Origin of the sequence: Klebsiella sp. TF21-TM (assembly GCF_019753495.1) — a bacterium.
Taxonomy (GTDB): Bacteria; Pseudomonadota; Gammaproteobacteria; order Enterobacterales; family Enterobacteriaceae; genus Klebsiella; species Klebsiella quasipneumoniae.
In genome coordinates, this window is record NZ_JAIJYL010000034.1 from 1 (window position 1) to 42,123 (window position 42,123).

The following is a 42,123-nucleotide window of genomic DNA, read 5'->3' on the forward strand; positions in this document are numbered from 1 at the left end:
GAAGGGCGAGGCGAAGCCGAGTCATCCTGCACGACCCACCAATGTAAAAAGGCGCCCTAAAGGCGCCTTTTTGCTATCTGCCCGCCCATCAATTGCCACAATATTGTATTCAGCGCTTTCCCACGCTCGCGCTGCGCTTACCACGCCTGCACAGGGCGCGAACCGGTAGCCCGGACAGCGACGCAGCATCGTCCCCTGGAACAGGCGCTGATGTACAAAATTCATCACGACTTTTGGCGCGTAATCGGCTATCTTGTTTAGCATATAAAACACCATGACCGTATCATGGCGCGGGCAGGCCATACTGACGGTCTTAGAGTTAAGCCAGTAAAACGAGATTGCATGATGAGCGTAATGTTTGATCCTGAAACGGCGATTTATCCCTTCCCACCGAAACCGCAGCCGCTGACCGTCGATGAAAAGCAGTTTTACCGCGAAAAAATCAAGCGTCTGCTGCGCGAGCGCGATGCCGTGATGGTGGCGCATTACTACACCGATCCTGAAATTCAGCAGTTGGCGGAAGAGACCGGCGGCTGTATTGCCGACTCGCTGGAGATGGCGCGCTTTGGCGCCCGCCATTCGGCCTCTACGCTGCTGGTCGCCGGGGTGCGTTTTATGGGGGAAACCGCCAAAATCCTCAGCCCGGAAAAGACCATTCTGATGCCGACCCTGAACGCCGAGTGTTCCCTGGATCTGGGCTGTCCGATTGAGGAGTTCAACGCCTTTTGCGACGCTCATCCTGACCGCACCGTGGTGGTCTATGCCAATACGTCTGCCGCGGTGAAGGCTCGCGCCGACTGGGTGGTGACCTCCAGCATCGCCGTGGAACTCATTGACCACCTGGATAGCCTTGGTCAAAAAATCCTCTGGGCGCCGGACCGCCATCTTGGCCGTTACGTTCAGCGTCAGACCGGCGCAGATGTGCTCTGCTGGCAGGGGGCGTGCATCGTGCACGACGAGTTTAAAACCCAGGCGTTGATGCGGATGAAGGCTCTGCATCCCGAAGCCGCTGTGCTGGTCCATCCCGAGTCGCCGCAGGCGATCGTCGAGATGGCCGATGCCGTAGGCTCCACCAGCCAGCTGATCGCGGCGGCGAAAAGCCTGCCCCAGCGCCAGCTGATCGTGGCGACCGATCGCGGTATCTTTTATAAAATGCAGCAGGCGGTGCCAGAGAAAACGCTGCTGGAAGCGCCCACCGCCGGTGAAGGGGCGACCTGCCGCAGCTGCGCGCATTGTCCGTGGATGGCGATGAACGGCCTGAAAGCCATTGCCGAGGGGCTCGAGCAGGGCGGCGCTGAACATGAAATCCACGTCGACGAAGCGCTGCGGACCGGCGCATTAATTCCCCTTAACCGGATGCTGGATTTTGCGGCTACACTACGGGGATAACCTATTGCCGCGTCATCTGGCGCTGAGAGGATAAAATGGATTTTTTTAGCACGCAGAATATTTTAGTACATATACCCATCGGCGCCGGGGGGTACGATCTCTCCTGGATAGAGGCCGTGGGGACCATCGCCGGGCTGCTGTGTATCTGGCTGGCGAGCCTGGAGAAGATCAGTAACTATGCCTTCGGTCTGGTCAACGTCACGCTGTTCGCCATCATCTTCTTTCAGATCCAACTGTACGCCAGCCTGTTGCTGCAGCTGTTCTTCTTTGCCGCTAACGTTTACGGCTGGTATGCCTGGTCGCGGCAAAGCAGCAACCATGAGGCTGAGCTGCAGATCCGCTGGCTACCGCGCAGTAAAGCCCTGGGCTGGCTGGCGGCCTGCGTGGTGGCGATCGGCTTGCTGACCCTGTTTATCAATCCGTTTTTTGCTTTCCTGACGCGGATCGCGGTCAGCCTGATGCAAGTGCTCGGTTTGCAGGTCACTATGCCGGAACTGCAGCCGGACGCCTTCCCGTTCTGGGACTCCTGTATGACGGTGTTGTCGGTAGTGGCGATGATCTTAATGACCCGCAAATACGTTGAGAACTGGCTGCTGTGGGTCATCGTCAACGTCATCAGCGTGGTGATTTTTGCCCGTCAGGGCGTCTATGCGATGTCGCTGGAATATCTCTTGCTGACGTTCATTGCGCTGAACGGCAGCCGGATGTGGATAAACAGCGCGCGTGAGCGAGGTTCTCACGCGTTTTCTGGCTAATGGTGGTGGTGATGATCGTGCCCGGCGTGCATCGTGTTGAGATGGCACTCCGGGCCGCTGCAGGGCTGGTACTCCATCTGCACCGTGGCATGCTCAATTTCATATTTATGTTCCAGGAAATGCAGGATGCGGTTGAGTAACGCATCATGATCGTGCGGCGGTACAACCTGCACATGCAGCGTCATCACCGGTTTTTCCCCCACCAGCCAGACGTGGACGTGGTGAACATCGCGCACCTCCGGGATAGAACGGCGGATATCCCGCTGCAGGGCCGCCACATCCAGCGAACGCGGCGCGCCTTCCAGCAGCTCATTCAGACTCTCCTTCAGCAGACGCCAGGCGCTACGTAACACCAGGCAGGAAACCAGCACGGAAAGGATCGGGTCGACAGGCGTCCAGCCGGTGGTGAGGATCACCACGGCGGCCACAATCGCGCCAACCGAGCCCAGCAGATCGCCGAGCACGTGTAGCGCCGCGGCGCGCACGTTGAGGTTCCGCTCTTCGCTGCCACGATGCAGGATCCAGAAAGCCAGCACGTTGGCCAGCAGGCCAGCGACCGCAATCACCATCATCGTCACGCCGGCAACCGGCTGCGGGTGCTGGAAGCGCTGAATGGCCTCCCAGACAATCAGCATGGTGATCACCACCAGAGCAATGGCATTGAGAAACGCCGCCAGGGTGGTCAAACGCAGCCAGCCAAAGGTATGGCGGGCATTCGGGGGACGGCTGGCGAAGCGAACCGCCAGCAGCGCAAACAGCAGGGCGGCGGCGTCGGTGAGCATATGGCCGGCATCCGCCAGCAGGGCCAACGAGCCGGAGATCGCGCCGCCGATGGCTTCTACCAGCATAAAACCGGCGGTGACGATGAACGCCCAGAGCAGCCGGCGGGCGTTGCCGTTATCCGGAGCCTGGGCAGGGGAGTGCGAATGCGAGTGCGCCATAGTGTCGTCCCTTGATAGTTATCATTATCACGCTATGACATCATAAACAGAGAACGATAACAAACAGAGAAAAGGCGAGCCCGGCTCGCCTTTTCTCTGTTTGCACTCACCGCATCAATTATTGGGTGGTGCCGTCGGTTTTGCTGTTGTCATGGTTCATGCTGTCGCCGTTGTCCAGCTTCTTACCGGTGTCCGGACAGCGGCCGTCTTTACACATTGAGTTTTTATGGACCTCATCGCTCGACATATTGTCCTGGCTCATCGTCGAGCCGTCAGGATGAAGCATGGTGCCGCCAGTGCCAGAGCCAGAATTGATTTGGCTATTATCGACGTTATTCGGCGCCACGTTTTCACGGGCGTCCGGCGCCACCTGACCGGCATCAGCGGAAGAGTTGGCCTGGCCATTGTTGGACTGGGCGCCGGCGTCTGCCGCCAGGGCCGCGCCGCTGGCAAGACCTAAGGTGGCGGTGAGCAAAAGGGTCGTCAGTTTTTTCATGTTCATCGGATACTCCTGTTGGGTCGGGAAGCGGTAACTACGCCTCCAGCGGTAAGTGTGCCAGGGATCTGACTCGCTATGGTTAAAGACTCCGCAGACGATCGCAGTGTCACTATATAATCCTGAAACGTAAGACTTAATTAGCTTTAACAGTTAAATATTGTAGTTCATGAGTCTGGTTTCGCTACTTTATGGCGTATTTTTGCCTATTTCCAGGATTATTCCATCACTACTGTAAAATCACGTTTACACTATTTCAGCGAAGAGATAGATTGGAGGGATTGCATTTCATTGAATAAGTATGGCAACGCTGGAAAGAAGATGAATTATCAGAACGACGATTTACGCATTAAAGAGATCAACGAATTATTACCTCCCGTTGCGCTCCTGGAAAAATTCCCTGCTACCGAAAATGCTGCAAACACCGTTGCACATGCTCGCAAAGCGATCCACCAGATCCTCAAAGGTGATGATGACCGCCTGCTGGTGGTGATTGGGCCCTGTTCTATTCACGACCCGGCGGCGGCGAAAGAGTACGCTTCCCGTCTGCTGACCCTGCGCGAGGCGCTGAAGGGCGAGCTCGAGATCGTCATGCGCGTCTATTTTGAGAAACCGCGCACCACCGTCGGCTGGAAAGGGCTTATCAACGATCCCCATATGGATAACAGCTTCCGCATCAACGACGGGTTGCGCATTGCGCGCAAGCTTCTGCTGGACATTAACGACAGCGGCCTGCCGGCGGCGGGGGAATTCCTCGATATGATCACCCCGCAGTATGTCGCCGATCTGATGAGCTGGGGCGCCATCGGGGCGCGCACCACCGAATCCCAGGTGCACCGCGAGCTCGCCTCGGGGCTCTCCTGCCCGGTGGGCTTTAAAAACGGTACCGATGGCACCATCAAGGTGGCTATCGACGCGATTAACGCCGCCGGCGCGCCGCACTGTTTCCTGTCGGTCACCAAGTGGGGCCACTCCGCTATCGTCAATACCAGCGGCAACGGCGACTGCCATATTATTCTGCGCGGCGGCAAAGAGCCGAACTACAGCGCGAAGCACGTGGCGGAGGTGAAAATCGGTCTGGCGAAAGCGGGCCTGCCGGCCCAGGTGATGATCGACTTCAGCCACGCCAACTCCAGCAAGCAGTTCAAGAAGCAGATGGAAGTAGGCGCCGACGTATGCCAGCAGATTGCCGGCGGCGAGCGCGCCATTATGGGCGTGATGATTGAAAGCCATCTGGTGGAAGGCAACCAGAGCCTCGAGAGCGGTGAACCGCTGACCTACGGCAAGAGCGTCACCGACGCCTGCATCGGCTGGGAGGATACCGAAGCGATCCTGCGTCAGCTGGCGGAAGCGGTGAAAACCCGCCGCGGCTAAGCTACGTTGCGCTCGCGCAGGTCATAAAAAAAGCGTGGAGATTTCCACGCTTTTTTATTTTCACCGGGGGAAATTACTTCGCTTTACCCTGGTTGGCGACGGCAGCCGCTTTCGCCGCGATCTCTTCCGCATTGCCCAGATAGTAATGTTTGATCGGCTTGAAGTTTTCATCGAACTCATACACCAGCGGTACGCCGGTCGGGATGTTCAGTTCGAGGATCTCGTCTTCGCCCATGTTGTCGAGGTATTTAACCAGCGCGCGCAGGGAGTTACCGTGAGCGGCGATGATCACGCGCTCACCGCTTTTCAGGCGCGGCAGAATGGTTTCGTTCCAGTAAGGCACGACGCGGTCGATGGTCAGCGCCAGGCTTTCAGTGGTCGGCAGTTCCGCGTCGGTCAGTTTTGCATAGCGCGGATCGTGGCCCGGGTAGCGCTCGTCGTCTTTGGTCAGCTCCGGCGGAGTAACGGCGAAGCCGCGACGCCACTGTTTAACCTGCTCGTCACCGTATTTCTCAGCAGTTTCCGCTTTGTTCAGGCCCTGCAGCGCGCCGTAATGACGCTCGTTCAGCTTCCAGGATTTCTCAACCGGCAGCCAGGCCTGATCCAGTTCGTCCAGCACGTTCCACAGGGTGTGGATGGCACGTTTCAGCACGGAGGTATAAGCAAAATCAAAGCTGAAGCCTTCAGCCTTCAGCAGTTTACCTGCTGCTTTCGCTTCGCTAACGCCTTTCTCGGACAGATCAACGTCGTACCAACCGGTGAAGCGGTTTTCGTTGTTCCACTGGCTTTCGCCATGACGAACCAGTACCAGCTTAGTTACAGCCATTCTCTTACTCCTCTCTACACGCCATCCCTCGCGCCGCGAACGGTGCGCTGAATATGTTGGTGTATGTGTTATTGATTGATAACTATTCTCATTATATTGCCGTGATTTGGCTCACGGCAATGCTTATCCCTAACCATAGCGAAAATAGTGGCTCAGTGTAAGGTGCTTGTAAAACACAGGTTATTTTTTTGTCCTTTGATGATGGAAAATAGAGCAGGATGCTGAAAAAAGAGGCAGGAGAGAAGAGGGCGGGGACGAAACTCAGCGCCCCCCGGCGGAGGGCGCTGGCGATTAGCGGGCAATAAACTGATATTCCGTCAGGCTGACGTACTCCTGGCCTGGACGTAACACACAGTCCGGCTGCGGCCATTCCGGATGATTCGGCGAATCCGGCAGGAATTCGCTCTCCAGCGCCAGCCCCTGCCAGTCGGCGTAGGGTTCCGTCGTCTGCGACGGGGTGCCGCCGAGATAGTTGCCGGAATAAAACTGTAGCGCCGGAGCGGAGGTATAGACCGTCATCTGCAGCTTACCGTCCTGCGACCAGACCTGCGCCGCAGGTTGACTGGCGTCGCCTCTGGCGTCCAGCAGGAAGGCATGGTCATAACCCTTCACCTTTTGCTGATCGGCATCCGCGAGGAAGTCGGCGGCGATGGTTTTCGGCTGGCGGAAATCAAAGCTGGTGCCGGCGACGTCTTTGAGTCCGCCGCCCGGGATACCATCGCTTTCCACCGGCAAATAGCGATGGGCGAGGATCTGCAGCTGGTGCTGGCGCACGTCGCCCTGGTCACCGTCGAGGTTGAAATAGACGTGATTGGTCATGTTCACCGGGCAGGGTTGGTCCACGGTGGCGCGATAGGTAATCGCGATGCGGTTATCGTCGGTCAGACGATAGTGCGCGGTGGCCTGCAGAGTGCCCGGAAAGCCTTGATCGCCATCGGGCGAGGTCAGGGCGAACAGCGCTTCCTGCTCGTCAGCGCGGACGATGCGCCAGCGGCGTTTATCAAAACCTTCCGGGCCGCCGTGAAGCTGGTGGCCCGCGTCGTTTGACGGCGTGACGGTGACGAGCTGGCCGTCAAGCGGGAAGCGGCTATTGCCGATACGGTTGGCGTAGCGGCCTACCGAGGCGCCAAGAAACGCGGCCTGGCGGGCATAGTCTTCCAGCTTTGCGCAGCCCAGCAGCGGATGGCGCACGCTGCCATCGGCCAGCGGCACCTCGGCGCTGAGCAGCGTCGCGCCCCAGTCCGCCACGGTGACGGTCATCCCCGCCTTATTGCGCAGGGTTACCTGCTGCCATGGCTGGCCGTCCGGCGCCAGCGCGGTAGTTTGCGTTACCATTGACCAGCCCCCTGTGACGGTTTGCAGACATAAAACGTCTCTTTAATTCCGGTTTTCGCTTCATACTCGTTGGCAACGGCCTGCTGAACGGTATCGACCAGATCTTCCGGGACCAGCGCTACCACACAGCCGCCAAAACCGCCGCCGGTCATGCGCACGCCGCCCTTATCGCCGATTGTCGCATTGACGATCTCCACCAGGGTGTCGATCTGCGGGACGGTGATCTCGAAATCATCGCGCATCGAAGCGTGGGATTCGGCCATCAGCTCGCCCATCCGCTTCAGGTCGCCTTTTTCAAGGGCGCTGGCGGCTTCCACGGTGCGGGCATTCTCCGTCAGCACATGACGTACCCGCTTCGCCACCACCGGATCCAGCTCATGGGCGACAGCGTTGAATTGCTCAAGGGTGACATCGCGCAGAGCGGGCTGCTGGAAGAAGCGCGCGCCGGTCTCGCACTGTTCACGACGGGTGTTGTACTCGCTGCCGACGAGGGTGCGCTTAAAGTTGCTGTTGATGATCACCACCGCCACGCCTTTCGGCATCGAGACGGCTTTGGTGCCCAGCGAGCGGCAGTCGATCAGCAGCGCATGGTCTTTTTTGCCCAGCGCCGAAATCAGCTGATCCATGATCCCGCAGTTGCAGCCGACGAACTGATTTTCCGCCTCCTGGCCGTTGAGGGCGATTTGCGCGCCATCCAGCGGCAGATGGTAGAGCTGCTGGAACACGGTGCCGACGGCGACCTCCAGCGAGGCTGAGGAGCTTAAGCCTGCGCCCTGCGGCACATTGCCGCTGATCACCAGATCTGCGCCGCCGAAGTGGCTGTTCCGCTGTTGCAGATGCTTCACCACGCCGCGGACATAGTTCGACCACTGCTGGGTGTCGTGGCTGAGAATCGGCGCGTCGAGAGAGAATTCGTCGGTCTGATTGTCGTAATCGGCGGCAATCACCCGCACGGTACGATCGTCGCGCGGCGCACAGCTGATCACCGTCTGGTAGTCGATGGCGCAGGGCAGCACAAAGCCGTCGTTGTAATCGGTATGCTCGCCGATCAGGTTGACGCGGCCTGGCGCCTGAATGACATGGCTGGCCGGGTAGCCGAAGGCCTCAGCAAACAGGGTTTGGGTTTTCTCTTTCAGACTCATCATTACACTCCGGATTCACGAAAATGGACGTCGCTGACGGCGCGCAGTCGTTCGGCAGCTTGCTCGGCGGTGAGATCGCGCTGCGTTTCGGCCAGCATTTCGTAGCCAACCATAAACTTGCGGACCGTCGCGGAGCGCAGCAGCGGCGGATAAAAGTGGGCGTGAAGCTGCCAGTGGTTATGGTCTTCATCGTTGAACGGCGCGCCGTGCCAGCCCATGGAGTAGGGGAATGAGCACTGGAACAGGTTGTCGTAACGGCTGGTCAGCTTTTTCAACGCCAGCGCCAGATCGCTGCGCTGGGCGTCGCTTAAATCGGTAATACGCTGCACGGGCGCTTTCGGCAGCAGCAGCGTTTCGAACGGCCACGCGGCCCAGTAGGGCACGACCGCCAGCCAGTGATCGGTGTCGATCACCGTGCGGCTGCCGTCGGCCAGTTCGCGCCGGGCGTAGTCCAGCAGCATCGGCTGGCCCTGGCTGGCGTAATACGCTTTCTGCAGACGGTCTTCCCGTTCCGCTTCATTAGGCAGGAAGCTGTTGGCCCATACCTGACCGTGCGGGTGTGGGTTGGAGCAGCCCATCGCTGCTCCTTTGTTTTCAAAGACCTGCACCCACGGGTAGCTTTTCCCGAGGTCCGCGGTCTGTTCCTGCCACGCTTTAACCACGCCTTCCAGCGCTTCAAGGCTCAGTTCCGGCAGCGTTTTGCTGTGGTCTGGCGAGAAGCAGATCACCCGACTGGTGCCGCGCGCGCTCTGGCAGCGCATCAGCGGATCGTCACTCTCCGGGGCATCCGGCGTGTCGGTCATCAGGGCCGCAAAGTCGTTGGTAAACACGTAGGTGCCGGTGTAATTCGGATTCGTGTCGCCGGTGACCCGGGTGTTGCCCGGGCACAGGAAACAGTCCGGATCGTGGGCCGGCAAGGTCTGTTTTGCCGGTGTCTCCTGCGCTCCCTGCCAGGGGCGCTTGGCGCGATGCGGAGAAACCAGAATCCACTGCCCGGTTAACGGGTTATAACGACGATGCGGATGGTCAACGGGGTTAAATACGCTCATGAAGGTTCCTTAGTCTGGATAACCCTGCGGATGGCGGGACTGCCAGTTCCAGGTGTCCTGCGCCATTTCGTCCAGGTTGCGCGTCACGCGCCAGTTCAGCTCGCGGTCGGCCTTGGCGGCATCCGCCCAGTAGGCCGGGAGGTCGCCATCGCGGCGCGGCGCGAAATGGTAGTTAATCGGTTTGCCGCAGGCCTTGCTGAAAGCATTGACCACGTCGAGCACGCTGCTGCCGACGCCGGCGCCAAGGTTGTAGATATGGACCCCGGCTTTGTCAGCCAGTTTTTCCATGGCCGCGACGTGGCCGTCGGCAAGGTCCATCACGTGGATATAATCGCGCACGCCGGTGCCATCTTCGGTCGGGTAGTCGTTACCAAACACGGCCAGCGATTCGCGACGGCCAACGGCGACCTGGGCGATGTAGGGCATCAGGTTATTCGGGATCCCCTGCGGGTCTTCGCCCATGTCGCCCGACGGGTGGGCGCCGACCGGGTTGAAGTAGCGCAGCAGCGCAATGCTCCACTCCGGCTGCGCTTTTTGCAGGTCGGTCAGGATCTGCTCCACCATCAGTTTGCTTTTACCGTAGGGGCTTTGCGGGGTGCCGGTCGGGAAGCTTTCGACATACGGGATTTTCGGCTGGTCGCCGTAGACGGTGGCGGAGGAGCTAAAGATGAAGTTCTTCACGCCCGCGGCGCGCATGGCGGAGACTAATTTCAGTGTGCCGGTGACGTTATTGTCGTAATATTCCAGCGGCTTGGCGACGGACTCCCCGACGGCTTTCAGCCCGGCGAAGTGGATCACCGCTTCAATGGCGTGATCGTGGAGGATCTCGGTCATCAGCGCTTCGTTACGAATATCGCCTTCAATAAAGGTGGCTTCTTTGCCGCCGAGACGCTCAATCACCGGCAGTACGCTGCGCTTGCTGTTGCAGAGATTGTCGAGGATCACCACCTCATGCCCCTGCAGCAGCAGTTGAACGCAGGTATGACTTCCAATGTAACCGCTACCACCTGTAACCAGAACTTTCATGATTCGCTCCATTCGGCTTATCGTGTATGAGGAAGATAGCATATCAAAGAAGTGAAAAGTGTGACACAGAACAAGTTAGTGGAATCGTTTACACTCAAGAGTGAAACGGCATCGTTTAAAATATTTTGTTTAAAATACATCTGGTTAGGTGAGTAAGGCGCTATTTTTCTGAAAAATACCAGGGATCTTGCGATCCCCGGCAGGGGGCGTCAGGCCACGGGGCCGAGCTGATAAGTGTAACCGTCTCCACTAGGAACGAACGCCAGGCGATGGGTAATACAGTCCGGGGCATCTTCCGCATGGTGCGAGACAAACAGCAGCTGCGTGGCGCCTTCGCCAATCAGGACATCGACGAAGCGGCGCACCAGCTGGCGATTGAGGGGATCCAGCCCCTGCAGCGGTTCATCAAGGATCAGCAGGGTGGGATGCTTCACCAGCGCGCGGACGATAAGCGCCAGCCGCTGCTGGCCCCACGACAGGCTGTGAAACGGCGCGTCGGCGGTGCGCTTATCGATGCCGAGAATATCCAGCCATTGCTGCACCAGCTTATGCTGTTTATCCGACACCGCCTGATAAATGCCGATCGAGTCAAAATAGCCCGACAGAATCACGTTGCGGACGTTGGTGCTGACCCGGTAGTCCAGATGCAGGCTGCTGCTGACGTAGCCGATATGCTTTTTAATATCCCAGATGGTCTCACCGCTGCCGCGCCGACGGCCAAAGAGGGTGAGATCGTTGCTGTAGCCTTGAGGGTGATCGCCGGTGATAAGGCTTAAGAGGGTGGATTTACCCGCGCCGTTGGGGCCGACGATCTGCCAGTGTTCGCCAGGGTTCACGGTCCAGGAGAGGTGGTTGATGACCGGGCGATCGTTGTAGGAGACCACCCCGTCATTGAGGACGATACGCGGCGCCGTCTCCGTCAGCGTATGGCGGGCCGGTGGGGCATCCGGCTCCGGGAGGGTGATACCGTCCAGTTTTTCACTGTGCGCCAGCTGGGCGACCAGCGCCTGCTGCAGCAGAGCGTGCTTCTCGCCGGTCTCGCTGAGGAGGCAGTCAGCCAGCACGCCGGCGTATTGCACAAAGTCCGGGATCTCATCGAAACGGTTGAGCACCAGCACCAGGGTGATGCCGGCGCGATGCAGGTCGGCCAGCAGGGCGGCCAGCTGCTGGCGGGAGTTGACGTCGAGGCCGTCGAACGGCTCGTCGAGGATCAGCAGTTGCGGATCGCTCATCAGGGCCTGGCACAGCAGGGTCTTACGCGTTTCGCCAGTGGACAGATACTTAAAGCGGCGGTCCAACAGGGCGCTGATGGCAAACTGTTCGGCAAGCTGCGCGCAGCGGGCCGGATCTTTCACCTCATCCTGAATAATCTCCGCGGTAGTGCGTCCGGTATCTTCTTCTCCGGGGCTGAGCAGGTCGGTGTTATTGCGCTGCCACTCGTCGCTGACCAGCTTCTGCAGCTGTTCGAAGGAGAGGCGGGTTACGCGGGAGAAGAGGCTTTCGCGCTGGCCGCTGAGCAGGGTCAGGTCGCCGGCCAGGGCCCGCGCGAGGGCGGATTTGCCGCTGCCGTTGCTGCCGACGAACGCCCAGCTTTCACCCGCCGCCACGCTCAGGTGGTCTATTTTTAAGGTTTTTGTATCGCTCAGGCGAAACGTGCCTTGCGAAATTTGCAATGATGACATGATGTATCCCATTTTTTGCAGCGATGTGCATCAGGGATACGACTTCAGGCGCGCAATGTCAATGGGGTCAGCATAACGTAGCGAGAATGATGCGATCGGCGTTGAAGTAAGCGATCGCCTCCGTCCCTTCGGTCAGGCCAGAGGTCTGGGCCTGCGGCAGGGTGGCGCACAGGGTCTGGCCGTCCGCAAGGGTCATCAGCACTTCGCACTGCCCGGAGCCGCATTCGATATGGCTGATGCGACCCGACAGCTGGTTCTCGGCCTGGCGGGCCACCGCCGGGTCGAGGGTGATGCCAACCCAGGGCGCTTTCAACAGGACCAGCACCTCCTGGCCCTCATCGAGCCCCAGCTTTTCAGCGCTTTGGGCGGTAATGGCGACGTTCAGGCGGGTCTGCCCGTCGGCCAGCAGCACCTCGACGTGCTGCTGCACCTGCTGGCGATCGCGGCCGGTGATAGTGCCGAACCACTGGTTGCGGGCGCTGGTCTGCAGGGAAAAGCGCGAGATGGCCGCCAGCAGGCTGTCCAGCGGCAGGGCGTCGTCATCGCTGAGCACATCAAACGCTTTCTGCTGGATCTGCGCCAGCAGATCGTACAGTTGGATCAGACGCTGCCCGTAGCGGGTCAGCACCGCGCCGCCGCCGCCTTTGCCGCCGGTGGCGCGATCCACCAGCGGCTGTTCGCTGAGCTGGTTCATCTCGTTGATGGCATCCCACGCGCTTTTATAGCTGATACCCGCGTGCTTCGCCCCCTGGCTTATCGAACCGGTCTGGTCAATCTGTTTGAGCAGGGCGATCCGCCGGGGGTCGGCAAACAGGCGCTGCTGAAGCTTAAGGGTGAGAAGAATTTCGGCCTGCATAATCGTTTCCTGACAAAAAGCGTATTGTGACCGATAGTCACCCCGTTGCAAAACCTCTCTGCGCGGTTTGTCATTAACCACCGCACAAATGGGGCGTGTTTTTTCGGCTGAAACCGTTACAATCAGGGAATCATACTATCTGGAGTGAACCATGTTAGAGCTTTTGAAAAGTCTGGTTTTTGCGGTCATCATGGTACCGGTGGTGATGGCGGTCATCCTGGGATTGATTTACGGTCTTGGCGAAGTGTTCAACCTCTTCTCCGGCGTCGGCCACAAAGATCGCAGCCAGCAAAATCATTGATTTCCCGGCGCCCGGTTTAACCGGGCGCTGTGCTATTTCCCTCCTGTATCATTTCCCTTCATTTTATTGTCCTGCGTCACTATAAAAACGCTTCGCATATCGTTATATTGTCGAGTACATAACGCATTGACAGGAGATTCAGATGACAGGTTCTTGGTTACGCGGGGTGGTCGGGGTATCGCTCACGCTGTGCGTCGCGGGTCAGGCGCTGGCGGCAGAAGGGAAAGTGACCGTTTTCGCGGCCGCGTCGTTAACTAACGCGATGCAGGATATCGCCCAGGCGTATAAGAAAGCGAAAAACGTCGAGGTCGTCTCGTCGTTTGCCTCGTCGTCGACGCTGGCGCGGCAGATTGAAGCAGGCGCCCCGGCGGACCTGTTTATCTCCGCCGATCAAAAGTGGATGGATTACGCGGCAGACAAAAAGGCCATCGATCCGGCGACCCGCGCCACCCTGCTTGGCAACAGCCTGGTGGTGGTGGCGCCGAAAGCCAGCGCGCAGGGGGCGATAACCATTAATGAGAAAACCGACTGGACCAGCCTGCTGAAAGGGGGCCGTCTGGCGGTGGGCGATCCGCAGCACGTTCCGGCAGGTATCTACGCCAAAGAAGCGCTGCAGAAACTGGGCGCCTGGGAGACCCTGTCGCCGAAGCTCGCCCCGGCGGAAGACGTGCGCGGCGCGCTGGCGCTGGTGGAGCGTAGCGAAGCGCCGCTGGGCATCGTCTACGGATCGGATGCCGTGGCCAGCAAAGGGGTGAAAGTGGTTGGCACTTTCCCTGAGGCGTCGCATCAGAAAGTCGAGTACCCGCTGGCGATTGTCGATGGCCACCGCAATGCAGCCGTGAGCGCTTTCTATGACTACCTGAAAGGGCCGGAAGCGTCGGCGATTTTTCAACGTTACGGATTTACCACCCGCTGATGTTTCTGAGCGAACCCGAATGGCAGGCGGTGCTGCTGAGCCTGAAAGTCTCCTCCCTGGCGGTGGCCCTGAGCCTGCCCTTTGGCATCTTTTTTTCCTGGCTGCTGGTCCGCCGCACCTTCCCCGGCAAGGCGCTGCTCGACAGCCTTCTCCATCTGCCGCTGGTGCTGCCGCCGGTGGTGGTGGGGTATCTGCTGCTGGTGGCCATGGGGCGGCGCGGGTTTATTGGCAGCTGGCTGTATGACTGGTTCGGCATCAGCTTTGCCTTCAGCTGGCGCGGGGCGGTGCTGGCGGCGGCGGTGATGTCTTTCCCGCTGATGGTGCGCGCCATCCGCCTGGCGCTTGAGGGGGTGGACATCAAACTGGAGCAGGCGGCGAGAACCCTCGGGGCCAGCCGCTGGCGGGTATTTTTCACCATTACGCTGCCGCTGACTCTGCCGGGAATTATTGTCGGCACGGTGCTGGCCTTCGCCCGCTCGTTAGGGGAGTTTGGCGCGACCATCACGTTCGTCTCCAATATTCCCGGTGAAACGCGCACCCTGCCTTCGGCGATGTACACCTTGATCCAGACCCCGGGCGGGGAGGGGGCGGCGGCCCGCCTCTGCCTCATTGCTATCGGCCTGGCGCTGGTCTCGCTCTTGATTTCAGAATGGCTGGCCCGCGTGAGCCGCCAGCGAATGGGAGGATCATGATGCTCGAGCTGGACTTTACCCAGACCCTCGGCAGCCACTGTCTGCAGATCCGTGAAACGCTGCCCAGCAGCGGGATCACCGCCATCTTTGGCGTCTCAGGCGCCGGGAAAACGTCGTTGATCAACGCTATCAGCGGCCTGACCCGGCCGCAGGCGGGACGGATCGTCCTCAACGGCAGGGTGCTGAACGACACCGCGCAGCGTATCTGCCTGGCGCCGGAGCAGCGGCGGATCGGCTATGTATTTCAGGATGCGCGCCTGTTTCCCCACTATAAAGTGCGCGGCAATCTGCAGTACGGAATGGCGAAATCCATGGTCAGCCAGTTCGATAAGCTGGTGGAACTGCTGGGAATTGCGCCTTTGCTGGATCGGCTGCCGGGCCGGTTATCCGGCGGCGAAAAGCAGCGCGTGGCCATCGGCCGCGCCCTGCTGACCGCGCCGGAGCTGCTGCTGCTGGACGAGCCGCTGGCCTCGCTGGATATTCCGCGCAAACGCGAACTGTTGCCCTATCTGCAGCGGCTGGCGCAGGAGATCCATATTCCGATGCTCTACGTCAGCCACTCGCTGGACGAGATCCAGCATCTGGCCGATCGCGTGCTGGTGCTGGAGGCCGGTAAGGTGAAGGCTTTCGGTCCGCTGGAGGAGGTCTGGAGCAGCAGCGTGATGCACCCCTGGCTGCCGGCGGAACAGCAGAGTACGATCCTCAGCGCCACCGTCGCCGCGCAGCATCCGCAGTACGCGATGACCGCGCTGACGCTGGGGGATCAAATGCTGTGGGTTAACCGGCTCGATCGTCCCGCCGGGGAGAGCGCGCGGATCCGCATCCAGGCGTCGGACGTCTCGCTGGTGCTGGCCCAGCCGTCCGCAACCAGCATCCGCAATATCTTACGCGCCGAGGTGGTTCAGTGTCTGGAGGTCAACGGGCAGATTGAGGTTCAGCTCAGGGTGAGCGGCCATCCGCTGTGGGCTCGAATCAGCCCGTGGGCGCGGGATGACCTGGCGATAGCGCCAGGCCAGCAGGTATTTGCCCAGATCAAAAGCGTGTCGATTGCCGCCTGATCACAGCAGCTGACGGTAGATAAACTCGGCGATGCTGGCGGACTCATTGTCGCCGATGACTACGTTGGCGCGGGCTTTGACGTCGTCCACCGCATTACCCATCGCCACCCCGGTGCCTGCCGCTTCCAGCATACTCAGATCGTTGTAGTTATCGCCGAAGGCCACCACATTCTGCATCGACAGCCCCTGGTCAGCGACCCACTGCGCCAGGCGTTTGCCTTTGCTGTTGCCGGCGCGAGCGATATCCACCTGGTCGTGCCACGACCATTCGCACTCGAGGCCCAGCGTCTCGCCGACCTCCTGCGCAAAGCGCTGCAGACGGGGTATGTCGTCGTCGGTGAGGGCGAATTTCCATACCGCCTTGACCTCGCGGACCGCCTGCGCCAGCGAGTCGACCTGGCTGAAGACCGGGCGCTGATCCTCCGGTAACGCCTGCGCCCAGTTGCGGGTGCGGATCACATGCCCGGTGGGCTGTTCGTAAAGCATCGCGTCATCCACATAGGCCAGGCCGTGGATCTGCTGTTCGGCGAGCATGGCGGTGAGGCTTACCGCGTGTTCCACCGACATAGGATCGGCCGCCAAAACCTTTTTTGCGTGATAATCATACAAATAAGTGCCATTACAACAAATTGCAGGTGTATCGAGAGCCAGTGCCTGATAAAAAGGATGAATAGCGACGTGATGACGTCCGGTAACGACGATCACCTGGTAGCCCGCCTCTCTGGCGCGGGCCAGCGCTTCCAGCGAAGCGGGCAGGATGGTTTTTTTGCTGGTGAGCAGGGTGCCGTCTAAATCCAGGGCAATCACGCGTGTTGTCATGTGTTATTTCCGGTTGATGTTGAAAAGTGACCTGGCCATGATGGTACACCGCCGTGGCGTCAGGACCAATTTTTCCACATCTGCCGTGAATGTCTGTATGCCCTTTGTGCCGCCGTCCGTCGGTAATTCGGCGGGCGATGCGAGTATCATGGGCGGATGTCTTATAATTTTCAGGGTGCAGTTATCCTGAAAATGAAAAATCCACGTGCAGTGAGGGAAGGAGTAGTCATGAAACAAACCGTTTATACCGCCAGCCCGGAAAGCCAACAAATCCACGTCTGGAGTCTTGAAGCGGACGGCAAACTGACGCTGGTGCAGGTGGTTGATGCCCCGGGGCAGGTCCAGCCGATGGTGGTCAGCCCCAATAAGGAGTATCTGTACGTTGGCGTTCGTCCGGAGTTTCGCGTGTTAGCTTATCGCATCACGCCGGATAACGGGGCGTTGACCTTCGCAGGGGAAGCGGCGCTGCCGGGCAGCCCGACCCACATCTCTACCGATCATCATGGTCGCTTTGTCTTCAGTGCCTCTTACAATCAGGGCTGCGTCAGCGTGACCCCGCTGCAGGATGGTCTGCCGGGCGAAACCATCACCGTGGTGGACGGGCTGGAAGGCTGCCACTCGGCCAATATCTCCCCGGACAATCGTACCCTGTGGGTGCCGGCGCTGAAGCAGGATCGCATCTGCCTGTTTACCCTCAGCGAGGATGGTTTCCTCTCCGCCCAGGAGCCAGCGGAAGTCACCACCGTCGAAGGGGCGGGTCCGCGCCACATGGTGTTCCATCCGAACCAGCAGTATGGTTACTGCGTCAATGAGCTAAACAGCTCAATTGACGTCTGGGAGCTGAAAGACCCGAATGGCAATATCGAATGTGTACAAACTCTGGATATGATGCCGTCTGATTTCACCGGCGTGCGCTGGGCGGCGGATATTCATATCACTCCGGACGGTCGTCACCTGTACGCCTGCGATCGTACCGCCAGCATCATCACGGTGTTCAGCGTGTCGGAAGATGGCAGCGTGCTGGCGGTGGAAGGCTATCAGCCGACCGAAACCCAGCCGCGCGGCTTTAATCTCGATCACAGCGGTAAGTATCTGATTGCCGCCGGGCAGAAGTCGCACCATATCGCGGTGTACGAAATTAGCGGCGAGCAGGGGCTGCTGCAGGAGAAAGGTCGCTATGCGGTCGGGCAGGGGCCTATGTGGGTGGTAGTCAACGCCCACTGATCCGTCAGGCGTAAATGAAAAAACCTCGCGTCAGCGAGGTTTTTTTTAACAGAGCGGACAGGCTCTGTCGGAAAGGGGTTGCCCTGGCGGGCCTGAAGCGTGACGGCCTTAGATATCGTCCATGGTGTAGCCGACGACAATCTCCAGCGTTTTACGGATCACGTCTGCGGTCACCACGTCATCGGTGCTTTCCAGCGCCTGAATCAGCCATAAAATAATGGCCTTATTGTTCAGGTGACCTTCTGACTGGAGAATACTGTTAATGGCCAGCGACATCACGGCGGACTCATCAACCAGCTTATCACCGGCGTTACGGAAATAGTCGGAGAGCGCGGTGTCCTGCAGTCCTGCGTAAATATCGGGTTGCTGATGCATAGTCTGTCTCATCACATTCTCACTCTGTGTTATTCACCACGGTTAGGATACTCAGTGGATCTTTTTACCTTCCGGCGCCATGGCGCTTTGCGCCGGCGATCCTCGGGTTTCCCAACGGCCATTGATTTTCTTTACCTGCAAAGGCGCTTGCTTCCGCTGACGGGCAAGCTTCGCGCAAATTTCTTCAATCACGGCAGCGATAACCTTTCTTCGCTGTCGGTCTGACTCTGTCGCCTGCATCAACCGAAGTCGAACCAGCAGGGTCGGGGTGGTAATAGGGCGATTCGTGTTCAGAAGCGCGAGTACCGCCTCGCCGATAATCTCATCGGTGATTTCCTCAGTTTCACTGCTATTCATAACCGTCTCACTGCATGCCACTCTCTCCCTGAATCTGCGAACGGGCATTCAGGTCAGCAGCAGGTTTATGGAAGCGATCGCCCCTCATCAGCTACTGCGGCGCAACAGGAGACGATCGATGACGTTATTCCTGATCGGCAAACAGCAGACCAATTAAGGTCTGATAGTGACTCTCTTCCTCGGGGGCACGGGCCCGGTCGAGGCGGCTCAACAGTTTAGTGCACAGCGCCTTGCGGTTGAGATGACGCCCTTCGTTGAGAATATCCATCACAATCTGACCCAGCGTTTCCTGCTGGGAAGGTAACGATGCTTTGTTGAAATACTGGGCAATTGCGTTCGCTGTATCTGGAATGTAACCATTCTGCTGCATATCTGCTCCTTACATTTCACTCATCTGTTAACTGCCATTAAACTTATACAATAATTGTTAACCTGTACACACAAAGTTGAACAACAATGATTCGCTAATGGTTAACTTATTGATTTTTAATAATTTATTTTTATGTGTTTTGTGCGGTTCTGGCTTGTAAAGGTAGGATTTAACGGTGCACGTTGTACAAGAAAAGAAAAATGAAAAAGCCTTGCACAAAAAAGGGATTTTTAGTGTATCTTTTTTGTTAAGACAAAACGTAGTTTTACAAGACGATTAGCCTGATAACTGCTACTGTGAATGCTTACCCTCCCATCTGGAATCACTATGCTAACCACCATCATTTATCGCAGCCATATTTGCGACAATGTCTCATTCAAATCGATCGAGGCCATGGTTGCCAGGGCAAACGAAAGAAATGGGCAGGCGGACGTCACCGGTATTTTACTTTTTAACGGGACGCATTTTTTTCAACTCATTGAGGGGCCTGAAGAAAAGGTTCAGGATGTTTATCAGCATATTTGCCGCGATCCCCGCCATTATAACCTGGTAGAGCTTCTATGCGATTATGCGCCGTCCCGCCGTTTCGGTAAGGTCGGTATGGAACTGTTTGATTTACGGGAACATGATCGCGAGGAAGTGCTGCAGACGGTGATGGACCGCGGGACCACAAAATATCAGCTCACCTATGACGACCGGGCACTGCAATTTTTCCGCACCTTTGTCGAATCAACGGAAAAAGCGAACTATTTTGAGATTCCTTCCGCTGACAGCTGGGTATTTATCCCCGATCAGAATACTTTCTATCCTGATACGCCGATAATTGATAATAAGGAAAGCTGGTCCTTTGCCTTCCAGCCGATCGTCGACCCTTTCGCCTGCGAAATTATTTCGTGGGAAGCGCTGTTACGCACACCGGACGGCCAGTCGCCTGGCGCCTATTTTGCCGGGCTTTCCGGGGACGATATTTATCTCGCCGATCTGCACAGTAAACGCGTCGCGCTGTCGCTGGCCGGGAAATTAGGCTTACGCAATAAGGCGTTAAGTATTAATTTACTGCCGATGACGCTGGTTAAAGCGCCGAACGCGGTGGGTTTCCTGCTCGATCAAATTCAGCGTAATGATCTTATTCCTGAACAGATTATTGTCGAGTTTACCGAACGGGAAGTGATTTCGCGGATGGATGATTTTACCGATGCGGTGCGAAAGCTAAAAGGGGCGGGTATCAATCTTGCCATCGATCACTTCGGCGCCGGGTTTGCCGGGCTGTCGCTGCTGGCGCAATACCAGCCCGACAGAATTAAAATCGACCATGAGCTGATCCGCAATATCCACCAGGATGGACCGCGCCAGTCAATTGTACAGGCGATTATCAAATGCTGTTTTTCGCTGGAGATTGCGGTCTCTGCCGTCGGCGTTGAGCGTGCTGAAGAGTGGATGTGGCTGGAATCAGCCGGTATTTCGCAGTTTCAGGGGAATTTGTTCGCCAGCGCGCGCCTGGGGGGCTTACCCGCCGTCGCCTGGCCGGAAAAAAAATAATCCACCGCGAAATCAGCCAACTATTTTTTCATCTTTTTCCCAAGCGCTGTGAGCCACAACCTGTTATCTTTATCTGTACAAGAAAATAGAGTTGTACAGGATGCCTGAATTCGTTAGTTTAGGTATTAAAGTATCAGGTTGATGTGAGGCTGCTATGGCGTTTTACAGTATCGGTGAAGTCGCCGAACGTTGCGGAATCAATCCGGTCACACTGCGCGCCTGGCAGCGTCGTTACGGTCTACTGAAACCGCAGCGTAGCGAAGGCGGGCATCGGCAATTTGATGAAGAAGATATCCTGCGCATTGAAGAGATCAAGCGCTGGATCGAGCGCGGCGTATCCGTCGGGAAAGTCAAAGCGCTGCTGGAGGGTAACCTGCCGGCGGCGCGCGACGAATCCGCGCATCTTCAGGAAGAGATGATGTCCATTCTGCGTTATATGCAGCCCGCCAGAATCCGTGCCAAATTACTGGCGCTAAGCCATCAACACCCCGTCGACACGCTCATCGACAGCCTGTTAGTGCCGGTACGTCAGCGTCTGAAGCTCGATCAGAATACCTCTCTGGTGATTAGCAGTATGCTGGATGGTCTGCTGATTGACTGCGTGGCGCTGTTTCTCGCCGAAGCGCGTAAAAAGAACGGCAGGGAGACGCTGCTGGTGGGCTGGAGCAATGAGGACAGGACGCGTCTGTGGCTGGAGGCATGGCGTCTTTCCCAGCGCGGCTGGCACGTCAACGTCCTCGCCGAACCGCTGGAGTCGCCGCGGCCCGAGCTGTTCCCCGGGCAGCATATCTTCGTCTGGACCGGACGCGCCGCCACCCCTCTCCAGGAAGAGCTGCTCAGCCACTGGCAGGAGCAGGGCTTCAGCATCCATTTTCACGGTAATAATTAATCGCCCCGATCCGCAAAGCAGACCGGGGCTAACGCGCCGGGTTACAGGTGGATCTGGCTCCAGGATTTAAAGGTTTCGCTGCGGCTGATATTAAAAAAATCGGTCCTACCGCTACAGCCGAGCTTTTTAATCAGATTCAGCCGGATCTGATAAATGGTTTTAATATGCAGATTCAGCGACCGGCCAATGCTGGCGACCGCTTCGCCATTGCTGATAAGTTGAATCACTTTCTTTTCCCGCTCGGTAAACTGCACCGAGGCGCCCGGCGCCGGGTGGGTTTTATAGTAGCGGGTTGGCTGGTGCAGAAATATCTTTAACTCTTCCGGCGTTGAATTGGCCGGTAAGCGCAGCATAGGCAGTTCACTAAGAAAATTAAGATCGTTGCCTTCGGTTAACAGAATAAATAACGTATCCCGACGATTATAGTTGTGCTGCAGTACCGCGAAATAATTGTCGCTGGTAAAGAAAACATGTTTTTTGCGAAAGTAAGATGCCGGCAGACTATTCAGGATCAGCGACATCCCATAGAGAAGAAAACGATTATCAAACCACAGATCGTAATGTTCAGTACGATAGCAGGTATTATGGTGTGACATTTTATTTGCCTCAGTTAGCCGATAGAGACCCAGGCGTGCCGGCACCGCAGGCTTAAGCCTGCTGCCAGCTCCGCGAGTTTAATTAATGATGAGGTTTGCTGTACAGCATATCCAGCGCCTGCAAATAGAGGTCGGAGAGTATTTCATTACTTTCCGTTTGCAGGCGATGCTGAATTTCCGTAATCATCCGCTCATTATTTATCGTTCTGTGCTGCTTAATGAGCGTATTTTCAATATTCTTCATCAGGGCCGAATTGAAGACAAACTCTGCTGGAATGGTATTTTTAATATGCATAGCTCGAACTCTCCCACGTATAACGCAAACTGACAATAAAAGTCGCTACGTACCATTGGTACGCGCCAAGTCACGAACAGGAAATGCAAAACCAGGAACCACCGCCTGACTTGCCGCGCCACCGTTAAACATCCCCGCTTCGTTGCGCAACAAGCAGTTAACACTCCAAACTATAGACGGTGATCCCACTATGTACAACTTTTTTCAGAACTATATGTACAACGCAACGGCTTATTTTTAATGTTTGTTTTTAGTTGTTGATTTTAAAGGATTCTATTTTCTGTATAACTTGTACATAAAAGCCGGTTTGTGCAGGATCCACTTGTAAAACTAGCGGGAAGAGGCTGACGACAGGCGTGAGCTCAATGGGAAGGTATTGTGCAGGCTGGCGTGTTGGATGAAATCGCGCCGACGCAGGAAGAGGTACACAGCAACTCTGTCGTCGACAGGTGGCTTTCTTCCGCGTCGGACGCTGATCATAGCGGATATCAGGTGAGGTTTTGTCTGTTTTTTGCACAATCAGGTAAAGAGCAACACATCGGCCATTTCGTTAACGCTTCGGTCGGTTTGTTGGCGGATAAGGCGTGTGCTACGCTTTTTACTAGCGATGCGATGGTTCGGCATCGTTATCTTTCCCCCATTTCCCTGTCGGGTCTTTTACCCCTGTCACGACCGGTAAATACGGCAAAGGCAGTCTGTCTATGGACAGGCGTAGAGGTGTGAGGAGGGGAAATGCGCGGTAAAAGCGTGATGCTCCTGGCCGGGTTAGCGACTCTCGTGCAGGCGAAAGAGATTAACCTCTATTCGGTGAATACCGGTTCCTATGTTTACCATCTGACCAATAATCACGGTCAATATACTGAGAATTTCGAGAACCACTTTTTCTCGGTGGAGCGGAAATTCTCTGCCGACTCGAAATACAGCCTGCTGATTGGCACCATGAATAACAGTTTCGACGATCGCTGTCTGGCGCTGGGGGTGAGAAGAGACTGGTACCACAACGGCAGCGGGTGGACCTTCAAAGGCGTTTACGGCTATACCGGCGAATTCTTCTTCGACGCCTTCGAGCATTGCGGCGATCATGGCTCCTATAAAGATTTTAAGGACGCCACCGGGATCGGCTTTTCACCCTATATCTACCATGCTATCCAGTACAACTTTACCGACTATTTCGCCCTTGAGAGCGGCATTATTATTCCCAGCGTGTTTGTGATCAGCATCCAGTGGAGCTTCCGCTAAGTTACGGCGTCGTTTGTTACAGAGTTATTACCTTCCTGAGCAGCGTACTGGAGAGCGCGGCGAGGGAAATGAGCACCGACAGGACAAACGTTAGGGCAATCACTCCCAGCTTGGTGGCTAACGAGTGAATAGGGATCAGCATCACCAGCAGGTGAAAAACGGAGTAGTGCAGGATATAGACCCCGGTCATCGCTTTGCTAACCGTCGCCAGCACGGCCTCCTTCAGTTCGCGGTTCTTTTTAAACTGTACGGCGTTAGCGGCGATCACCAGCAGGACGATCAGAATATAAATCTGCGACCCCGTGAGAATGAACGCATTGCGATCGGCTTTAAACAGCGCGAAGAAAAAGTGGCGTTCATAAAACCAGGTAAATAAATAGACAAAGGGCAGGGCGATAATGGCGGCTTTAATCACCCGCGGGTCGCGTATCCACTCCGTGACCCGCGGATCGTTAAACAACTGCCCGGTTAAATAAAAAAGTAGCCACGTCCACAGACGATACTGCGGCGCCAGGCTGAAAAGATGTCTTTCCGGGTAGAGCACCGAGAGCAGGTCGTAACCATAAGAGCAGCACAGTAGCGTCAGGACCACGGAGAAAAACAGACCGCGCCGCTGGCTGAGCCAGGCAATCAGGGGATGGAAGGTATAGATGACAATCAGGGCGAAAATAAACCAGGGCTGGATCAGATAGCCGCGCTGGTAAGGCTCCCAGACATAATAGACCGTCACCCAAAACAGAAAGACGATCACCACGCTTTTAATTTTGCCAATTTGCCAGTTGGCGTCGTGTCGCGTTTGCGCATCAAGATAGCCGGCCACCACAAAAAACAGCGGCGTGGCGATGGTCGAGACAAAGGTCAGCAGCCCGAGGATCCAGTGATAGTCATAATCAAAGCGATCCCAGGTGTTATAGATGGTGAAAAAAGTCACCGCTGTCATACAGCCGAGTGTCTTAATAATGCTCAGACCGGTACTGTTCATCGTTGAGGCGTCATATCCTTATGGTGAAAGCAGGCGTAAATCACCGGCAGAACCAGCAACGTTAGCACGGTGGCGAAGGCCAGACCGAACATAATCACCACTGCCATACTCTGGAAAAAAACATCGCGCAGCAGCGGGGCAAGGCCAAGCACGGTGGTGAAGGCGGTCAGCAGGATCGGCCGCAGACGAGATGTTGCCGCATCAATGATCGCTTGTCGTTGATCTTTCTCCTGTTTTTGTTGCTCTATCTCTTCCACCAGCACAATGCCGTTGCGGATCAGCATGCCGCTGAGGCTGAGAAGGCCGATTAAGGCCATAAAGCCGAAGGGGATGCCGGTCAGCAAAAAGCCGGGCGTGACGCCGATCAGCGCCAGCGGGACGGTCAGCCAGATGGCGACAGCGTTTTTCAGCGAACTGAACATCAGCACCGTAATGATAAACATCACCAGATAGCCAAGCGGCAGGGTCGTGAACAGCCCTTGCTGTGCTTCACTGGAGTTCTCGGCATCGCCGCCCCATTCGATGCGATAGCCATGCGGCAGCGTCAATGCGTCAATGCGCGGTTTCACCCGGGCGAGAATATCACCCGAGGTTTGGCCGCTTTGCGGGCTGGGATCGGTCTGGACCGTCAGCACCCGGGTGCGATCCCGGCGGAGAATCAAGGGATCTTCCCACTCCAGGGAGAAACCATGGATGACGTTACTCAACGGGATATACTGCTGGCGGCTCTGGCTCCAGACCAGCACGTTATGCAGATGGTTGGCATCCTGTCGCTCCGCTGCCGGCGGCCGGACGATCACTGGCAGCAGATCGGCGCCCTCGCGATATAACCCGGCGCGACTGCCGGAGAAATTCATCTCCAGCGCGTTATCAATGTCCTGTTTATCCACCCCCAGTTCGCGCCCCAGCGCTAGGGAGTACTGCGGGCGGATCACCTTGCTGCGGTTCTGCCAGTCGTTACGCACGCTGTCGGTCGCCGGATCCTCAGCGAGAATATCGCTCACCTGACTGGCCAGCGCGCGCAGCGTATCCGGGTCAGGGCCCTTAATGCGCACTTCAATCGCGCTATCCCCGGAGGGGCCGAACATAATGCGTTTGGTGCTGGCGTTCACCTGCGGGTAGTTTCTGGCGATCCAGGTTTCGACGTGGCGGGTGACGGGGGCGATGCCGCGCTGGTCGTCCATCCGCACCATAATCTGCGCGTAGTTGCTGTACTGCCGCTGACCGCTGTAGGTAAGAATAAAACGCATACTGCCCTGGCCAATGGTGGCGACGGTGGTGACCACCCCCGGCTGGCCGGCGATCGACCGCTCAATATCGCGGGTCATCTGCTCGGTGGCGTTAATATCGGTACCGTAGGGCAGCCACAGGTCGACAAAGAAAATGGGCGTATTCGATGACGGAAAGAAATTCTGCCGCACGAAGGTGAAGCCCCAGATCGCCGCGGCCAGCAGGGCGCCCATCAGCACCAGGGTCAGGGTCTTTTGCTGCAGCAGTATTCGCAGCGTCTGCTGATAGCCACGGTAAAAGCGGCCGCGGTAGGGATCGGCTTTCTCCTCCGGCGCGGCGGCCGGCGGGGCGTGTTTAAACAACCACCACTTAATGAGCACCGGAGTGATGGTCAGGGCGGAGAACCAGCTGAGCATCAGGGAGATCAGCAGCACCTGGAACAGGGATTTGCAATACTCTCCGGTGGAGTCCTGCGAGAGGCCAATCGGCGCGAAGGCGAGGATGGCGATGACCGTGGCGCCGAGCAGCGGCAGGGCGGAGCGGCGGATCACATAGTTAATGGCGCCCAGCAGCGGCGATCCTTGCTGGCGGGCGATCAGCACCCCTTCGACAATGACAATGGCATTATCCACCAGCATACTCAGGGCGATGATTAGCGCCCCGAGGGAGATCCGCTGTAACTCGATCCCCCAGACAAACATGATAAGCAGGGTGCCGAGGACGTTGAGCGCCAGCGACAGGGCGATAATGATCCCGCTGCGTACTCCCATGAACACCAGCAGCACGCCGACCACGATCGCCAGGGCCATCAGGAAGTTGGTAATAAAGCCATTGACCGAGTGGGCGACCTCAGCCGCCTGATCGTAAAAAATGGCGATGTCGATACCCGCCGGTTTGTCGGCGGCCATCTGCTGGAGGCGGGCTTCAAGGGCGTGCCCGACGTCAATGACGTTGACGCCAGGAATAAAAGAGACCCCCATGGTCACCGCCTGGCGGCCGTTGGCATGATAAATACTGGACGGCGAGTCAGTCAGCCCGCGCGACAGCGTGGCAATATCCCGCAGTCGAGTGGTGGCGCTGGCGCCGTGAGGGCTGACCAGCAGATCCCCCAGTTCATCGATGCTCTGAAACTCCCCGGTGGGGTGTAGGCGGATCGATTCGCTGCCAACGCGGATCTCTCCGGCGCTGGACACCACGTTGAGCCGGGTCAGGATAGCGGCGAGCTGGTTGAGCGTGATCCCGCGCGCCGCCATTTTCGCCAGCGAGATATCAACATTGATCTGTTGCGGAATGACGCCGCCGATAGCAACTTTACCGACCCCAGGAACCAGCACCAGCTCCCGACGCAGCTGTTCGGCATAGCGCACCAGCTCGGGGTTGGTAAAACTGTCGCCCGAGATAGCGAAGAAAAAGCCAAACACATCGCCAAAGTCATCGTTGACGAAGGGGGTCACTACGCCAGGGGGGAAAAGTCGGCTGGCGTCACCGACGCGGCGACGTAGCTCATCCCAGATTTGCGGCAGCTCGCTGGAATGGTACTGCGAAGCGATATTCACCGTAATTTGCGATAAGCCATTTGAGGAGATGGAGCTGACGTTATCCAGTGAGGGAAGCTGCTGAATCGCGTTTTCCAGCGGCAGGGTCACCTCCTCCTCCACCTGTTGAGCGGACGCGCCCGGGTAGTGGGTCACGATCACCGCCGTTTTGATGGTGAAGGCAGGATCTTCCAGACGGCCGATATTGAGTAGGGCGAACAGACCACCCACCCCCAGCAGCAGAATGGCTAACCAGACGCGGGTCGGGTTATTAATAAACTGACGGGAAATGTCCATTTATAATCCTCGTTCACGCGTCCAGATCCGCACCGGCTGCCCGGCATGCAGCTCGCTCACGCCCGCCGCGACCACCTCTTCACCCGCGCGGAGACCGTCGGTGATGGCCACTCCCTGCGAGGTCACCTCGCCGACCGTGACCTTGCGCTCCTCAAGAAACCGATGCGCGTTGTCGCCTTTCACCACCCAGACGACCGGTTCATTCTTCGGCCGGTTATCCGGGTTAAACACCGCCTCTACCGGCACCATGAGCGTTTCCCTTCCGGCGCTGGCCGGTAAATTGCCGAGATTGACCGTCACGGTGCCGCTGACCCCGCCGACGGTGGGAAAATCATCCGGCCGCGGCATGGTTAAAATGATCTGCCAGGTAAGGGTGCTGTTGTCGCTGCTGCCGGTATGCTCTTTGTATTCCGCCGTAAATTCGCGGCCCGGCAGGGTATTGATCCTGACGACGGGGCGGTAGGCGGTATTGCGGATATCCAGGGAGGTGAACAGATTTTCGGGAATGCTGAAGACCACATCCAGCAGGTCGGTACGCGTCAGGGTGATCACCGGCTGGCCGGCGGCGACCACCTGATGGTTGCGGATATGCACGCCGGCGGCAATCCCGCCGAAGGGCGCGGTGAGGCTCATTTGCGCCAGCTCTTCACGGGCGATTTTTAAGGCCGCGTTGGCGGCATCGCGATTGGCGCGCTGCACGTCCATCTCCGCCTGGGAAATCGCCTGACGTCCCGCCAGGGTCTGGAAGCGATCAAACTGACGCTGGGCGAGCGTAGCCGCCGTTTGTCGTTCATTGACCCGCTGTTGGGCCTCGCGGGCATTCAGGCGCGCCAGCGTTTGCCCCTGGGCGATGGTCGCCCCCTGGCGAATATCCAGCGATTCCACCTGGCCCCCCCGCTTAAACGACAGCTCGGTGGAGTCGCCAGACTCGATACGTGCCGGAAACGTTCGCTGCTGGGTATTGCCCACGGCGGTCACCTGCGCCACCTTGACCATGCGCGGGGCGGACTCGACGGACGGCGATTTCTGATCGCAAGCGGTTGTAAATAAAATAACAACCGGGATGAGAGAAAAATAACGGTTCACAGTATTCCCCTCAGATTCAGGATTTATTTTACATTTTTATTACGCGGCGCACGCTTATTCGGCGAGGGCGGCGACAACCAGATAGGTGAATAGTCCCACCAGCGTGCAGGCGACAATGGCCAGCGCGACAAATAATCCCAGACGTAACAGGCTATAACCAAACATGATTTTCTCCCTTTACTCCCACCCGAACCGCGAATGTCATTTAATTCGGCCCCCACGGTGACCACCGGACATTCGGAGCGGCACTCCTGCTTGTAATCAGCATAGTCGGAGAAAAGGTGAAGTGTTAAAAAAGAGCGTACCGCGAGCGGCAGCGGCACTGTTGGGGAAAACGCAGGAGATCTGCAGGGAATATATGGTTTTTATAATATTTTTCAGTCTATTAATCCGTCATTTTCTAATGTTAATTTTCCTGTGCTACGTTTAATAACATCTATTCCGCTCGCCGCTTCTGTTGTTGAGATTTCGTTCCTCCCCAAGTATGGGGTTATTCATCACTACGCATTGTATTGGTAATAAAAGGATTATCTCATGTATAAAAATATCGTTGTTCCCGTTGACGTGTTTGATGCAGGCCTGGCCGACAAAGCCCTTTCTCATGCGAAATTCCTCGCCCAGCATTCTTCCGGGCAAATTCATCTTATCCATGTCATTCCGGCATTCTCTCCGGTATTAACGCGCGGATTTATCTCTGATGCGCGAAAGATGGAAGACCATTTGATTAATACCGCTAAGGAAAAACTGACTGAGCTGGTCAAAAAAAATGGCCTTGCGGAAGACGCCAGCCATCTTTATGTGCGCAGTGGCAATGTTCGCGATCAAGTGATTGCTCTGGCCGATGAGCTACAAGCGGACATGGTGATTGTCGGTTCGCGCAATCCGGGGATTCAGACTCACCTGCTGGGCTCGGAAGCGGCCAATATCGTGCGCTATGCCCATGTACCGGTTTTCGTTGTGCGCTGATGACGGCGGGATGTCGTCCTGACTTCCGCTTCAGAAATCGAGGGAGAGAGTATGAATACAGATAAACCGGGGGCGCCCTATTATCAGCGCTCCGTCGAGGAGACGCTCGCCAGCGTACAGAGTTCGCCGGACGGGATTAGCGGAACAGAGGCGGCCACGCGCCTGCAGCAGTATGGCGAAAACGCCCTGCCGCAGAAGCCGGGTAAACCCGCCTGGCTGCGTTTTATTGTGCATTTTAACGATGTGCTGATCTACGTCCTGCTGGCGGCGGCGCTGCTGAAGGCGGTAATGGGCCACTGGATCGACATGTCAGTGATCCTCGCGGTGGCGGTGGTCAATGCGCTGATCGGCTTCATTCAGGAGAGTAATGCGGAAAAATCCCTGCAGAGTATCCGCAATATGCTGTCCAGCGAGGCGGTGGTGATCCGACAGGGCAACCATGAAACCATCCCCACCACCTCGCTGGTACCCGGCGATATCGTGGTGATCCGCGCCGGCGACCGTATCCCCGCCGATTTACGGGTGATTGAGGCGCACAACCTGCGGGTGGAAGAGGCGATCCTCACCGGCGAGTCGACGGTGGTGGAAAAAACCACCGAGCCGCTAAGCGGCGATTTACCGCTTGGCGATCGCAGCAACCTGTTGTTTTCCGGGACCACCGTCAGCTCAGGGGCGGGGAAAGGGATCGTGGTGGCCACCGGCGGCGATACCGAGCTGGGCCACATCAACCAAATGATGGCGGGCATTGAGAAGCACCGCACGCCGCTGCTGGTGCAGATGGACAAGCTGGGCAAAGCCATCTTCATCCTGATTCTGGTGATGATGGCGGCGCTGTTCGTCTTTAGCCTGCTGTTCCGTGATATGCCGGTCTCCGAACTGATGCTGTCGTTGATTAGCCTCGCGGTGGCGTCGGTCCCGGAAGGGTTGCCGGCGATTATCTCGATTATTCTGTCGCTCGGCGTGCAGGCGATGGCCCGCCAGAAAGCGATTATTCGCAAGCTGCCGACGGTAGAAACCCTCGGCGCGATGACCGTTATCTGTTCGGATAAAACCGGGACCCTGACCATGAACGAAATGACGGTGAAGGCGGTGATCACCGCGGACAGCGTCTATCGGGTGGAAGGGGACAGCTATGAGCCGGTCGGTAAAATCCATGCTATCGACGACCCGTCGCCGGTTGCGGTGGCTCCAGGATCGCTTCTTGAACGCTATCTGCGCACCATCGATCTGTGTAACGACAGCCAGCTTATCAAAGAGGAAAGCGGGCTGTGGAAAATCACCGGCGGCCCCACCGAGGGGGCATTGAAGGTGCTGGCGGCGAAGATAACCCTGTCGCCGCAGCCCAGCGAGCTGCGCAGTAAAATTCCTTTTGATTCGCAATATAAATACATGTCGACGCTTTACCGGCTGGGCGAAGAGGAGGTGGTGCTGGTCACCGGCGCGCCGGATGTTCTGTTCCGCCTGTGCCAGTATCAGCAGAGCGACAGCGGGTTGCAGCCGCTGGATCTCCCGTACTGGGAAAGTAAAATTGAAGAGTACGCCCGGGAGGGGCTGCGAATGGTGGCCGCGGCCTGGAAGCCGGCTGCCGCAGGCCAGACCGAGCTGACCCATCAGGATCTACAGCAGGGGGTCATTTTATTAGGGGTTGCCGGGATGATGGATCCGCCGCGTCCGGAAGCGATCACGGCGATTGCCGACTGCCTGCAGGCCGGGATCCGCGTGAAGATGATCACCGGCGACCACCCGCAAACGGCGATGAGCATCGGCAAAATGCTGGGGATTGGCAATGCGGGGAACGCCATTACCGGGCGCGAGCTGGAGGTGATGGACGACGCGCAGCTGAGCGTGGCCGCGCAGCAGTACGATATCTTCGCCCGCACCAGCCCGGAAGATAAGTTCCGTCTGGTGCAGGCTCTGCAGAGCAAGAAAGAGATTGTCGGCATGACCGGAGACGGGGTGAACGATGCCCCGGCGCTGAAGCAGGCTGACGTCGGCGTGGCGATGGGGATCAAGGGGACCGAGGTGACCAAGGAAGCCGCCGATATGGTGCTGACCGATGACAACTTCGCCACCATCGCCAGCGCGGTCCGCGAGGGGCGCCGGGTGTATGACAACCTGAAAAAAACCATTCTTTTTGTCATGCCGACCAACCTTGCGCAGGGGTTACTGATCGTGATCGCGCTGCTGGCGGGCAACGTACTGCCGCTGACGCCGGTGCTGATCCTGTGGATGAACATGGCCACCTCCGCCACGCTGTCGTTTGGTCTGGCGTTTGAAGCCGGTGAGAAAAATATTATGCGGCGGCCGCCGCGCGACCCGAAACTGCACGTGATGGACGGCTTTGCCATCTGGCGCGTGGCGTTTGTGGGGTCGATGATTGCGGTCAGCGCTTTTATTCTCGAAGCCTGGCTGCAGCCGCGCGGCTATTCGCCGGAGTTTATCCGTACCGTGCTGTTGCAGACTCTGGTCACCGCCCAGTGGTTCTATATGCTGAACTGCCGCGTGTCGGATGGTTTCTCGTTGACCAAAGGTCTGCTGGCTAACAAAGGGATCTGGATCGTCAGCGGCGTGCTGCTGGTGCTGCAGCTGCTGATTATCTATGCGCCGTTTATGCAGATGCTGTTCGGCACCACCGGGCTGCCGTTCCGCTACTGGGTGATCACCTTTATCATCGGCTTCGCCATGTTCCTGATTGTGGAGCTGGAAAAACCGCTGACCCGCAAATGGCGAACCGCCTGACGGCGTGAAGCGTTGAACGAAAAAGGAAAGAGGGGGCATCGCCCCCTCTTTTTATTGTGCTGTGCCGGTATCGCGATTTATTGTTTCGGCTCGGCGACCACGCTGCTTCCCACGCCGCGGTTGTTATATTCCCACATACGGTTGAAGCCGTTGTCGTTGAGGTTGCGCTGCAGATTGCCTTTGTCATCCGCGCTGCCGGTATTGCCGCTGAACGGACGGCCGGAGCCTACCGCCGCCGCCCACGGCTGGGCGATGTTAAAGCCTTCATTGATGGCGCTGTCGCGGATCACGACCTGGCCGTTGCTGTTGCCGTCAACGTCCAGCGCGCGGCCGAGCTGCGCGACGTTATCCCCGGAGGCGGTGAAGCGGCTGTTGGTCGCCAGGAAGCCGTAGGTCACGCTCTTCAGGGTGGCCGGCGCGAAGACGTAGGCTTCTTTCTGAGTACGCGAGTTCACCACGCGGAAGTCGGTGTTATCAAACACCACGGCGCCGCGGCCAGAAACGATATCCACGTCGCCTTCAATATAGCTGTTCGTCACCAGGGTGCGGGTCTGACGGTTGTTCTGCAGACGGTTCTGCACGCCGCTGTTGGTCACGAAGAAGGTGTTCTGGCGGCCAAGAATGTTCACTTTATCAATCTGCACCTGGTCACCATCGCTGCGCAGGGCAACGGCCTGGTGGGTGCCGGCATCGACGCTGTCGCCCAGGTTGTTGGCGATGGTCAGGTTCTGCAGCTGCAGGCCGTTATTCTGCGACCAGAAGACCGCGGAGCACATCACGCCGACGGTGGCGGTGGATTTGCTCTGGCAGCTGTCGAACATATACCACGCTGGTTTGCCCGGCATGTATTTGCCACCCGGATTGACCAGACGACGCCAGGTGTTGCGATCCATTTCGGAATCAATGGCTTCGCTGATCTTCACGTCGATCGGTTTATCGCCGGTACCATACAGGGTCAGGGCGCCCGGCGCCGCCGGAACGTAGACGGTGCCCGGGTATTCGCCCGGCATGATGGCGATAAACAGACGACGGTTAGAGTGGCGGGCAATCGCCGCATCCACCGCCGCCTGGATGGTGGTATGCGTCACGCCCTGGGTTCCCGCCGGGCCGACGATAAAGTCAGGCTGCGCCGGCAGGCTGATGGCGGACGGCGTCCAGGCCGCGGCATTGGGGGTCAGCGACTGGAAATAGGCCGCCTGGGTAAAGTTTTTCGCTTCATCGGCGTTCAGAATGGGACGCGCGCTGGTGCCCGGTGCTGTCTGCGTTGAGGGCTGTTGATCGGCAGGCGTCGAGCTACAGGCGGACAGCGTCACGCCGAAGGCCAGCGCCAGCGCCAGACGGGAAACGGAATATGTGTTCATGTTGCTCCGGGCAAAATTAAGCGTAGTGAAATACCCCGGCTGAGACGCCAGGGTATAAGTCCTTTAAAACCTGCTGTTTTATACTAACTTGAACGAAACGGGAAGACGTGGGCTGAAAAACTTACCTTCTTTACGCAATACGCCGCGTCGCCGGACGGTCTCCAGTCACAAATAAATAACATTTACTCGCGCTTTTGTTGACATTCCCGGCGTTATGAAAATAAATGTCTATACAACCCATGACAAGTTGAACGCTATGACTGAAGCCACCTCCGAACGCGTTATCTGGCGAAACGCCCGTCTCGCCACCCTGAACCCTGATGCTTCCCAACCGTACGGTCTGCTGGAGCGCCACGCGCTGCTGGTGCGCGACGGTCGCATTGCGGCGATCGTCCCCGAAAATGACCTCCCCAGCGGGCGCAGGATCGATCTCGAAGGCCGGCTGGTCACGCCGGGATTAATCGACTGCCATACCCACCTGATCTTCGGCGGCAGCCGGGCGCAGGAGTGGGAGCAGCGGCTGAACGGCGTCTCCTATCAGACCATCAGCGCCAGCGGCGGGGGGATTAATGCCACCGTGCGCGCCACCCGCGACAGCAGCGAAGCCGAATTACTGGCGCTGGCGCAGCCGCGTCTGGCCCGCCTGCTGCGTGAAGGGGTGACCACCCTGGAGATCAAATCCGGCTACGGTCTCGATCTGCAAAACGAACGCAAAATGCTGCGGGTCGCCCGCCAGCTGGCGCGCGATAACGCGGTGGAACTCTCGGCGACGCTGCTCTCCGCCCACGCCACGCCGCCGGAATATCAAGGCGATGCCGACGGCTATATTACGCTGGTCTGCGACACTATCCTGCCGACGCTGTGGCGGGAGGGACTGTTTGAAAGCGTTGACGTCTTCTGCGAAAACGTCGGCTTCAGCCCGCAGCAAACCGAGCGGGTGTTTCAGGCGGCGCAGGCGTTGGGCATTCCGGTTAAAGGTCACGTTGAACAGCTCTCCTCGCTGGGCGGCGCCCAGCTGGTGAGCCGTTATCACGGACTGTCCGCCGACCATATTGAATATCTGACGGAAGAGGGGGTGGCGGCGATGCGCGAAAGCGGCACCGTGGCGGCCCTGCTGCCCGGCGCGTTTTACTTCCTCAATGAAACCCGCAAACCGCCGGTGGAACTGCTGCGCAAGTACCAGGTGCCGATGGCGGTGGCGACCGATTTCAACCCCGGCACCAGCCCCTTCGCCAGCCTGCATCTGGCGATGAATATGGCCTGCGTCAAGTTTGGTTTAACGCCGGAGGAGGCGTGGGCCGGCGTGACGCGCCATGCCGCGCGGGCGCTGGGGCGGCAGAACAGCCACGGTCAGCTGGCGGCGGGCTTTGTAGCGAACTTTGCCATCTGGGATGCCGAGCATCCGGTCGAGATGGTGTATGAGCCGGGGCGCAGTCCGCTCTGGGGACGCGTGGTACAAGGAGAATGGCAATGATGCTGTGGCAAGCTACGCCCGCCAACCTTTGGCAGGGGCGCGATGATAGTGCGGAAGCGCCGAATGCGCTGCGCCTGTTTCAGACCATCCCCCGCGCGGAACGCTTCGCGCCGCAGGCGCTGCCCGGCGATATCGCGCTGCTTGGCTTCGCCTGTGACGAAGGCGTCCGGCGCAACAAAGGGCGTACCGGAGCGGCTGACGGCCCGGCGACCCTACGCCGGGCGCTGGCCAATATGGCCAGCCATCAGGGCCACGACCGCTGCGTGGATATGGGCACGATTAGCGTCGATGGCGAACAGCTGGAAGCCGCACATCAGGCGCTGCGCGAGGCGGTGACCGCCTGCCAGCGCGCCGGGAAACGCACGCTGGTTCTGGGCGGCGGCCACGAGACCGCCTTCGGTCATGGCGCGGGGGTACTGGATGCCTTCCCGGGCGAAAAAGTGGGCATTATTAATCTCGATGCGCATCTTGATCTGCGCATTGCCGAGCGCGCCAGCTCCGGGACGCCGTTTCGCCAGCTGGCGCTGGAGTGTGACGCGCAGCAGCGCGCTTTTCACTATACCTGCATCGGCGTCAGTCGGGCGGCCAACACCCAGGCGCTCTGGGAGGAAGCGGCGCGACGCGAGGTGGCTATCGTGGAGGATCTCCAGGTGCTGGAGGCCTTCGAAACCCGGGTGCTGGCGGAGCTTGAGCGCAACATCGCGCAGTACGATCGTCTGTATCTGACCATCGATCTCGACGTGCTCCCGGCGCGGGAAATGCCGGCGGTGTCGGCCCCGGCGGCGCTGGGCGTGCCGCTGGCGACCCTGCTGCGCATCGTTGAGCCGCTGTGCCGCAGCGGTAAGCTGCAGGCGGTGGATCTGGTGGAGTTCAACCCGCAGTTTGACATTGACGGTCAGGGCGCCCGCGCGGCCGCCCGTCTGGCATGGCAAATCGTCCATTGGTGGCAGTAGCCATTCCGGTATATTCTGGGTGTTTCGCCGCCCATTTTGCAAAAGGAAAGCCAGGCTATGTTTTCACAGCAATCCCGTTCCGCGCCCGCGCCTTTTTATGAGAAGGTGAAGCAGGCTATCGGTGAAAAAATTCACAGCGGCGTCTGGCGACCGCATGACCGTATCCCTTCCGAAGCGGAGCTGGTGGCCCAGTTCGGCTTCAGCCGGATGACCATCAACCGCGCGCTGCGCGAGCTAACGGATGAAGGCCTGCTGGTCAGGTTGCAAGGGGTGGGGACCTTTGTCGCCGAGCCGAAAGGGCAGTCGGCGCTGTTTGAGGTGCGCAGCATTGCCGAAGAAATTATTGCCCGTCACCATCAGCACCGCTGCGAGGTGCTGCTGCTGGAGGAGACCCGGGCGGATCATATTCAGGCGGCGGCGCTCAGCGTAGCGGAAGGCACCCGCATCTTTCACTCGCTGATGGTGCATTACGAAAACGAGGTGCCGGTGCAAATCGAAGATCGCTGCGTCAATGCCGCGGTGGTGCCGGACTATCTCCAGCAGGATTATACCGCCACCACGCCCCATGATTATCTGTCGCTGATCGCCCCGTTAACAGAAGGTGAACATATTGTTGAAGCGGTGCAGGCCACGGCGGAAGAGTGCGCGCTGCTGCATATTCACGCCCACGATCCCTGCCTGCTGATCCGCCGCCGCACCTGGTCGACAACCCACATCGTCTCCCACGCGCGCCTGCTGTTCCCCGGTAGCCGCTATCGTCTGCAGGGCCGCTTTGGCTCCTGATCCACGCTGGCGTCAGCAAAACGTGATTGCTGACGCAATATAACAAAATTGTATCATTTTTGTTAAATCCTGGCTTGCGCATGCTTGTATAGACAAGTATATGTATCTACGTAAACAACGTTCATTGTCAGGAGAAACCCCGATGTCGCAAAGCAAATATCGCCAGCTGGACGTCCGTGCGCCAAGAGGCACGACGCTGACCGCGAAGAGCTGGTTGACCGAAGCCCCGCTGCGTATGTTAATGAATAACCTCGATCCCGATGTCGCCGAAAACCCGCACGAACTGGTGGTCTATGGCGGTATTGGTCGCGCAGCGCGCAACTGGGAATGCTATGACGCTATCGTGAAGGCGCTGAAGAACCTGGAAAGCGACGAGACCCTGCTGGTCCAGTCCGGCAAGCCAGTGGGCGTTTTCAAAACCCATGAACACTCGCCGCGCGTGCTGATCGCTAACTCCAACCTGGTTCCGCACTGGGCGACCTGGGAACACTTTAACGAGCTGGATGCCAAAGGGCTGGCGATGTACGGCCAGATGACCGCCGGCAGCTGGATCTACATTGGCAGCCAGGGCATCGTCCAGGGCACCTACGAAACCTTCGTCGAAGCCGGTCGCCAGCACTATCAGGGCAGCCTGAAAGGCCGCTGGGTGCTAACCGCCGGGCTGGGCGGCATGGGCGGCGCGCAGCCGCTGGCCGCGACGCTGGCCGGCGCCTGCTCGCTGAATATTGAATGCCAGCAGAGCCGCATCGATTTCCGTCTGCGCACCCGCTACGTGGACGAACAAGCCACTTCTCTGGATGACGCCCTGGCGCGTATCAAGAAATACACCGCCGAAGGCCGGGCTATCTCCATCGCGCTGTGCGGCAACGCCGCGGAGATCGTGCCGGAGCTGGTGAAACGCGGCGTGCGCCCGGATATGGTCACCGACCAGACCAGCGCCCACGACCCGCTGCACGGCTATCTGCCGAAAGGCTGGAGCTGGGAAGCGTATCAGCAGAAAGCTGAATCCGATCCGCAGGGCACCATTCTGGCGGCGAAACGCTCGATGGCCGACCACGTGCAGGCGATGCTGGCCTTCCATGAGATGGGGGTGCCGACTTTCGACTACGGTAACAACATTCGCCAGATGGCTCAGGAAGTGGGCGTCAGCAACGCCTTCGATTTCCCGGGCTTCGTGCCGGCCTATATCCGCCCGCTGTTCTGCCGTGGTATCGGTCCGTTCCGCTGGGTGGCGCTCTCCGGCGATCCGCAGGATATCTACAAGACTGACGCGAAAGTGAAAGAGATCATCAAGGATGATAAGCATCTGCACCATTGGCTGGATATGGCGCGCGAGCGCATCAGCTTCCAGGGACTGCCGGCGCGTATCTGCTGGGTCGGTCTGGAATGGCGGCAGAAGCTGGGCCTGGCGTTTAACGAAATGGTGCGCAGCGGCGAAGTCTCCGCGCCGATCGTGATTGGCCGCGATCATCTTGACTCCGGCTCCGTCGCCAGCCCGAACCGCGAAACCGAAGCGATGCGCGACGGCTCTGACGCGGTCTCTGACTGGCCGCTGCTGAATGCGCTGCTCAACACCGCCAGCGGCGCGACCTGGGTGTCGCTGCACCACGGCGGCGGGGTAGGCATGGGCTTCTCGCAACACTCCGGGATGGTTATCGTCTGCGATGGCACCGATGAAGCGGCAGCGCGTATCGCCCGCGTCCTGCACAACGACCCGGCCACCGGCGTGATGCGTCATGCCGACGCGGGTTACGAGATTGCCATTGAATGCGCGGCAGAACAGGGTCTGAATCTTCCGATGGTGGCGGCAACGCAGGGGAACGCGAAATGAAATCTTTAACTCTAATCCCGGGTCAACTCAGCCTGTCGCAGCTCCGCGACATCTACAGCCACCCGGTGAATATTACCCTCGACAGCGGCGCGTTTGCCGCCATTGACGAGAGCGTGGCCTGCGTCAACGCTATCCTTGCCGAAGGGCGGACCGCCTACGGCATCAACACCGGTTTTGGCCTGCTGGCGCAGACCCGTATCTCGACGGAAGATCTGGAGAACCTGCAGCGTTCGCTGGTGCTGTCCCATGCGGCGGGCGTAGGCGAGCCGCTGGACGATGACCTGGCGCGCCTGATTATGGTGCTGAAGATTAACAGTCTGTCCCGCGGATTCTCCGGGATCCGCCTGAGCGTGATCCAGGCGCTGATTGGCCTGGTGAATGCCGGCGTGACGCCGTGGATCCCGGCGAAAGGCTCCGTCGGCGCCTCCGGCGACCTCGCGCCGCTGGCCCATATGTCGCTGACCCTGCTTGGCGAAGGTAAAGCGCGGGTACGCGGCGGCGATTGGCTGCCGGCCACCGAAGCGCTGCGTCAGGCGGGGCTGGAGCCGATTACCCTGGCGGCGAAAGAGGGGCTGGCGCTGCTCAACGGCACCCAGGCGTCGACCGCTTTTGCCCTGCGCGGTCTGTTCGAAGCCGAAGATTTGTTCGCCTCCGCGGTCGTCTGCGGGGCGTTAACCACCGAAGCGGCGCTGGGCTCCCGTCGTCCGTTTGATGCGCGCATCCATGAAGTGCGCGGCCAGCGCGGGCAGATTGACGCGGCGGCGCTGTATCGCCATCTGCTGACCGACGACAGCGCGATCTCGCTGTCGCACCATAACTGCAGCAAGGTGCAGGACCCGTACTCCCTGCGCTGTCAGCCGCAGGTGATGGGCGCCTGCCTGACCCAGATCCGCCAGGCGGCTGAGGTGCTGCTGGCCGAAGCCAACGCGGTGTCCGATAACCCGCTGGTCTTCGCCGCCGGGAATGACGTGATCTCCGGCGGTAACTTCCACGCCGAGCCGGTGGCGATGGCGGCGGATAATATCGCGCTGGCGATTGCCGAAATCGGCTCGCTCTCCGAGCGTCGCATCGCGTTGATGATGGACAGCCATATGTCGCAGCTGCCGCCGTTCCTCGTCAAAAACGGCGGGGTGAACTCCGGGTTTATGATTGCCCAGGTCACGGCGGCGGCGCTGGCCAGTGAAAACAAAGCGCTGTCGCACCCGCACAGCGTCGACAGCCTGCCGACCTCCGCCAACCAGGAAGATCACGTCTCGATGGCGCCGGCGGCCGGTCGCCGCCTGTGGGCGATGGCCGAGAACACCCGCGGCGTACTGGCCGTCGAGTGGCTGGCGGCGGCGCAGGGGCTGGATATGCGCGAAGGGCTGACCACCAGCCCGCTGCTGGAAGAGGCGCGCCATCTGCTGCGCGAACGCGTCCCTCACTATACGCAGGATCGCTACTTCGCCCCGGATATCGATAATGCCATTGCGCTCCTGGCGGCCCGTCACCTGACGCGTCTGCTGCCTGCCGTACTGCCAGGCCTGCACTAATCACCGTTGTTCTCTGTACCCGCGTCGGGGGAAATCATTCCCCCGACCGCCCTACATCGCATATTTGTCGTCAAATAAAAAAACCAGGACACCTGTATATGCAACAACAACACAAGCCACATCTGCTGCGCGGGCTCAATGCCCGACACATTCGATTTATTGCGCTCGGCTCCGCGATCGGCACCGGGCTGTTCTATGGCTCGGCTTCCGCCATCAAGGCGGCGGGCCCGGCGGTGCTGCTGGCCTATTTGATTGGCGGCGCGGCGGTGTTTATCGTCATGCGCGCGCTGGGCGAGATGGCGGTGCGCAACCCAGTTTCCGGCTCCTTCGGCAGCTATGCCCGCCAGTATCTCGGCCCGCTGGCCGGGTTTATTACCGGCTGGACCTACACTTTTGAAATGGTGATCGTCGCCCTGGCCGACGTGACCGCCTTCGGCATCTATATGGGATTGTGGTATCCCGATGTCCCGCGCTGGATCTGGATCCTCAGCATCATCTTCTTTATCGGCGCCATGAACCTGTGCAACGTGCGGGTGTTCGGCGAGATGGAGTTCTGGCTGTCGCTGGTGAAGGTGGTGGCGATTATCGCCATGATGCTGGCGGGAGCGGGGATCATCTTCTTTGGTTTCGGCCATAGCTTCCCGGCCACCGGGCTGGAAAATCTCTGGAGCCACGGCGGCTTTGCCCCTAACGGCTGGCAGGGCGTTATCGCTTCGCTTGGCATCGTGATGTTCGCCTTCGGCGGGGTGGAGATTATCGGCGTCACCGCCGCGGAAGCGAAGGATCCGAAGAAGGTCATCCCGCAGGCCATCAATACCATTCCGCTGCGCATTATCCTGTTCTACGTCTGCACCCTGGCGGTGCTGATGGCGATTTTCCCGTGGAACAGCTTTGGCGAGCAGGGGAGTCCGTTTGTGCTGATTTTCGACGGTCTGGGGATCCCGGCGGCGGCGACAATCCTTAACATCATCGTGATCAGCGCCAGCATCTCGGCGATTAACAGCGATATCTTCGGCGCCGGACGCATGATGTACGGCATGTCGAAGGAGGGGCTGGCGCCGAAAAGCTTCCAGCGCATCGCCAGCAACGGCGTACCCTGGATGACGGTGGTGGTCATGGGCGGCGCGCTGCTGGCGGCGGTGGTGCTGAACTATCTGATCCCCGAGCAGGTATTTGTGCTGATTGCTTCGCTGGCGGCATTCGCCACGGTGTGGGTATGGCTGATGATCCTGCTGTCCCATTTCGCCATGCGCCGTAGTTTGTCTGCCGAAGAGTGCAGCCAGATTGCCTTCCCCGTTCCGTTCTGGCCGGTGGCGCCGCTGTTAACGCTGCTGTTTATGGGGCTGGTCATCGCTGTGCTGGGGATGTTTGCCGAGACGCGGATGGCGCTGATCGCCGGCCTGGTCTGGCTCGGGCTGCTGACGGTGGTGTGGTACGCGCGGGTGCGTAAAACTGCGCTGCAGGTTGTCACTGAGCAGTAAATTAGATCTCCCCGGCGGCGCGGCGCTTGCCGGGGCGACGAGGTGTAGGCCTGGGAGAGGACCCTGTAGGCCGGGTAAGGCGCAGCCGCCACCCGGCACAAAATCGGCTCTGTGCCTGCTGTCATCGCCCGGTGGCGAGGCGCTTACCGGGCCTACGAGGTATGAGCCAGTGAGAGGACCCCGTAGGCCGGGTAAGGCGCAGCCGCCACCCGGCATAAAAGCGGCTCCGTGCCTGCTGTCATCGCCCGGTGGGGCTGCGCTTGCCGGGCCTACGAGGTATGAGCCTGTGAGAGGGGACTGTAGGCCGGGTAAGGGGCAACCGCCACCCCGGC

General features: G+C 58.6%; 38 protein-coding genes and 1 pseudogene. 19 read left to right on the forward strand and 20 right to left on the reverse strand.

Translation table 11 applies throughout. The annotated features are described in order from the left end of the window. Window positions 1–129 precede the first annotated feature (129 nt). A pseudogene (locus K5R89_RS23370) lies at window positions 130–276 on the reverse strand (hypothetical protein); the annotation flags it as partial. Window positions 277–345: 69 nt separating this feature from the next. On the opposite strand from K5R89_RS23370, the gene nadA reads away from it, so the two are divergent. Together nadA and pnuC are read left to right on the forward strand one after the other, a co-directional pair. Beyond that, window positions 346–1,389: a quinolinate synthase NadA gene (gene nadA, locus K5R89_RS23375; RefSeq protein WP_023288879.1), complete on the forward strand. Its 1,044-nt coding sequence runs from the start codon at window positions 346–348 to the stop codon at window positions 1,387–1,389. A 35-nt stretch (window positions 1,390–1,424) separates the two neighbouring features. Further along, window positions 1,425–2,144, forward strand: coding sequence for a nicotinamide riboside transporter PnuC (gene pnuC, locus K5R89_RS23380; RefSeq protein ID WP_060589637.1), 720 nt, complete (start codon window positions 1,425–1,427; stop codon window positions 2,142–2,144). Here pnuC and zitB read toward each other — a convergent pair. Together zitB and K5R89_RS23390 are read right to left on the reverse strand one after the other, a co-directional pair. Then, entirely contained in the window at window positions 2,141–3,085 is a 945-nt protein-coding gene (gene zitB, locus K5R89_RS23385; protein ID WP_087826912.1) for a CDF family zinc transporter ZitB, read from the reverse strand. The genes pnuC and zitB overlap by 4 nt on opposite strands. Window positions 3,086–3,203: 118 nt before the next feature. Continuing rightward, entirely contained in the window at window positions 3,204–3,587 is a 384-nt protein-coding gene (locus K5R89_RS23390; RefSeq protein WP_048297075.1) for a YbgS-like family protein, read from the reverse strand. Between the two features lie 315 nt (window positions 3,588–3,902). Here K5R89_RS23390 and aroG point away from each other — a divergent pair, with 315 nt between their 5' ends. Next, complete coding sequence (aroG, locus tag K5R89_RS23395) at window positions 3,903–4,955, forward strand: 3-deoxy-7-phosphoheptulonate synthase AroG (protein WP_023288882.1); 1,053 nt, start codon at window positions 3,903–3,905, stop codon at window positions 4,953–4,955. Between the two features lie 73 nt (window positions 4,956–5,028). Here the strand turns inward: aroG and gpmA are convergent, their stop codons facing one another. The 7 genes from gpmA to modE all read right to left on the reverse strand — a co-directional run bounded on the left by gpmA (window position 5,029) and on the right by modE (window position 12,871). Then, complete coding sequence (gene gpmA / locus K5R89_RS23400; protein ID WP_002895089.1) at window positions 5,029–5,781, reverse strand: 2,3-diphosphoglycerate-dependent phosphoglycerate mutase; 753 nt, start codon at window positions 5,779–5,781, stop codon at window positions 5,029–5,031. 291 nt (window positions 5,782–6,072) lie between these two features. After that, on the reverse strand, window positions 6,073–7,116 hold the full coding sequence (gene galM, locus K5R89_RS23405) for a galactose-1-epimerase (RefSeq protein WP_049013646.1): 1,044 nt from the start codon (window positions 7,114–7,116) through the stop codon (window positions 6,073–6,075). Beyond that, window positions 7,110–8,258: a galactokinase gene (galK, locus tag K5R89_RS23410; protein ID WP_049013647.1), complete on the reverse strand. Its 1,149-nt coding sequence runs from the start codon at window positions 8,256–8,258 to the stop codon at window positions 7,110–7,112. Before galK ends, galM begins: the two co-directional genes overlap by 7 nt. Window positions 8,259–8,260: 2 nt before the next feature. Beyond that, on the reverse strand, window positions 8,261–9,307 hold the full coding sequence (gene galT / locus K5R89_RS23415) for a galactose-1-phosphate uridylyltransferase (protein WP_023288885.1): 1,047 nt from the start codon (window positions 9,305–9,307) through the stop codon (window positions 8,261–8,263). 9 nt (window positions 9,308–9,316) lie between these two features. Next, window positions 9,317–10,333, reverse strand: a complete 1,017-nt coding sequence (gene galE, locus K5R89_RS23420) for a UDP-glucose 4-epimerase GalE (protein WP_023288886.1) — start codon at window positions 10,331–10,333, stop codon at window positions 9,317–9,319. A 209-nt stretch (window positions 10,334–10,542) separates the two neighbouring features. Then, complete coding sequence (gene modF / locus K5R89_RS23425) at window positions 10,543–12,015, reverse strand: molybdate ABC transporter ATP-binding protein ModF (RefSeq protein ID WP_023288887.1); 1,473 nt, start codon at window positions 12,013–12,015, stop codon at window positions 10,543–10,545. A 67-nt stretch (window positions 12,016–12,082) separates the two neighbouring features. Continuing rightward, on the reverse strand, window positions 12,083–12,871 hold the full coding sequence (modE, locus tag K5R89_RS23430) for a molybdenum-dependent transcriptional regulator (RefSeq protein WP_004886029.1): 789 nt from the start codon (window positions 12,869–12,871) through the stop codon (window positions 12,083–12,085). A 151-nt stretch (window positions 12,872–13,022) separates the two neighbouring features. Between modE and K5R89_RS23435 the strand changes: the two genes are divergently transcribed. The 4 genes from K5R89_RS23435 (at window position 13,023) to modC (ending at window position 15,838) form a co-directional block, all read left to right on the forward strand. Further along, entirely contained in the window at window positions 13,023–13,172 is a 150-nt protein-coding gene (locus K5R89_RS23435) for an AcrZ family multidrug efflux pump-associated protein (RefSeq protein ID WP_002895156.1), read from the forward strand. Between the two features lie 142 nt (window positions 13,173–13,314). After that, a complete protein-coding gene (gene modA / locus K5R89_RS23440; protein ID WP_044521689.1) occupies window positions 13,315–14,088 on the forward strand; it encodes a molybdate ABC transporter substrate-binding protein in 774 nt (257 codons plus the stop codon). Next, a complete protein-coding gene (modB, locus tag K5R89_RS23445; RefSeq protein ID WP_023288889.1) occupies window positions 14,088–14,780 on the forward strand; it encodes a molybdate ABC transporter permease subunit in 693 nt (230 codons plus the stop codon). The genes modA and modB overlap by 1 nt, the downstream gene beginning before the upstream one ends. Then, window positions 14,780–15,838, forward strand: a complete 1,059-nt coding sequence (gene modC / locus K5R89_RS23450; RefSeq protein ID WP_044521712.1) for a molybdenum ABC transporter ATP-binding protein ModC — start codon at window positions 14,780–14,782, stop codon at window positions 15,836–15,838. Before modB ends, modC begins: the two co-directional genes overlap by 1 nt. On the opposite strand, the gene K5R89_RS23455 is transcribed toward modC, so the two are convergent. Continuing rightward, the gene (locus K5R89_RS23455; RefSeq protein ID WP_044521692.1) at window positions 15,839–16,657 is read right to left on the reverse strand and encodes a pyridoxal phosphatase; all 819 of its coding nucleotides are present in this window, start codon (window positions 16,655–16,657) and stop codon (window positions 15,839–15,841) included. 228 nt (window positions 16,658–16,885) lie between these two features. Here K5R89_RS23455 and pgl point away from each other — a divergent pair, with 228 nt between their 5' ends. After that, window positions 16,886–17,881 carry a 6-phosphogluconolactonase gene (pgl, locus tag K5R89_RS23460; RefSeq protein ID WP_060592265.1) on the forward strand — a complete coding sequence of 332 codons (996 nt, stop codon included), beginning with the start codon at window positions 16,886–16,888 and terminating at the stop codon, window positions 17,879–17,881. A gap of 108 nt (window positions 17,882–17,989) precedes the next feature. Here pgl and K5R89_RS23465 read toward each other — a convergent pair whose 3' ends face one another. The 3 genes from K5R89_RS23465 to ycgZ form a co-directional block, all read right to left on the reverse strand. Next, window positions 17,990–18,256 carry a biofilm development regulator YmgB/AriR family protein gene (locus tag K5R89_RS23465; RefSeq protein WP_004886050.1) on the reverse strand — a complete coding sequence of 89 codons (267 nt, stop codon included), beginning with the start codon at window positions 18,254–18,256 and terminating at the stop codon, window positions 17,990–17,992. A gap of 51 nt (window positions 18,257–18,307) precedes the next feature. Continuing rightward, the gene (locus tag K5R89_RS23470; protein WP_087826909.1) at window positions 18,308–18,613 is read right to left on the reverse strand and encodes a hypothetical protein; all 306 of its coding nucleotides are present in this window, start codon (window positions 18,611–18,613) and stop codon (window positions 18,308–18,310) included. A 124-nt stretch (window positions 18,614–18,737) separates the two neighbouring features. Beyond that, complete coding sequence (gene ycgZ, locus K5R89_RS23475) at window positions 18,738–18,983, reverse strand: regulatory protein YcgZ (RefSeq protein WP_023288894.1); 246 nt, start codon at window positions 18,981–18,983, stop codon at window positions 18,738–18,740. Window positions 18,984–19,310: 327 nt separating this feature from the next. Between ycgZ and K5R89_RS23480 the strand changes: the two genes are divergently transcribed. Next, window positions 19,311–20,522, forward strand: a complete 1,212-nt coding sequence (locus K5R89_RS23480; protein ID WP_049013650.1) for a diguanylate phosphodiesterase — start codon at window positions 19,311–19,313, stop codon at window positions 20,520–20,522. 154 nt (window positions 20,523–20,676) lie between these two features. Beyond that, on the forward strand, window positions 20,677–21,411 hold the full coding sequence (locus K5R89_RS23485; protein WP_087826908.1) for a MerR family transcriptional regulator: 735 nt from the start codon (window positions 20,677–20,679) through the stop codon (window positions 21,409–21,411). A gap of 41 nt (window positions 21,412–21,452) precedes the next feature. On the opposite strand, the gene K5R89_RS23490 is transcribed toward K5R89_RS23485, so the two are convergent. Together K5R89_RS23490 and K5R89_RS23495 are read right to left on the reverse strand one after the other, a co-directional pair. Further along, a complete protein-coding gene (locus K5R89_RS23490; protein WP_017899620.1) occupies window positions 21,453–22,007 on the reverse strand; it encodes a helix-turn-helix transcriptional regulator in 555 nt (184 codons plus the stop codon). Between the two features lie 82 nt (window positions 22,008–22,089). Next, window positions 22,090–22,302: a biofilm development regulator YmgB/AriR family protein gene (locus K5R89_RS23495; protein ID WP_023288897.1), complete on the reverse strand. Its 213-nt coding sequence runs from the start codon at window positions 22,300–22,302 to the stop codon at window positions 22,090–22,092. 732 nt (window positions 22,303–23,034) lie between these two features. Between K5R89_RS23495 and K5R89_RS23500 the strand changes: the two genes are divergently transcribed. Then, on the forward strand, window positions 23,035–23,541 hold the full coding sequence (locus tag K5R89_RS23500; protein WP_087826907.1) for a hypothetical protein: 507 nt from the start codon (window positions 23,035–23,037) through the stop codon (window positions 23,539–23,541). A 16-nt stretch (window positions 23,542–23,557) separates the two neighbouring features. Here the strand turns inward: K5R89_RS23500 and K5R89_RS23505 are convergent, their stop codons facing one another. From K5R89_RS23505 to K5R89_RS23515, 3 genes are read right to left on the reverse strand one after another with little or no spacing between them, the layout of a single operon-like run. Next, entirely contained in the window at window positions 23,558–24,481 is a 924-nt protein-coding gene (locus tag K5R89_RS23505) for an acyltransferase (RefSeq protein ID WP_072199205.1), read from the reverse strand. A gap of 38 nt (window positions 24,482–24,519) precedes the next feature. Further along, window positions 24,520–27,585: an efflux RND transporter permease subunit gene (locus K5R89_RS23510; protein WP_072413654.1), complete on the reverse strand. Its 3,066-nt coding sequence runs from the start codon at window positions 27,583–27,585 to the stop codon at window positions 24,520–24,522. Further along, the gene (locus tag K5R89_RS23515; RefSeq protein WP_023288901.1) at window positions 27,586–28,671 is read right to left on the reverse strand and encodes an efflux RND transporter periplasmic adaptor subunit; all 1,086 of its coding nucleotides are present in this window, start codon (window positions 28,669–28,671) and stop codon (window positions 27,586–27,588) included. Window positions 28,672–29,205: 534 nt separating this feature from the next. On the opposite strand from K5R89_RS23515, the gene K5R89_RS23520 reads away from it, so the two are divergent. After that, entirely contained in the window at window positions 29,206–29,637 is a 432-nt protein-coding gene (locus K5R89_RS23520; RefSeq protein WP_217259590.1) for a universal stress protein, read from the forward strand. Between the two features lie 51 nt (window positions 29,638–29,688). Continuing rightward, the gene (locus K5R89_RS23525) at window positions 29,689–32,376 is read left to right on the forward strand and encodes a cation-transporting P-type ATPase (protein ID WP_087826906.1); all 2,688 of its coding nucleotides are present in this window, start codon (window positions 29,689–29,691) and stop codon (window positions 32,374–32,376) included. Window positions 32,377–32,453: 77 nt separating this feature from the next. Here the strand turns inward: K5R89_RS23525 and K5R89_RS23530 are convergent, their stop codons facing one another. Beyond that, window positions 32,454–33,737 (reverse strand): putative acyl-CoA thioester hydrolase, encoded by a 1,284-nt coding sequence (locus K5R89_RS23530; RefSeq protein ID WP_087826905.1) that lies wholly within the window; start codon window positions 33,735–33,737, stop codon window positions 32,454–32,456. A 214-nt stretch (window positions 33,738–33,951) separates the two neighbouring features. Between K5R89_RS23530 and hutI the strand changes: the two genes are divergently transcribed. The 6 genes from hutI to K5R89_RS23565 all read left to right on the forward strand — a co-directional run bounded on the left by hutI (window position 33,952) and on the right by K5R89_RS23565 (window position 41,791). Further along, window positions 33,952–35,211 carry an imidazolonepropionase gene (gene hutI / locus K5R89_RS23535; protein ID WP_171005052.1) on the forward strand — a complete coding sequence of 420 codons (1,260 nt, stop codon included), beginning with the start codon at window positions 33,952–33,954 and terminating at the stop codon, window positions 35,209–35,211. After that, a complete protein-coding gene (gene hutG, locus K5R89_RS23540) occupies window positions 35,208–36,164 on the forward strand; it encodes a formimidoylglutamase (protein ID WP_072421279.1) in 957 nt (318 codons plus the stop codon). The genes hutI and hutG overlap by 4 nt, the downstream gene beginning before the upstream one ends. Before the next feature lie 57 nt (window positions 36,165–36,221). After that, on the forward strand, window positions 36,222–36,947 hold the full coding sequence (locus K5R89_RS23545) for a histidine utilization repressor (protein WP_087826904.1): 726 nt from the start codon (window positions 36,222–36,224) through the stop codon (window positions 36,945–36,947). Between the two features lie 142 nt (window positions 36,948–37,089). Then, a complete protein-coding gene (gene hutU, locus K5R89_RS27610; protein WP_023288908.1) occupies window positions 37,090–38,778 on the forward strand; it encodes a urocanate hydratase in 1,689 nt (562 codons plus the stop codon). Beyond that, a complete protein-coding gene (gene hutH, locus K5R89_RS23560; RefSeq protein WP_217259591.1) occupies window positions 38,775–40,310 on the forward strand; it encodes a histidine ammonia-lyase in 1,536 nt (511 codons plus the stop codon). Before hutU ends, hutH begins: the two co-directional genes overlap by 4 nt. Before the next feature lie 98 nt (window positions 40,311–40,408). After that, a complete protein-coding gene (locus K5R89_RS23565; RefSeq protein WP_101977958.1) occupies window positions 40,409–41,791 on the forward strand; it encodes an amino acid permease in 1,383 nt (460 codons plus the stop codon). The last annotated feature ends 332 nt before the right edge of the window (window positions 41,792–42,123 follow it).

Excerpts from the sequence above, each read along its gene's own strand:
- nadA (WP_023288879.1), top strand. The coding sequence starts at position 346 with ATGAGCGTAATGTTTGATCCTGAAACGGCGATTTATCCCTTCCCACCG.
- pnuC (WP_060589637.1), top strand. The coding sequence starts at position 1,425 with ATGGATTTTTTTAGCACGCAGAATATTTTAGTACATATACCCATCGGC.
- zitB (WP_087826912.1), bottom strand. The coding sequence starts at position 3,085 with ATGGCGCACTCGCATTCGCACTCCCCTGCCCAGGCTCCGGATAACGGC.
- K5R89_RS23390 (WP_048297075.1), bottom strand. The coding sequence starts at position 3,587 with ATGAACATGAAAAAACTGACGACCCTTTTGCTCACCGCCACCTTAGGT.
- aroG (WP_023288882.1), top strand. The coding sequence starts at position 3,903 with ATGAATTATCAGAACGACGATTTACGCATTAAAGAGATCAACGAATTA.
- gpmA (WP_002895089.1), bottom strand. The coding sequence starts at position 5,781 with ATGGCTGTAACTAAGCTGGTACTGGTTCGTCATGGCGAAAGCCAGTGG.
- galM (WP_049013646.1), bottom strand. The coding sequence starts at position 7,116 with ATGGTAACGCAAACTACCGCGCTGGCGCCGGACGGCCAGCCATGGCAG.
- galK (WP_049013647.1), bottom strand. The coding sequence starts at position 8,258 with ATGAGTCTGAAAGAGAAAACCCAAACCCTGTTTGCTGAGGCCTTCGGC.
- galT (WP_023288885.1), bottom strand. The coding sequence starts at position 9,307 with ATGAGCGTATTTAACCCCGTTGACCATCCGCATCGTCGTTATAACCCG.
- galE (WP_023288886.1), bottom strand. The coding sequence starts at position 10,333 with ATGAAAGTTCTGGTTACAGGTGGTAGCGGTTACATTGGAAGTCATACC.
- modF (WP_023288887.1), bottom strand. The coding sequence starts at position 12,015 with ATGTCATCATTGCAAATTTCGCAAGGCACGTTTCGCCTGAGCGATACA.
- modE (WP_004886029.1), bottom strand. The coding sequence starts at position 12,871 with ATGCAGGCCGAAATTCTTCTCACCCTTAAGCTTCAGCAGCGCCTGTTT.
- K5R89_RS23435 (WP_002895156.1), top strand. The coding sequence starts at position 13,023 with ATGTTAGAGCTTTTGAAAAGTCTGGTTTTTGCGGTCATCATGGTACCG.
- modA (WP_044521689.1), top strand. The coding sequence starts at position 13,315 with ATGACAGGTTCTTGGTTACGCGGGGTGGTCGGGGTATCGCTCACGCTG.
- modB (WP_023288889.1), top strand. The coding sequence starts at position 14,088 with ATGTTTCTGAGCGAACCCGAATGGCAGGCGGTGCTGCTGAGCCTGAAA.
- modC (WP_044521712.1), top strand. The coding sequence starts at position 14,780 with ATGCTCGAGCTGGACTTTACCCAGACCCTCGGCAGCCACTGTCTGCAG.
- K5R89_RS23455 (WP_044521692.1), bottom strand. The coding sequence starts at position 16,657 with ATGACAACACGCGTGATTGCCCTGGATTTAGACGGCACCCTGCTCACC.
- pgl (WP_060592265.1), top strand. The coding sequence starts at position 16,886 with ATGAAACAAACCGTTTATACCGCCAGCCCGGAAAGCCAACAAATCCAC.
- K5R89_RS23465 (WP_004886050.1), bottom strand. The coding sequence starts at position 18,256 with ATGCATCAGCAACCCGATATTTACGCAGGACTGCAGGACACCGCGCTC.
- K5R89_RS23470 (WP_087826909.1), bottom strand. The coding sequence starts at position 18,613 with ATGAATAGCAGTGAAACTGAGGAAATCACCGATGAGATTATCGGCGAG.
- ycgZ (WP_023288894.1), bottom strand. The coding sequence starts at position 18,983 with ATGCAGCAGAATGGTTACATTCCAGATACAGCGAACGCAATTGCCCAG.
- K5R89_RS23480 (WP_049013650.1), top strand. The coding sequence starts at position 19,311 with ATGCTAACCACCATCATTTATCGCAGCCATATTTGCGACAATGTCTCA.
- K5R89_RS23485 (WP_087826908.1), top strand. The coding sequence starts at position 20,677 with ATGGCGTTTTACAGTATCGGTGAAGTCGCCGAACGTTGCGGAATCAAT.
- K5R89_RS23490 (WP_017899620.1), bottom strand. The coding sequence starts at position 22,007 with ATGTCACACCATAATACCTGCTATCGTACTGAACATTACGATCTGTGG.
- K5R89_RS23495 (WP_023288897.1), bottom strand. The coding sequence starts at position 22,302 with ATGCATATTAAAAATACCATTCCAGCAGAGTTTGTCTTCAATTCGGCC.
- K5R89_RS23500 (WP_087826907.1), top strand. The coding sequence starts at position 23,035 with ATGCGCGGTAAAAGCGTGATGCTCCTGGCCGGGTTAGCGACTCTCGTG.
- K5R89_RS23505 (WP_072199205.1), bottom strand. The coding sequence starts at position 24,481 with ATGACAGCGGTGACTTTTTTCACCATCTATAACACCTGGGATCGCTTT.
- K5R89_RS23510 (WP_072413654.1), bottom strand. The coding sequence starts at position 27,585 with ATGGACATTTCCCGTCAGTTTATTAATAACCCGACCCGCGTCTGGTTA.
- K5R89_RS23520 (WP_217259590.1), top strand. The coding sequence starts at position 29,206 with ATGTATAAAAATATCGTTGTTCCCGTTGACGTGTTTGATGCAGGCCTG.
- K5R89_RS23525 (WP_087826906.1), top strand. The coding sequence starts at position 29,689 with ATGAATACAGATAAACCGGGGGCGCCCTATTATCAGCGCTCCGTCGAG.
- K5R89_RS23530 (WP_087826905.1), bottom strand. The coding sequence starts at position 33,737 with ATGAACACATATTCCGTTTCCCGTCTGGCGCTGGCGCTGGCCTTCGGC.
- hutI (WP_171005052.1), top strand. The coding sequence starts at position 33,952 with ATGAAAATAAATGTCTATACAACCCATGACAAGTTGAACGCTATGACT.
- hutG (WP_072421279.1), top strand. The coding sequence starts at position 35,208 with ATGATGCTGTGGCAAGCTACGCCCGCCAACCTTTGGCAGGGGCGCGAT.
- K5R89_RS23545 (WP_087826904.1), top strand. The coding sequence starts at position 36,222 with ATGTTTTCACAGCAATCCCGTTCCGCGCCCGCGCCTTTTTATGAGAAG.
- hutU (WP_023288908.1), top strand. The coding sequence starts at position 37,090 with ATGTCGCAAAGCAAATATCGCCAGCTGGACGTCCGTGCGCCAAGAGGC.
- hutH (WP_217259591.1), top strand. The coding sequence starts at position 38,775 with ATGAAATCTTTAACTCTAATCCCGGGTCAACTCAGCCTGTCGCAGCTC.
- K5R89_RS23565 (WP_101977958.1), top strand. The coding sequence starts at position 40,409 with ATGCAACAACAACACAAGCCACATCTGCTGCGCGGGCTCAATGCCCGA.